The following is a 57,671-nucleotide window of genomic DNA, read 5'->3' on the forward strand; positions in this document are numbered from 1 at the left end:
TTTTGCAAATGAGGTAAAACACAATGCCTGATATTGTTGATATTGCCGTAGGTGCGGGTTCGTTTCAAACCCTGGTAACGGCGGTGCAAGTAGCTAATTTAGTAGATGCGCTCAAGAGTCCGGGCCCTTTCACTGTCTTTGCACCCACTGACGATGCTTTTGCGAAATTGCCGCCGGGAACTATCACAACCCTAGTGCAGAACGTTCCCCAACTGACCAGGATTTTGATGTTTCACGTTGTATCGGGGAAGTTTATGAAGGCTGATTTGGCAAAAGTCGGTTTTGTTACTTCCTTAGAAGGTTCGCCGATTAAAATTGATTGTTCTGACGGTTTTGAGGTGAAAAATGCTACAGTTGTCGCTGCGGATATCGAAGCAGACAATGGCGTCATCCACGTCATCGATAACGTGATTTTAATGGGATAATTTCGCCGTCTAATCTCGCTGCGGGAGCTAAGCAGGTGCTTTGCGGTGCCGCTTTGCTCCCGATCGCACGCTTTTTTTTTATTGGTTGAAGGTAATTTCAATATAAAAAAGTTGTTTTTTCGGCGGATGTATTTTAAGATGATTGTTTGAAAAAGTTTAAAAATCAATAATTATAATATAAGCAAACCAGTTTGGTGAGCACTATGCAAATCCTAGCCGCCAGCCTCAAAGCAAAAGTCCGCCAGCGTACCTTGGAACTGCAAGTTCTCCACGAACTTACTGCAAAAGTTCAAGCCGCTCTCAGTGTTGAGGAAATTTGGTCTGCGTGTCTGGCACATCTCGATCGCCTCATTCCCACACAGGCGATCGCAATTTTGACGCTACCGGACGATCACATATACCTGGAACACTTACAGCCGTTAAGTGGTAGCACCAAAACCGAAATAGAAGGGCGCTTGCAAGCTGCTCGCGCTGAATGGCTCGCTGGCAATCGGGACTGGGCGCACAACATCACTCCGCCACCAATTGCTCAGTTTCAGTCAATCTTGATGGCACCAGCCAATCTGGATGAAAGTGAAGAATTGTTGGGAGTATTTTTCATTGGTGCAGAGCAGGCAACTGCTTTTAATTTGGAACACCTTTGTTTGCTCCACACTGTCGCTCAAATTTGCGCCAAACAGTTAAATATATTAGCATCTAAAACAACCAGTTTCAAGGATAAATTTCAAAATATTTTTGCTCTGGATTCGGCAAGTCAAGAACTATTGTTGCGGGCTGTAATGGACGAGGCCCCGGACAGAGTTTTTGTGAAAGATAGAAACTTTAGATACATTTTTGTAAATCAAAGTTTTGCTGAATATTTGGGGGTAAATGTTGAGGAAATTATCGGCAAAGATGATATTGAATTAGGGTTTTCAGCCGAATTAGTATTTGGCGATCGCAACAGCCAAATTAGGGGCATCCGCGAGGAAGATCGAGCTGTGCTGGCTGGGGAGAGGGTTCGCAATCCCTACCAGGCGATCGTCTTTGAAGGTGGCAAACAGCACGTCTTTGACACGCAAAAAATGCCGCTATGCGATGCAGAGGGTAATATATTTGGGGTTTTGGGTTTTTCTAGAGAGATAGGTCAATTGCAGGCCACAGATGAAGCCAGGAATCAAAGCCAAGCCAAACTGCAAAAAATTACTGCTAGCGTACCGGGTACGGTATATCAAATTGACTTGCATCCAGACGGCTCAATGGCCTTCTCGTTTGTGAGCGCGGGCTGCCGAGAATTGTATGAAATAGAACCAGAGGCTGCTCAGCAGGATTTTAATGTAATTGTTGACATGATTCATCCCGAAGATCGAGATGATTTTCTCAACTCGGTGACGCTTTCTGCAGAAAATTTGCAGCCTTGGCGGTGGGAAGGAAGAATTGTCACTCCGTCAGGAAAACTTAAATGGGTGCAAGGAGCTTCCCAGCCAGAATTTCAAGCATCGGGGGAGATAGTTTACTACGGCTTGTTCACGGATATTAGCGGCCGGAAACAAGCTGAACGGAAGCTGCAACTTTATCAACAAATCTTTTTGAAATCCAACGATGCGATCGCGATCTTAGACCCCGAAGGCTATTACTTAGAAACAAATCAAGCTCACACGGCTTTGCTGGGTCACAGCGCGTCAAAATTGTGGGGAAAAACGCCGGCCACTCACATGGGAGAACAGACATTTGCCTCGGTGCTGCAAAGCTTGGCCACTTCGGGGAGTTACCGAGGCGAAATGACCTGTATTAAGGCTGTGCAAGAAGGAACAGTTGAGGTGGAGGTTTCGGCTTTTGCGGTTCTCAATGATGCGGGGGATGTAGTTTGTTACGTAAGTGTCAAAAGAGACATAACCGAACGCAAGCGAGCTGAGGAAAAACTAAAGCTTTACCGAGAAATATTTTTAAACTCCAACGATGCGATCGTCATTATCGATGCTGACGGGTTTTTCCTCGAACAAAATCTTGCTCACCAAACGCTTTTAGAATACACAGACGCGGAATTAGAAGCAGAAGCTTCGCCGCTGGTTGCGGGGGAGCGCTTTTCGGCAATTGCCCAAAGTTTAGCGAAAACAGGAAGTTTTCGGGGCGAAATTACTAACTGCACTAAAAAAGGCCAGACGCTGGCGATCGACGTTGCGGCATACTCTGTGATTAACAACGCCGACGATGTAATTTGTCATGTCTGCGTCAAGCGCGACATTACCGAACGCAAAAAAGGAGAAGAAGAACGGCAAAAATTTGTGTCGCTGATTGAAAACAGCAGCGATTTTATCGGCATGGCTACGTTGAAAGGCCAAACGCTCTTTGTCAACGAAGCCGGACGAAAACTGGTGGGTGTAGAGAATCTTTCAGCAGTGCTTTATACGGAGATATGGGATTATATTGGGCCCTATTTTCAACAGAAATTCAGTCAAGAGATTTTACCAACAATTATCAGTCATGGCCAGTGGCAAGGCGAAGGTCAAATGCAGCACTTGGGCAACGGACAACCCATTGATGTTGTGATGAATGCTTTTCTGGTCAAGCACCCTCAAACCACCGAACCGCTGTGCTTTGCTGCGGTAATTCGCGATGTCACCGAACGCAAGCAAGCTGAGAGAATGCTGCGGGAACAAGCAGAACGGGAACGGCTGGTTTCGGCGATCGCTCAGCGAGTCCGCCAGTCTCTCAACCTGACTCAAACTCTGAGCACTGCTGTACAAGAAGTGCGGCAGTTGCTGGCAACTGACCGCACGGTAATTTATCGTTTTGATTCCGAGGAAACAGCGATTGTGGTTGTGGAATCTGTAGGGGATGATTGGATGCCCCTGCTGGGCAGAAAAGTTCAAAGAACATCCTTTGGGGAAAGTTATGTATGGCTGTACAGTGCAGAAACAATTCAAGCAATGGCAGATATTTATACTGCCAATTTGAGCGAGGAACACCGAGATTTACTTGCTAGTTTGCAGGTAAGGGCTAATGTAGTTGTACCAATTTTTATAGGCGATGAAAGTCAGGGTTTGGCAGCAGAATATTCGCCGGAAACTCAAATTGAACTGCCGGGAAGGAGTTTGGAAACCAGTCAACATCGGTTGTGGGGATTGCTGATTGCCCATCAGTGCAGATCTCCGCGTGTTTGGACTGATTCTGAAATGGATTTGCTGGGAAGGTTGAGCGTGCAGTTGGCGATCGCCATTCAGCAATCTACTCTTTTTGAACAAGCGCAGCAAGCCCGAGAAGCAGCCCTAGAAGCGTCTCGAATGAAGTCGCTATTTTTAGCAAATATGAGTCACGAAATCCGTACTCCGATGAATGGAGTGATGGGGATGACGGATTTGCTGCTGAAAACGAATCTTACTCCCGAACAGCTTGACTTTGTACAGACGCTGAAACTCAGCGGTCAAAATTTACTCTCCATCATTAACGATATTCTAGATCTCTCCAAACTAGAAGCTGGAGAAATGCGCTTAGAAATACTAGAATTTAACCTCAGTATCTGTATGAATGAAGTGCTGGATTTGTTGGCAACTCCCGCACAAGAAAAAGGTATAGAAGTGGTGGCACTGATTGACAACGACGTGCCGCTGCAAATTAAAGGTGATGCAGCACGGTTGCGGCAAATACTCACTAATTTGATCAACAATGCTATAAAGTTTACAGAAGCAGGAGAAGTGGTAATTGAGGTGGCTAATGCTAGTAATCCTGAGTTATTGGCAGCCAGCGATAATCAGAAAATTTTAGAGAATATCGAAGCGGTAAAAATAGAAAATAGTGAGTCGATACTCCTGCTGTTTAAAGTCACAGATACAGGAATTGGGATTGCTCCAGAAGACAAAAAAAAGCTGTTTCAATCTTTTACTCAAGTTGATGCCTCTACGACAAGAAAATATGGTGGCACAGGTTTGGGGCTGGCTATTTCTAAGGAGTTGGTGGAGTTAATGGGTGGGCAAATCGGTGTGGAAAGTACCCCTGGCCAAGGCTCGACTTTTTGGTTTACTGTGCCGACAGTTAAGGAAAATTTAACTGCTGTCGGGGCAGCGTGCGAAGTGAATTTGGAAACGGTGCTGGCGGGGCGAAAAATGTTAATTGCCAGCGACAAGCCGACAGTGCGAAAAGTGTTAGTGAGAATGGCTGTTGTGTGGGGAATGGAGGTTGAGGAGGTTGAGAACGGTTGGATGACGATCGCATCTCTGTACAAAGCTGTCAGCCTTAATTCCCCTTACGATATCGTTTTGGTTGATATTCAGTTGCCGGAAATGGTGGCGGGAAGTCTCGAACGCTTGAGGATTTCTGAGCCTGCAATGCAGCAGACAAAGTGGGTGGTGCTGACTTCAATGACTCAGCTTGCAGAGGCGAAACGCTTGGTAGATAGCGGTTTTAGCGGGTATTTAACTAAACCTGTTAAAGCTCACCGACTATTTGATTGCTTGGCGAATGCGATCGCCCCGATGACGCTGATTGATGAGCCGCAGGCAAATCCAACGTCCAATCGAGCCTCAGCTATTGACAACCGGGAGTTAGGAAGTTTAAAGATTTTGTTAGTTGAAGATACTCCAATCAATCAAAAAGTTGGTCTCAATCAACTCAGAGTTTTGGGATGCACTGCGGATGTAGCCAATAACGGCGCAGAGGCGCTATCTATGGTTGCTCTGAAAAAGTATGACATTGTGTTGATGGACTGTCAGATGCCGGTTTTGGACGGTTACGAAGCAACGCTGGAATTGCGCCGCCGGGAAGCAGCAGATGCTGCTGGGAAGATGGAGCCACATCAAAAGACGGTGGTGATTGCGATGACGGCGAATGCTTTGAAGGGCGATCGGGAAAAGTGTCTGGCGGCGGGCATGGACGATTATATTAGCAAACCTATTGCCATCGAAAAGTTAAAATCGGTACTAGCAAATTGGTCTGCCAAGCTAAAAATTGAAACTCCCAAGTTTAATGGCGAGGAACTTCAAAACTCTGATCCCGATATCGAATCGGTAATCGATATCGCACGTTTGCACGAAATTTCGGGCGCTGATTTAGATTTTGAGCGGGAAATACTGCAAACTTTTGTGGTGGATACTGCTAGTTATTTAGAAGCTGCTAAGGGGGCGATCGCATCGGGAGATATGGAGACACTCGCCCGCCACGCTCATCAAATTAAAGGTGTCAGCGCTACGGCGGCGGTGCGGTTAATGCCCGATATGGCAGATCAGCTTCAAAGTCTGGCCGAATCAAATGATTTGGAGGGGGCTACAAAAATCATCGCTGAATTAGAAATAATTCTGGCGGGGGTTCAAAAGTTTGTGGCTACTGAGTAATCAATCAATTTTCTTTTGAACCGGGCTATCGGGCCCGATCCCGGAGAGCTCTTGGCAGCCCCCGCGAGCGAGCGCGTGTAAAGATTGTTAATCTTTTATCAAGATGTTTATCTCAATGTGAAGGAATTGGGAACTCTTATAACATCTTGTGTGTTGTAACTTGTGACACTACTGCATTAAGTTATTGTGGTCAAATATAAAATAATCATTAAGCCGATCGACATGAGGGTGCTTTTCGTCTATCGGCTTGAGACACCAAGACCAGCTTTTCGCTATCCCCGCCCATTAAGTGCGTATTTACGCTCAACGAGGTTTTATGACTCCAGTCATGTTACGCCAACTCTGGTCATTAATTGAGACCACCCAAGCTACTCTGTTAGTCAATTTAGACGATGCCACCCTGGTACAGTGGCTGCTAAAGCAGTTAAAAACGAACTCTGCGCTTAATGGCAAAGAAGCAGATGTGTTGGACGAATACATCCAGTCTCGGCTGTCCCTAATCCGCGATTTAGCTGAGCAGCGGCTCGCACCAGAGCTACTGTGAGCGGATTCAATCAAAATCGGATAAATATTCCAGGGAAAGGCGACCATCGCTCGCGCTGGGCAGAAATAGCAGAAAAGAAACCGGGTTTCAGGGATAAATCTTAGGTTTGACGACCAGACCTCCAGCCAGAAACCGGGTTTCTAACTCTCGGCTCCCAGCTTGCTCAAAAAAAACAGGCGGGTAGTCGGTGCAGTTGCCGCAGGGCCGCACCGGATGCAGAACGGCTAATTAGAAACCGGAAGCTGTGTAGATAGCCGATCGCCACAGTTCTGACAGCTACAAGGTAGGATTGTCAGGAAAGCGTTCTATTAAAATCTATGCGTAAATGGGGATTTCTGCTACTAGCAAGCGTGTTATTTGTGGCACCGTTGGCATCTTGTAGGGATCGATCGGCACAAACCGGACAAACAACAGCAACAACTACTGCGGGCGGCAACTCGCAACAAGGTTCCAGCCGGATAGATACAATTGTCAGCCGCGGCAAACTGATTTGTGGCGTCAGTGGCGAACTACCGGGTTTTAGCTTTGTAGACGAAAAAGGCAAATATTCGGGGCTGGATGTGGATGTGTGCAGGGCTGTCGCGGCGGCAATATTTGACGATCCCGAAAAAGTCGAGTACCGAAAGCTCAATGCTAAAGATAGATTTACAGTTTTGCAGGCGGGAGAAATCGACATTCTCAGCCGAAATACCACCTACACCGCGAGTCGCGACAGCACTACTGGACTGGAATTTGCCCCGGTGATCTTTTATGACTCTCAAAGCATCATGGTCAAAAAAGACAGCGGCATCAAAAGTTTAAAAGATTTTGCGGGCAAATCTATCTGTGTGCAGACAGGTACGAGCACCGAACAAAATTTGTCCGACCAAATGCGAAAATTAGGAGTTAAATACACTCCTGTGGTATTTGAAGATGTGAATGCTACCTTTGCTACCTATCAAGAAGGTCGCTGTCAAGGTGTTACTGCCGATCGATCGCAGCTAGTCTCGAAGCGGACAACTCTGCCGAATCCCGAGAATAATGTTGTTTTGCCGATCGTGATGTCAAAAGAACCCTTAGCCCCAGCAGTGAAAAGCGGCGATCCTAAATGGGCTGATGCGGTGAGATGGATCGTTTTTGCGGCGATTGAAGCTGAAGATTTGGGAATTAATTCGGGAAATGTAGACCAAATTGTGGCAAGCACTACAGACCCAAACGTCAAACGTTTGCTAGGAACAGAAGGAGATTTAGGTAAAGGTTTCGGACTCCCGAACGACTACGCCGTCCGCGTTGTTAAGAAAGTGGGGAATTACGGGGAAATGTACGATCGCAACCTCGGCCCCAAAAGTACACTTAAGTTAGAACGGGGTCAAAACAGACTCTGGAAAGATGGCGGTTTGCTTTACTCGCCGCCGTTCCGGTAATTTTAGTTAACAGTTGACTGTTGACTGTTGACTGTTGACTGTTGACCGTTGACTGTTAACTGTTGACTGTTGACTGTTGACTGTTGACTGTTGACTGTTGACTGTTAACCAACAAGATATTTTAGGCAGGCTAAAGTTAGGTATAGTGTGTTCTACATTAAACAGTTATGAATCCAGAACCTCAACCGGGGAAATCGGAGAAATTGCCCAAATTTAAAGATATATCAAAACTGCTGCGGGACGATCGCTTCTGGAAAATAGCCGGACAGGCGATCGCCCTAATTTTAGTAATAGTTGTTATCGCCATTCTCTGGGACAATCTCAGTGCCAATTACTCGCAATTGGGGATTGCATTTGGATTTGATTTTCTCAATTCCCAAGCATCTTTTGATATCGGCGAAAGCGTGATTCCCTACAGTCCCGAAAACAGTTACAGACAAGCTTATTTTGTCGGTTTAATCAACTCGCTGCGGGTAATGGGTTTCGGCATTATTTTCGCAACAGTTGCGGGTTTGACGGTAGGAATTGCGCGCCTTTCTGACAATTGGCTGCTGCGGAATTTGGCTGGTTTGTACGTAGAAATTTTGCGAAATACGCCGTTATTGCTGCAATTATTTTTCTGGTATTTTGCAGTTTTCATTTCCCTGCCAAAACTCGAAGACAATCAGCAGATGAGGGGGCCGATTTACTTGACAAATCGCGGCATTGCTGTACCAACACCGATGGCTTTGCCGGGTTTTGAGATTTGGTTGATTTTGCTAACAGTCGGAGTTTTGGCGGCGGCGGGGCTGTGGATGTGGCGGGCGCGGGTGATGTTGGAAGAAGCTAAGCCGGGAAGACAGTTGTTTTGGGCTCTAGGTGCGATCGGGCTGAGTGCAATTTTAGCTTTGATTATCACCAAAAATCTGCCTTTTCGTCTAGATGTTCCGCGCTTGACACCAGCATTGCAACTCGAAGGAGGATTAAAATTCACTCCAGAATTTGCCGCCTTGGTGACAGGGCTCAGCTTGTATACTGGCAGTTACATTGCAGAAATTGTCCGGGCCGGAATTCAGTCAGTATCGAAAGGCCAGTGGGAAGCGGGAAAGTCTTTGGGGCTGAAGTCTGGAACAATGATGCGGATGGTAATTTTGCCGCAAGCTTTGCGGGTGATTGTGCCGCCTTTAACCAGTCAGTATCTGAATTTAGCTAAGAATTCGAGTTTAGCGGTTGCGGTTGCTTATCCCGACGTTTATTTTGTGGTGGGCTCTCCGACCTTGAATCAGACCGGTCGGGCGATCGAAGCAATGTTAATTATCATGGTAACATATCTAACAATTAGTTTGATAGTGTCTCTGTTCATGAATTGGTACAATAAAACCGTACAAATCAAGGAAAGGTAAAGACTTTAAATTTAACCAAATTTACTGGTAATCAAAGGATAGCGCATAAAGTGGCATACAGTGAATGTAGCTTAGACAGAGAAACCAAAACTTGTGAGTTGACGATTAAGCAATAATAAATAAGTCACAACTATCTTTGGCTTGTTAGTATTAAAGTTGAGGCAGATCAAATGACACAAGAATTAACGGCTCTTAGAAATAGCATATTGGAAGGAAGGTACACGGATGCTTTGGCAATAGTCGATGAGTTAGATGGAATGAGCAAACAGGCAATTTTGCGACAAATCCAATCTTTTTTAAATATTTTGCTGATTCACTTGATTAAAAATCAAGTTGAACAGCGATTAACTGGTTCGTGGGCAAGTTCGATTCGCAATTCAATCAGAGAAATTAAGAAGGCAAATATTAAAGATAATAAAACATCTTATTACATCAATTCTGATGAATGGGAGAGTTTTATAGAGGACGAGGTGATTGAGGATGCGATTGCAGAGGCTGCAGAAGAAGTATTGAATGGTGTTTATAGTCAATTTCAACTTGCAGAGATGATGGATAGAAACCTGATTATTCAGACTGCTGTGAGGTTATTAAACTTGACTTATATCCATTCCGCCAAAGATTTACCCGCAGTGTTAGCCCAGCATTTAAGCCAGTTACCAGGTGGAGAAGATTGGATAAATCGGCGAAAATAAGTAGGATTTTTTTTAGCCTTGGCGATTGGAAATCGCGTCTACACAAACAAAACCCGCCTACGCGGGTTAATAAAATAACTGGTTGTTACTCTACGTCATAGGATTAAAAACCGCTATATGGAAACTGTCCCCATATTACCGCCCCCAGCCACCGAATCGCCTACCCCTTGGAATTGGGCGCGCAAAAATTTATTTAGTACCTGGTACAACAGCATTCTGACAGTAGTTTGCGTAATTATTGCCTTCCAAACTATTAAAGTAATTATTGTTTGGGCAACAACAAAAGCTCAATGGCACGTGTTAGAAGCCAACTTGCCGCTATTTTTTGCCGGAAGATTTCCCCGCGAGTCTTACTGGCGGCTGTGGATAGTAACGGCCATAATTGCCTTGTTGGGAGGATTAACTTGGGGAAACCTTCAGCGGCAAGAACGTCTTTGGAATCCGCCTTTACTAATTATACTCGGTGCTGCGGTTGTGGGTGCGGTCATTTCGCCGATCGACCTAACCTCTCGCCTCTACCTCTTAGGAATTATTATCGCAGCCGCCGCCAGCTATGCCATCGGAAGGCAAATTCACCCAAAAATTATGGACTGGATGCCTGCAATTTGGGTTCTTTCCTTCCCAATAGTTTTGTGGCTAATTAAAGGCGGGTTGGGTTTGACCGAAGTGTCAACAAATGATTGGGGCGGTTTAGTATTGACGCTGTTTTTAGCAGTTATTAGTATTGTGCTTTCCTTTCCTTTAGGGGTATTGCTAGCACTCGGGAGACAAAGTTCTTTGCCTGTTGTTAGATTGTTATCAACATTATACATTGAAATTATTCGCGGTTTACCATTAATTGGCATTTTATTTTTAGGTCAAGTGATGCTGCAATTATTCTTACCGCCAGAATATCCCAAATTGGATAGAGTAATTAGAGCGATTGCTGGACTGACTCTATTTAGTGCGGCATACTTGGCCGAAAACGTGCGCGGTGGCTTGCAGGCCGTGCCCAGGGGACAAATAGAAGCAGCGAGGTCGATCGGACTCAATACACCCCTGCTTACAATTCTAATTGTACTGCCTCAAGCATTGCGAATAGTCATTCCTGCGATCGGCGGTCAATTCATCGGATTATTTATGGATACATCGCTCCTGTCTCTATTCGGAATGTTAGAATTAATCGGAATATCCCGCGCAGTTTTAGCAAATCCCTCCTATATCGGCAGATACGCCGAAGTTTACATATTCGTCGGGATCATTTATTGGATATTTTGCTACTCAATGTCCCTAGCAAGCCGCAAAATAGAGCGAACTTTAGGCGTAGGTCAAAGGTAAAAAAAATCTGCGTTCATCAGCGGTTTAAAAACAAAAAAATATGGAAACTAAACCCACAATCACAGAACAAGTAATTGTAGCAGAAAACGTCCACAAATGGTACGGACAATTTCACGTACTGCGCGGCGTCAGCATGACCGTAAACCGAGGTGAAGTGGTTGTCGTGATGGGGCCATCTGGTTCGGGAAAATCGACGTTTATTCGCACCTTCAACGCATTAGAAGAATACCAACAAGGTAAAATTACGATCGACGGAATCGAACTTTCCCACGACTTACGCAACATCGAGACAATTCGCCGCGAAGTAGGAATGGTGTTTCAGCAATTCAACCTGTTTCCCCACTTATCAGTCTTGCAAAACGTCATGCTAGCGCCGGTGTGGGTGCGCCGCTGGCCGAAGAAAAAAGCTGAAGAAGTGGCGATGCAACTCTTAGAAAGAGTGGGAATTTTGGAACAAGCAAAAAAATATCCCGGACAGTTGTCTGGGGGACAGCAGCAGCGGGTCGCTATTGCACGTTCTCTAGCAATGCAACCTAAAATTATGCTGTTTGATGAACCGACATCAGCATTAGACCCGGAGATGGTGCGGGAAGTTTTAGATGTAATGCGAAATTTGGCTCAAACTGGAATTACAATGGTGGTGGTGACTCACGAAGTCGGGTTTGCGCGCGAAGTTGCCGATCGCATTGTATTGATGGATGGCGGCGTTTTAGTTGAAGAAGCGAAGCCAGAAGAGTTTTTTCAGAACCCGAAGGAAGAACGCACACGCAAGTTTTTATCTCAGATATTGTAACTAATTTTCAAGTTTAATCGGTGGATTTGGCGACGGTAGCAGCCGTAAAAATAGACAGAATTAAGGTAAAATAAAAGAGTGTACAATCAGTCTCTATTTTGCTGAGATAGCTTGCAATGCCATCCACAAAAACTCTGCCGTTAGTTAAAGACTCGGAACGCCTAGAAAGTCGCCTCAAAGAAATTCCGGCGGTTCCTGGTGTATATTTAATGCGCGATGAGAGCGATCGCATCCTTTACATCGGCAAATCCAAAAAACTCCGAAACCGCGTCCGTTCCTACTTCCGCGAAAGCCAAAATCTCAGTCCCCGCATCGCGATGATGGTGCAGCAAGTGCGCGAAATTGAATTCATCGCCACCGACACAGAAGCGGAAGCTTTAGCATTAGAAGCAAACCTCGTAAAACAGCACCAACCTTACTTTAATGTACTCCTCAAAGATGATAAAAAATATCCTTATTTGTGCATAACTTGGTCGGAGGAATACCCGCGCATTTTTATCACCCGCAAACGCCGCGCAGGTAGTGCAAAAGACCGCTACTATGGCCCCTACGTTGATACAGGGGCGCTGCGGAGTACGCTGCATTTAATTAAGCGGATTTTCCCGCTGCGGCAGCGCCCTCAACCGCTATTTAAAGACCGTCCTTGTTTGAACTACGACATCGGGCGCTGCGTTGGCGTTTGTCAAGGGTTAACTTCGCCTGAAGAATACCGAAAAATCATCCAAAAAGTAGCGATGATTTTCCAGGGAAGAACTCAGGAATTACTGGATATCTTGGAACCCCAAATGGAAGAAGCAGCGGAAGATTTGAACTTTGAAACTGCGGCGCGTATTCGCGACCAAATTAAGGGTTTGCAGTCTTTGAGTGCGGGCCAAAAAGTGTCTTTGCCAGACGATACGGTTTCCAGAGATGCGATCGCACTTGCGGCAGATACCCAGCACGCTTGCGTCCAATTGTTCCAAATTCGCGCCGGTCAACTGGTCGGAAGATTGGGATTTATGGCGGAAATACCCTCCCAACCCCCCCTTGCCAAGGGGGATCAAGAGTTATCTCAACTTTCTCTTTCCTCCTCCCCTGGGCAAGAGGCAGAACGAGAGGGGGTAGAGGCCGGAGCGATTTTGCAGCGGGTGTTGGAAGAACACTATCAAAATGTCGAATCTGTAGAAATTCCCAGCGAAATTTCAGTGCAGTACGAATTGCCAGAAGGGGAAATATTAGCAGATTGGTTGAGCAACCGTAAGGGGCGAAAAGTTACGATTTTGACGCCGCAGCGGCAAACTAAGGCTGAGTTGATTGAGATGGTGGAACGGAATGCTGAGTATGAATTGGCGAGAATGCAAAGATTGAGCGATCGCAATTCTCAAGCAATGGAAGATTTAGCAGAAATTCTCGATTTGCCAGAAGTTCCTCGCCGCATTGAAGGTTACGATATTTCTCACATTCAAGGTTCTGACGCCGTAGCTTCCCGCGTCGTATTTATTGACGGTTTGCCCGCCAATCAACACTACCGCCATTACAAAATTAAAAATCCTGAAATTAAATCGGGCCATTCTGATGATTTTGCGAGTTTAGCAGAAGTTATCGGTCGCCGATTCCGAGGATTGAAGGAAGAAGGAAGAGGGAAGATGGAAGATGGGTTTAGCAAGTTAGAAGAACCGGAAGAAATCAGCAATTTATCCTCAGTTTCTCATAATATTTCCGACAAACCAGACTTAATTATGATAGACGGCGGCAAAGGTCAACTATCAGCCGTTGTGGCTGTTTTGCGGGAGATGAATTTGCTAGAAGAGTTGCGCGTTGTCAGTTTGGCAAAACAGCGAGAGGAGATATTTTTACCGGGGGAATCTTTGCCACTGCCAACTAATTCTGAGCAGCCTGGGGTACAATTATTGCGCCGGGTGCGGGATGAGGCGCACAGATTTGCTGTGAGTTTTCACCGGGATCGAAGAAGCGAGAGAATGAAGCGATCGCGCCTTGATGAAATTCCCGGATTGGGACACCACCGACAAAAACAATTGTTGGCACATTTTCGGTCGATCGACTACCTCCGTTTAGCGACTCCCGAACAGTTGGCAGAAGTTTCTGGGATTGGCCCGCGTCTGGCGCAGCAAATTTACGATTATTTCCATCCGTAAAGTCTTACGCAGCATGGGAGAGGAGGATTTTTTGGGCGAGGGGGCGATCGGGCCGCAAGTCCCGATTCAGCACCGATTCAGCCACTGTGAGGGAGGTATTCAAAAATTTTGCACAGACCTATTGCAATCCCCAGAGACTTGTGGTATGTTTAGTTTCTGTGCGCGGGCATAGTTTAGTGGTAAAACTTTAGCCTTCCAAGCTAACTATGCGGGTTCGATTCCCGCTGCCCGCTTACTTCTATAAAAAACCTCAAACCAACGAGAAATGAACGGTTTGAGGTTTTTTATTGCCCAGAATACGGCTGAGTCGGGGGTCAAAGTGACTATCAAATGACTATCAAACGACTACGAAATGACTATCAAATGACCTTTTTGGATACAATTTGGAGATAATGTGACTAGAATTTGAGGAGAAATATCCAGCCGATAGTCAATAGCGGTAAGGTGCGCTGCAGAAGAGCACCCTACATAATTAGGTTCTGTGTAAGTCCTGTATCTACAACAATAATTGGTTAACATAGAGTGCCCGGATTTGACAAGCTTGTCGAGCGCACTCAGCTTGAGTTATGACTGATTCAGAGTCGCATCAGTCACAAGGAGAGCCCGTGAAATATTTTTCAGTAGTAATGTATTTGCTGCGGGAACGGCAACAGTTTCTCGAAGAAATTCGCCAAGGTGTCAAGCTCAAATCTAAAATTTTCGGTTTGTTGATTTCTAGTACCGTATTTTTTGGCATTTACGGAGCGATATTAGGTGCATCTAGTACGTGGATGCAATGTCTGGTTTCAGCAATTAAGTTGCCAGCACTTTACTTGCTGACGCTGATTATCTGCTTTCCCACACTGTACTTTTTTAATGTCATGTTTGGTTCAAAACGAACTTTTGAACAGTATTTGACATTGTTGATGACAGCGATGGCGATGATTAGCGTTTTGCTATTTGGATTTGCACCGGTCAGTCTGTTTTTTCTCCTAAGCAGTACCAATTACAATTTTTATCTGGTGTTGAATGTTGCTATTATGGCAATCACAGGATTTTTGGGCGTAAGTTTCATTTATCAAGGAATGCACTTTCTGTCCGAACAAGATGCCGAAGGCAAAGATATCAGGCTAAATATTTTGCGCTTTTGGTTGGGACTCTATGCGTTTGTTGGCACTCAGTTGGGATGGACGCTGAGACCGTTTTTTGGGTCGTCGGGAATGGCTTTTGAACTGTTCCGAGACCGAGAAAGCAATTTTTATATGAGTCTGTGGCAATCAATTATGTCTCTGGGAGGATCGTAATTAATCCCAATTTAAGGAGATTTTAAAGAGTGATACAAGCGGATTTGGAACAGTTAAAAATTCCTGAGAAGGAGTTGGAGGATTTGAGCGGAATAGCTTTGAGCGACGGTTTTGCAGCGGATTTTTACCGACCTGCCGCACTCCGGGACGGCAAAAAGCTGTTTTCTCTTTTGGTGAATGAGTTGCTGATATTTTGCGTGACATTAGTTGTTTCGCTGCCTGTTGCTTTACTGGCTAATAAACATAATGTTGGTTCATTTAGCGATGCTGAAATATTTGTCCGTGTTTTACAACTAACTTTGGGTTTGTCGCTGGCGATTACTGTTGCTTGGAATATCTCTAAATGGGTTAAGGCAAAGCCTCTGGCAACGCTGGCGGGTCTGCTGGATGAAGTTGAGAAGTATCATGAGGTGATTCAGGCTTTAGATATTATCGATCGCCTAACGGATGCTGGCAATTTACAAGCCCATTTAATTAACCGAGGAGAGGCAATTGAGGCATTAAAAATTACTAGAGAAAGTTTAGTCTGTGCTTTGAAAACAGAGAGAATTCTCAGGGAAAATCAGCAATTTATCGGCCGCCGTTACGAGTTATTTGCTAATATTGAAAGTAATTTGGCTGCTTTGATGGCGGTGGATGTGAGCGATCGGGCGACTGAATACGGGCGATTGCTAAATGAAGCTTTGGAAATTGGGATGAGCGTGCACAAAGAGGTAAGAAAGTTGCACAATGGAAAGTGAAGTTGAGTTGCAGGTTGGTAGTAAGGAATTTAGTCTTTAAATGTAAGCTTTTAAGGCAGAGGCAAGTGTCGCAGTTGTAGGGTGCGTCAGACATCGATCCTTTCGATTTTAACAGGTTTGGACGCTCTGACGCACCCTACGCATCTACCAACTTTTTGAGCAACTTAAAGTTTTAATCATCAAAAATATCCAACTGTTCGCCCTCCGACTCTTTTTTACCATCTTTTTTAACACCTTTCCGCAGCCCGATCGCAATTTTGCTGTGTTTCTCAATCTGCTTCATCACCTGTCTCGCCCTGTCAATCACCGACGGCGGCAAACCGGCCAATCTCCCCGCTTCAATTCCGTAAGATTTGTCAGCACCTCCCGGCTGAACTTGGTGCAAAAATACGATTTGATCCGGCAATTCTTTCACTGTCACCTGATAATTTGCTACATTATCCAAGATAGAAGCTAACTCATTCAATTCGTGATAGTGAGTCGCAAAAATTGTCCGCGCCCGAATCTCAGTTGCTAAATATTCTGCCACAGACCAAGCAATCGAAAGTCCGTCAAAGGTCGCCGTTCCCCTGCCAATTTCATCTAACAAAACCAATGATTGCGGCGTCGCGTGATTGAGAATATTTGCAGTTTCGTTCATTTCCACCATAAACGTAGACTGACCGGTTGCCAAATCATCTACTGCGCCGACGCGGGTAAAAATGCGATCGCAAATTCCCAAACTCGCAGCTTTCGCCGGCACATAACTGCCCATCTGCGCCATTAACTGGATCAAACCCACCTGCCGCAAGTAGCAGCTTTTCCCGCTAGCATTCGGCCCGGTTAAAATAATTAAATCTGGGCGGTTTAGGGATTCTTCCCGACCCAAAAAAGCAGAATTAGGTACAAAAAATCCCGGCGGCAAAGATTTTTCCACGACAGGATGACAACCTTCAATAATTTTAATTTCCCGACTTTCTGTCATAGTCGGGCGGCAATAATTCTGATAAACTGCTACTTCTGCCAAACCGCACAAAACATCGGCCGCCGCCACGGCGCGGGAAACGTTGCGAATAATTTCGGCGTGTTCTCCTACCTCCGATCGCACTTTAGCAAAAATATCGTATTCCAATTGATTTAAATCTTCCCGCGCCGTCAGAATTCGCACTTCCCTTTCTTTTAATTCTTCAGTGCTATAACGTTCTTCATTGGTGAGAGTTTGCTTGCGGGTGTAGTCCTTCGGCACTTGGTCTACTTTTGATTTGGTAATGCTGATGTAATAGCCGAAAGCTTTATTGTAGCCTACTTTTAGATTAGAAATTCCGGTGCGTTTTCTCTCAGTTGCTTCTAGATTTGCAATCCATTCTTGGTCGGCTGATGCAGTTTGGCGCATTTCATCTAGCATCGGATTGATTCCCGATCGAATCAAACCTCCTTCTTTTAAATGAATCGGCGGTTCGTCAACTAAATGATCGTGAATTTTACTTGCTAATTCTTCTAAAATTGGCGGGACATTTTGCAGCGCTTTCAAATAGGGTGATCGCCCTGCGGCTGCGATCGAGGCTAATGCCGGCAGTTTTCCCAGAGAATCAGCTAAAGCGACCAAATCCCGCGCGCTAGCTGTTCCAGAACCGGCGCGACCTGTCAGTCTTTCGATGTCGTAAATTTGGCGCAGCAACTGCTGAAAATCTTGGCGCAGACCGTTATTTTCTACTAATTCTTGAATCGTGTCATGTCGGGCGCAAATGGCTTTAATGTTGAGCAAAGGTTGCAGCACCCAGCGGCGCAAAGCGCGGCCTCCCATTGCGGTGCTGGTTTTATCTATCGCCCACAGCAGCGAACCGTGAAAAACCCCATCTCTCACCGTTTGAGTAATTTCGAGATTGCGGCGGGTTTGGTAGTCGAGTATGAGAAAATCGGTGAGAGTGTAAGTGTGCAATCTTTGCAAAGAAACTGCTTTTTCCTTTTGAGTCTCTTCGATATATTGCAGCAAACCACCGGCGGCGCGCACTGCGAGGGGCAAATGGCCGCATCCCATACCTTCAAGCGATCGCACTTTGAACTTTTGCAGGATTCTCTGTTTTGCTTCTGGCAAAGTAAACGGAATTTGCGATCGCAAAGAATAGCAAAACGAATTCGGCAAACAATCGGGCAAATGCTCGGATTTCTCTCCGGGTCTCAACATAGTCACCAAATCCGGGGCATTAGTCGGTACCAAGACTTCCGAAGGCTGCAAGCGCAGCAATTCTAGGGTTAATTGTTCTAAAGTATCTGCTTGGGTAGTGACGAATTCTCCCGTAGAAATATCTGTATAAGCCAATCCCCAATGTTCCCCAGCAATGACGACTGCTGCTAAAAAATTATTTTGTCTGGGTTTGAGCATTCCGTCATCAGTCAAAGTTCCGGGAGTGAGAATGCGGGTAATTTCGCGTTTGACTTGACGGCCTTCTTTCGCAGCAATCGAGGCATCTTCTACTTGGTCGCAAACTACCACAGCATAGCCTTTTTCTACTAACATTGACGTGTAGCGGTCGAGGGCGTGGTGCGGCACTCCTGTCATCGGCACTCTGCCGATTTCTTTGCCGCTTTCTTTACTCGTACAAACAAGTTCTAATTCCCGCGAAATCGTAACTGCATCTTGGAAAAAACACTCAAAGAAATCTCCGACTCGAAACAATAAAAGTGCGTGGGGATACTGTTCTTTCACTTCCACATACCGCTGCATCATCGGAGTTAGCTTGGTGAATTCTAGTAGGCGGTGGTCGGCATTGCGGATGTTGGCTTGATTGGGGTCTGTTGGGGTAGATGCAGTGTAAGGCATAAAAGGCGATCGATAAATTTTAATCTTTAACAACTTTACCGCAAGCTCGGCTTTTAGTTATAACTAATGATACAATATTTGACTATTAATCATCCTTAAGCAGGGTGCGTGATTCTCCAGATTCAGGTGGAGTGTGGAGCGATACAAAAGTCAGGCACCCTACTTAATAATCGATCAACCCGCTTTTACTTGAGAAGTTTTCGGTCGCTCTTTATCTAAAGTGAGCCAAGACATCGGATTAAGTGAGATTAAGTGAGGAAGTTTATTTGTTGTGAGATAAAAGCGATCGCCGATCGACAAAAACAACCTCATCCATCTCGTTATTAGCTGTTCTTGCAGATGTTGAGCGAAGACCGAAGTTGCAATCTTTTCTAAGGATTTTAGCAATTAAGAATGTCCTAACCGTCGGGCGCGGTTGCTATAACTGTTGGCGGTTAACGGAAGAATGTAAAATTTCCCGCACTTTAGGGGCATAAATTTTACATTTATAGTATTGAAAACAGCCGGAAGATAGATTTATAAATTATACCTCCGATAGAGAGAATATATATTTTATAGGCTTAAAATTAAAAACATCCAAGCGAGTAATTTCTCAGCTTAGTAAAGTTAAGATTTAGAATCAAAAATTTGCTAGCTAGTAGTTAACTAGAGGAAAAAAATAATGAAAGCTCTTTGCTGGCACGGAGCAAATGATGTGCGAGTTGATAATGTACCAGACCCAACAATTATCAACCCGCGCGATGCCATAGTTAAAATCACGTCTACAGCAATCTGCGGCTCAGATTTGCACCTCTACGATGGCTTCATCCCGACAATGCAATCGGGCGACATCATGGGGCACGAATTCATGGGAGAAGTAGTCGAACTCGGCAGCCAAGTCAAGAACTTAAAAAAGGGCGATCGCGTCGTCATTCCTTTTACTATTTCTTGCGGCAGTTGCTTCTTTTGCAACCGCGATTTGTGGTCGCTGTGCGACAACTCCAACCCCAATGCTGGGCTGGCTGAAAAAATGTTCGGTCATTCGCCGGCGGGACTGTTTGGCTACTCGCATTTAACGGGCGGCTATGCAGGAGGTCAAGCAGAATACGCGCGGGTTCCGTTTGCAGATGTCGGCCCTTTAAAAATTCCCGACGGACTTTCTGACGAACAAGTATTGTTCCTCACCGATATCTTTCCTACTGGTTACATGGCGGCCGAAAACTGCGACATTCAGCCAGGGGATACTGTAGCAGTTTGGGGATGCGGCCCAGTCGGACAATTTGCGATCAGAAGCGCGTTTATGCTGGGTGCCGATCGAGTAATTGCGATCGACCGCATACCGGAACGCTTGCAAATGGCGGCCGCGGCCAAAGCTGAAGTCATCAACTACGAAGAAATGGACGCCGGGGAAGCCGTCACCGAAATGACGGGGGGACGCGGGCCCGACTCTTGCATCGACGCGGTGGGGATGGAAGCCCACGGCACCGGTCTGGACGCTTTGTACGACAAAGCCAAGCAAGCCGTGCGGTTGGAGAGCGATCGACCTACGGCCCTGCGACAAGTGATAGTAGCTTGCCGCAAAGGCGGCACAGTCTCAATTCCCGGCGTTTACGGCGGCTTTGTTGACAAAGTGCCGTTAGGTGCAGCTTTCAACAAAGGCTTGACCCTGAAAATGGGACAGACGCACGTTCACCGCTATTTGCGGCCTTTGCTCGATCGCGTTCAAAAAGGCGAAATTGACCCGTCCTTTGTAATTACGCACCGAATGAAATTGGATGAAGCGCCCCACGCTTACGAGATTTTCAAACAGAAAAAAGACAACTGCATCAAAGTTGTCCTCAAACCCTAACTCGCATTTACCCTTCACGGAAAAACTATGCTTTTACAAGAAAAAGAATCAGGCGACTTGATTGAAATCCTCGATGTAGAGGCTTTACTCAGCCCTACAAAACAAGAAGTGCCGGGAAAAAATCAAGCTGGTCAAGAAGAGCAAGAGACAGCAACTTTTCCAAAAACTAATTTAGTGTTTCCTTCCGGTGAAGCTCTGCCGCGCTGTTGGACTGAGGAAAATTATCAAACTCATTGATTCCACTGATTCTCCCCATCCCGCTTAACAAGGGGGGGGACTCGAAGCTAGGGGGATGGACACAGCACATAAGTGTCCGCTAAACCCGAAAAACCGCTCTCCGATAGGGGTTTTAACCCCTGCAGGAGGGCGGTTTTGACGTATTTTTTGACACCCGGAGGAGACAGCGCTGTGTTTGTTTAAATAGAATGTACGATCGACCAAATTTAATATAGTCTTTAGTTCGCGGGCGCGAGAAACCGCATTAAACTAAAGTGATAAAGATAAGCGGGTTTGATTGATTTTCTTTATGACTAAAAGCTGATTCCCTCCCTCGCAGGCAGCGTTACAACTAATGAAAGTTAATCAAAAACCCCTTGGGAGGAATTCCCCATGTTTTACCATAAGAAGCCACTACAGTATTACAAAAGACCAGAAAAGCCAGATGCCGTTTACGCCAAGAAAATACAAGAACTAATTGGCGGTACATTTGGCGAAATGACTGTGATGATGCAGTACCTATTTCAAGGTTGGAACTGCCGAGGCCCTGCCAAATATCGCGATATGCTGCTTGATGTCGGTACAGAAGAAATCGGGCATATCGAGATGCTAGCAACTATGATTGCTCACTTGTTAGATCAAGCTCCTGTATCTATGCAAGAAGAAGGTTTCAAGGATGCTGTGGTGGGTGCTGTGATGGGTGGAAACAGCCCGCGAGATGCGATCGCCGCCAGCATGAATCCGCAGCACGCAATTGTATCGGGTTTGGGCGCACTTCCTAGCGACAGCGTAGGGTATCCCTGGAACGGCCGTTATATCGTTGCTAGCGGCAATCTTTTAGCAGATTTTCGCTCGAATTTGCACGCCGAATCGCAAGGAAGATTGCAGGCTGTGCGGATGTATGAAATGTCAGACGATCCGGGCGTGAAAGACACCCTGAGTTTTATGATCGCCCGCGACACGATGCACCAAAACTTGTGGCTGGCGGCGATCGAAGATTTAGAAAGTTCGGGAATGGAAACAACACCCGTTCCGAGTTCCTTCCCGCAGGAGTTGGAAAAGTCAGAATATGCTTATCAGTTTTGGAATCATTCTGAAGGTTCTGAAAGTAGCGAGGGACGCTGGGCGAAAGGCAAATCAATGGACGGCAAAGGCGAGTTTGAATATGTAGCCAATCCCCAACCGTTAGGGCCAGAACCAGTACCGCCGCCGCCAGAACCCAAATTGCACGGCACCGGGATGCAATAGCAAATCAAAAAGTTAATAGTAAGCTTGCCAGTCCCGGATTGACTAATTAAGTAATTAAGGACTAAAGTGCTTACTCCTAACCTAACAAAAACTAAAGTTGTTACTACTAACCTGTGGTTAGTAGTAACAACTTTACTCGCTAATGTGCCAATTAATTAGTTAAGGACTTCAGTCCTTACTACAAACCAGGTTTTGAGAAGAAGTCTAATAAGTAACCACAAATAAGTTATGCAATTGCAAGCAGTAATTCTCGATATTGACGGTACTCTGACGCTCAGCAATGACGCCCACGCTCAAGCTTGGGTAGAGGCATTTGCGGCTTACGGCTACGAGGTGCCGTTCGAGAAAATTCGCCCGCTAATTGGCATGGGAGGCGACAAAGTTTTACCCAAAATGGTATCAGGACTTTCCGACGAAGCAGGCGACGGGAAAAAGATTGCACAGCGGCGCAAAGAACTGATTATTAACCGCTTTTCTCCCGAACTTTCTCCAACCCCCGGTTCGCGGGATTTGCTGTTAAAAATGCAGAAAGAAGGATTGCGGCTAATTATTGCTACTTCAGCTACCACTGAAGAACTTTCGGGTTTGCTGAAAGCTGCACAAGTTGACGATTTATTGGATCAAGCGCAAGCAGCGACATCGAGTGATGCGGAAGCTTCTAAGCCGGAACCGGATATTGTGGAAGCTGCTTTGAGCAAATTGCAGATGGAAGCGAGTCAGACGGTGATGTTAGCTGATACTCCTTACGATATCGAAGCTGCGGGCAAGTGCGGGGTGCCAGTAATTGCTTTTCGGTGCGGAGGTTTCGATGATGCTTCGCTGGCAAATGCTGCGGAAATTTACGATCACCCTGCTGATTTGTTGGCGCATTATGACGATTCTCTTTTAGGGAAAAAGGAATTGGTAGCGAGTTGAAGTAATACGGGCGATCGCGGGTGGATTGCCACTATTAAGCGCGATCGCTCACAATCCACTCTACCTGATGGGCTTCTGTGATATCTGGAATATCCAGGCGATCGGCTAATTTTTGAATCACTGCTTCTGGGACTGGGGCTGTGCGGGAACGGTTGCGTTCCTGTATTTCTGCGATCGGTACTTCGATGTAAACAATGCGAATTCGCGCTTTGTAAGCAGCAAATAAATCAATTAATTGCTGCCGCATTTGTTTTGTTGTATTCGTGGCGTTCCACACAAAAGAAGTTCCCGATCGCAAGTATTCCTTGGCTCTTTGTTTGGCTCTTTCTACAACCTCACTTTGGTTTTTTTCTGGGGATATATTCATCTCCGACCTCAGCCGATCTAAGGAAATCACAGGCAAATTGGGCAGGTTTTCTCTAACCCAATAATCTTTGCCACTTCCGGGCAAACCCGACATCAAAACAACTTCGCATTTTGTATCGTCAAACATTTCAGCATCGGGGTTGCCGTTGTCTTTGCGGAAGTAGATAAATCGGCTGTGTGGTGATGGAAATTGTCGGGGAGAATCCCAACAATTATTTTCTTGACAAAACTCCCGAAATAGTTCTATTTTATCGAGCAGTTCTTGTCTGTCGGCGCAGTGGCGACCGCGCACGTCTGCTTCGGCTAAAAGTGCGAGGAAATCGCAGCGGACAACTTGACTAACTTTAATTACAGACTGCTGCGGGTTGGGTTTGTCGATTAGCCAGATGGGTAAACTGCCGAATTGGACGATCGCCACAACTGTTTCGCGAATCTCAAACTGCACGGGCGGCTCGAATTGGGATAAAATTTGTCTGACCATTCTCGCACCTTGGCGGGCGTGACCTTTTGAGCTAATTCTGCCGTCCGCTTCTATTTTTGTAAAGGCTGGTTTGGCGACATCGTGCAGCAAAGCGGCGGCAAAAAGTATCGATCGTTCTTTTTCGGGTAATTGCCGCCAATTCGGGGAAGATATTAATGCTTCGCAGACCATTTTGGTATGAATTAAAACGTCTCCTTCGGCGTGATAAATCGGGTCTTGCTGACAGCCTTTTAAGTTTTGAATCCAATCAAAATGATTTTGAATGCTGTCCCAATCCAGGAACCAATCGGGCGGTTCGGGACAAAAGGGAAAAGTCCAAGGCGGCGCTAACAGTGTATTCATAACTTTACTTGTTGGATCTGACTGAACAACTCATCAGTCCTATGGAAAAGGACTTTAGCTTTGAGTCAGGGGTTTAAACCCCTGCCGGAATTCGAGAAAGAGCGTGGAAAGTTGAGGCCAATGGTCGGCATTTCTTACTTTACAAACTAAAATTAAATAAATCGGCGCCTGGACGCAGAATATTCGGTATAATTGGGCGATTGAGCCAATGTCCTTCGGCATTTTTAATAGCAGTCAAAAAACTGGCACGCACGTATTTGTAACGCGCCTTTACTATGCCATCTTCTTCGACTTTAATGTACAGACCCTCCATGCGATCGCTCTTGTCAGTCTCTTTCAAACATCGTTCTTCATCTAATCCCAATTCCCGGCAGTACAAACGCAACCGTTCCAAATGTCCCGGTTGAATAAAATTAGATTTTTCCATACACTGCATCATTTGCTTGGGCGATTTCAGGACTCCCGAAAACACCACAGGAACTGACACTAACGGCAGTCCGCTTAACAACTTCTGGCGGGATTCTGTACTCAGAAATTGACTGGTTTCTAAGTCCAGCACGTCGTATTCCATAAAATAGTGCGGCAAAAAATCATAAAAAACAGTGTGTTTCGCATAAAGCCATTCGCCGTAAAGAATGTAGCGATTTCCCAGCACTTCTCCGAGGGCTGGGCTGAGACTGAAAGCCCACTGTTTGAATAAGTTAAAATGTTTTTCCCTCGGCCCACCGGTGAGATAGTGGCCGCGACTTTGCAGCAGCATTTGTCCATCTGGTGCGAAGCTGATGCCTGTATTAGCGCCGTCTACCTTTTCTTCAATCACTATCGGGCGATCGCTCAGGGCGCTAAATGGCACGCTGTCGAGGTCTTCATCACCTGGTTGGAAACGCGAACCTTCGATGTGATAAGTTCTAGGATATTTAACAATTTTGAGCATCCGCCAATTCCTTTTACATTTTAGATTTTAGAGGCGACCCCATCCATTTTTGATTTTAATTTTAGATTTAAGATTTTAGACTTTAGAGGCGACCCAATCCATTTAACCATTATAATGGAATGATCACAAAGGAGCGTGTAAGTTGAAAAGTCAAAGTTTCCAGAGCATATCATCAGCAATCGGTGGGATTCTATTAGTAGGCGCGCTACTCCTCGGCTTAAACTCTTTTGTCGTCATCAATCCAGGTCAAGCAGGGGTTGTCAGCGTTTTAGGAAAAGCCAGAGATGGAGCATTGTTAGAGGGGTTTCACCTCAGACCCCCGCTGATCTCCAAGGTAGATGTGTACGATGTAACCGTGCAAAAATTTGAAGTTCCCGCCCAGAGTGCTACTAAAGACCTTCAGGATTTAAATGCCAGTTTTGCGATCAACTTTCGCCTCGATCCTGCGAGAATAGTTGATGTCCGAAGGACTCAAGGAACATTGGAGAATATAGTTTCAAAAATTATTGCTCCTCAGACGCAAGAAGCATTTAAAACAGCGGCTGCACTGAGAACCGCCGAACAATCAATTACTCAAAGAAGTGAACTGAAGCGAGACTTTGATACTGCGCTGAAGGAAAGGTTATCAAAGTATGATGTAATCGTGCTCGATACGAGCGTTGTTAACATTCGATTCTCGGCAGATTTTGCGAAAGCGGTTGAGGAGAAACAGGTCGCTGAACAGCGGGCGCAAAGGGCTGTTTATGTGGCTCAAGAAGCAGAACAGCAGGCTCAAGCTGACATTAACCGCGCTCAAGGTAGGGCGGAAGCTCAAAGACTTTTGGCTGAAACTTTGAAGGCTCAAGGCGGCGATTTAGTGCTGCAAAAAGAGGCGATCGAAGCTTGGAGAAGCGGCGGCGCTCAGATGCCAAAAGTGCTGGTGATGGGCAGCGGTTCGAGTCGGGTTCCTTTCATTTTTAATATGAGCGATATTCAGGAAGAACCCGAGCACGCGCAAGTGACCAACAATTAAAATATGACAGAGGGTAACAAACCCGGTGTCTCCGAAAATATTGGCTTTGCTAACCAGAAATCTCGCAATAAACCGGGTTTCCTCAGAAAGCGCACATAAGTCCTATGAGAGTTGCCGGAATATGCTACACTTCTGAAAGCCACAATATAACGACAGTTTGAATCTGTCGTTATAAAAGCGAAGTCCGCAATTAACACGCAGGCAACACACTCATTTTAGGAAGCAAGGAAAAATCATGACCCGCGCTATTATGGAAACCGACAAAGGCACAATCAATTTGGAATTGTTCGATGCGGATGCGCCTAACACAGTGAAGAATTTTGTTGACTTGGCGGAAAAAGGTTTTTACGATGGATTGTCCTTTCACCGAGTCATTCCTAACTTTATGATTCAAGGTGGCTGTCCAAAAGGCAATGGAACGGGCGGCCCCGGCTACAAAATCAAGTGTGAAATCAACTCGAACAAACATTTAGCAGGAACTTTATCGATGGCTCACGCCGGTAAAGATACGGGTGGTAGCCAATTCTTTATTTGCCATTCTCCCCAGTCTCATTTAGATGGAGTTCACACAACTTTTGGCAAAACTGAGGATATGTCAGTCGTCAATGCTATCCGCCAAGGTGACAAGATTATTTCGCTCAAAATTGAGCATTAATTTCCACTAATGAGTTGTGTTTGCAATAAGGAATAAACTCCTTATTGCAAACAACAATTGTGAAACTTAAGAGTTTTAAAATCTACATTTTATGACTGTTATCAATGATTCTGCTGTGGTGGCTGAGTTAACTGAACTATATTTAAAATACGAAAAAGCTCTGTGTACGAATGATATTGAAACTCTCGATAATTTCTTCTGGGATGCGCCGGAAGTGGTGCGCTTTGGGGTGACGGAGAACCTGTACGGGAGCGATGAGGTGAGGGCTTTTCGCAAAGGGCGATCGCCTGTAAATGTCGATCGAGAAATGTTCAACCTCCAAGTCGTGACTTTCGATGCAGACACGGCGGCTGTGACGCTGGAATTTCGCCGTGTAATGGATGGAGTGCTGCGGCTGGGGCGGCAGAGTCAGATGTGGCGCAAGTTTCCTGAAGGGTGGAAGATTGTTTCCGCTCACGTTTCTTTTTTGCCGATGCAGGGATGAGCGGTGACATACCTCTGATCAAGGTGAAATAATTTCCCCAGTCGGTATTTGAATTTGATTATTGTTGAGCCATTTAATTCGGCAGATATTCTTTTTTTCCTTTACTATTAGTGCCTCTGCTTTGTCACCTGTATTCTTCGGAGGCAAAGGTGGCACATTAGGTTCGTTTTCATGTTCATTTACTCTAAAATAAAGCTCTTGCCCGTCATAAGAGTAAATTTTTTTTTCAAGAAAAGGGACTAACTTGTATCTTAACCTGAGACCGCATGACCCTGTGGTATCATCGCGATCGTTTAACATTAAATCTCCGTTGTAGTAGCAATAAATAGATTTTAATTGATTGGGTGATTGTACAACTTGTACAATGTCTCCTCTTCCTTCCCCAATAACAACTATACCAATCACATATTTCGGTAAGTTACCAATATCATAAATTAATGTGCAGGTGGAAATAATCAAAGAAAAAGCCACTATTTTGGTAGCTAATTTGTTGGGATTTTGTAACAGTATTTGTTTGTCTAAAAATATATAAAAAACATAAATCACCACAAAAAATATACCAAATAATCCCGCCCACAAGTCAAGAGCCACACCAGCTAAAGAATAGGGACAGAGTACGATAATTAATTTTAATATATTAAAATTAATTGCACCCCACACTATAAAATTAGATTTCATATTTTTAGAAGCTGGGAATAAAAATGATTCTAAAGCAGTATCCAAAAGCTCAACTTAACTGTAGCCGGAGCAATTATACCATAGCTGCACGTCTTTCTTGGTTATCCACTTTTGCAGTAGCTTGGTCATTACCCCAATTTTCCCGATCCTCTCCCCTAATACAGTTCATATTTGAGCAAAGTACACGGAATCGACCCATTAAAAACCGGAATTCGCCGCGATGTCCTGAGTCCAACCTTTTTACCCAACTCCTTATTTCCTGTCAAAATAAACGCATTCCAACCTTTAAAACGATTCTTGAAAATATCCCCCAACATCTTGTACAAATCTCCTAATTCGCTCGCATCTCCCAGGCGTTCTCCGTAGGGAGGATTGCAAATCAAAACGCCTCTATCTGCGGGTGCTTCCAACTGAGATAGCTCGGTTTGAGCAAACTGAATCTTACCGGAAATACCAGCTTGCTGCGCGTTCGTGCGAGCTTGGGTTAACATATCGGAATCGCGATCGCACCCTGCAATCACCTCTTTAAGTTCCGGTAACTCACTATTTTCCGCTTCCGCCCACAATTTATCCCACAAAGGTTCGTCAAAATCCCGCCAAGTCATAAATCCAAACTTTTCTCGAAACAATCCCGGTGCAATATTCAAGGCCTTTAAAGTCGCTTCCAAAGGCAAAGTTCCCGAACCGCACATCGGGTCTAAAAACGGCAAATCAGGCGTCCATTCTGCCATCTCCAACAAAGCCGCAGCTAGGGTTTCTTTGAGGGGAGCAAGCCCCATCGCCGGTCGATATCCCCGGCGGTGCAAACTGCCGCCAGAACTGTCTAAACTTAAAATAGCTCTATCTTGATGAATGTGAAGGTTAATTAGCAAATCGGGATGCTCTACATCAACATTAGAACGCTTGTTAAATTGAAGGCGCTGTTGGTCGGCGATCGCATTTTTGACCTGCAAAGCTGTAAAGTGAGTGTGGTTCAACTTTTCGTTGCCGCCGGTGCAGTTTACTGCTAAAGTATTGTCGGGATATAAGTATTCGTCCCAAGGGATTTTCTGCACTTCGCGGTAGAGCATATCCGAGTTGTAACACCGGAATTCGGCGATCGGCATTAGCACTCGAAAAATAGTTCTCGACCACAGATTGACGCGGTACAATAAAGCGCGATCGCCCGCAAAGTAAACCCCAGTAAAATCTGGCTTGACATCCTGTGCCCCTAAACGTTCTAATTCTTGGGCGGCAATTGTTTCTAAACCGCGCGCAACTGTAGCAAAATATTGATTCATTGATAATTGGTAATTGCTTTTTCTCGATCGCTCTAAATTAGATAGTAGCTGGTTTAAATCCTAACTCTCACAAACAATAGTCTACCTTAAGCTAGATGCCTCGGTAAAAAAAATACTACTTTTCCTAACAGCTTTGTCAACAGGCGCTCGCCCGAACCTGCACCCGATCTACCTTATCGGCACAAAAACTAACGCCCAGAGGGTGCGCCTCCGCGCACCTCACCGCTGCAAGTCACAAACTGTCAGTAATACTGGTGAAATTAAAAGCTTTCACACGCACTCCGGGCACGACACTACCGCCGCAACGCTTTACCGCACTAACTGCATCCACATCGCGCAACATATCAGGTAAAACTTGATTGAAACGCAGATTTTTAATCGGGTAAGCAATTTTGCCATCCTCAATCCAAAAAGTACCGTCGCGAGTCATTCCCGTTACTTCCAATGTTTTCGGATTAACGTAGCGCACGTACCAAGCTCGACTGACGAAAATTCCTCGCTCGGTTTGAGCAACTAAATCTGCTAAACTTTGGTCGGAACCTGTCATTACGATCGGGTAATAAGCACCTTTTGCCTCTTTGCCTTTTTGTGCGGCCCAGTAGCGGGAATAAGACAAGCTTTGAGGGACGCCATCTTTGATGATTTCCAAATAGTTATTGCTCAATCCGTCGCCGAAAAAAGTATTCGATCGCAACAAAGGATGAGCCGGATCGCGCTGCACTTGCACTAACGGGCTAAAAAGTTGTTCCCCGGCGCGGTTTCCTGCTGGTTTTCCCTCTGCATCGGCGATCGACATAAACGATCGCCCCTCATCCGCCGCCCTCGCATCCAGCCCCCAAATCACCCACGGTAGCAAGCCCGCAAAAGCAGCACCGTCAAGGATTACCGGATAAACGCCGGGAGTGATGGGGCGCGGGTTGCGGGATGCGATCGCCCGATCGAGCACTTGTTCTGCTAATTGGGCGATCGGCAATTCGTTGATACTCCAAGCAGTGCTCTGAGCCCAACTAGAACCGTCTTCAACGCGAGCAGTAAAGCTGAAATCCGCTTCTGTAGATTGGTTGCAGGCGCGGAGTCCGGTTGACGAGGCGATCGCGTACAGCGACGCATCAGCGCTCAAAGTTCCCGAACCATGAGCGCCTCCCTGGGAAGCAATGGCGCAAGCTTGCTGCACCATTTTGGCCCGCGCTAGAGGCGATACAGTGGCCGTTGCTGTGTCGAATGCGGGCGATCGCAAATCGTAGGTTTGAGGCGGCAGCAGCGGCATCCATTCGGGGTCTGCCGGCGCAATTCTGGCCAATTCTTCCGATCGCTTGACTGCGGAGGCGATCGCATCTTCATCAAATTCTGTAACAGCAGCAGAGGCGCTTTTGTTACCGAAATAGCTAGTAATGCTCAGGCTAAATACAGTTTTGCTGATATTTTGGCTGATTTGATTTTCCGAGAATCTCGAAAGAGATTCCTCGCCAGTAGAGAGACTGACAAATACTTCCTCTGCTTTGGATAGTTTGACTGCTTTTTCTACTACAGATAAGGCTTGGTCTTCACTTAAACTTGCGGGCGATGTTGTTACAATCATGATTGGTAATTAGGCATTGGTAATTAGGCATTGCGAATTGGGCATTGCAAATTGGACATTGGGAATTGGGCATTGTTAGCAATTAACTAATAACTAAGAACCGATGCCCCATGCCCCATGCCCCATGCCCTATTACCCAATTTGAATATCCCTCACTCGCACCGGCACACAAGCGTGAGTCATTTGAGCAACCTGCATCGGCTCGCCCTTTCCGCATATATTAGTACCGCACTGAACCAGCTCCGAAGCCGGCCCGATCGCATCTATTTGATTCCAGAAATCAGTAGTCATCGCCTGATAAGTTACATCCTTCAACATACCGACAACTTTACCTTTTTCCACCTTCCAAAAAGCATCGCCGCCGAATTGAAAATTGCGCCGCTGTTGGTCAATCGAAAAACTGCCAACACCGTCGATTAAAATCCCGTCTTCCGTATCCGCAATCATCTCTGCCAAAGTAGCAGTATGGCTGCCGCCATCCGGGCCCGGCTCCAATCCCAAATTGGGAATTCTCACCATCGGCACGCTCGACCAACTGTCAGCGTAAGCAGAACCGTTGCTGCTACCGCGTCCGAGGCGATAAGCCGTCTCTCTGTCAGTGAGATAATCAACTAAAATTCCATCCTTGACAACGTACCAATCTTGTGATTTTACCCCCTCATCATCGTAACCCATTGTACCGCGGCCACCTGGTTGAGTGCGATCGCACTTAAAATTCACCCAAGGTGCAGCGTATTGCAGTTTATTTAACTTATCAGTAGTAGCAAAGCTAGTGCCAGCAAAATTAGATTCGTAGCCGTAAACCCGGTCTAATTCAGTTGGATGTCCGACAGATTCGTGAATAGTTAAGAACAAATTTGTCGGCTTGAGAATCAGGGATTTGCAAATACCAGCCGGGATTTTGGGAGCGCGCACTTTCTCAATAGCTTCAGCGGCAACTCTTTCGACTTGACTCAACAAATCATCTGGATTAATATGTTCGTAACCGATATTCAGCGGCGGGCGTTCGTAACTGCGACTTTGGGCATCGCCGCCCGCAATTGCCGTACAGCCAAAACCCGGATAGCTGCGGTAGATTGTTTGTTCGATTAGCGAGCCTTCTGTAGAAGCAAAAACCTTGTCTTCGCGGCTTGACTGCAAAAAAGAAGAAGCTTTTTTGATGCCTTGTGCGCCGTGTGCTAGCAGCTTCTCGTTGATAGTTAGCAGCAGTTCAGCTTTCTCAGCAACCGATACAGAAAAAGGGTCAATGGCGATGGGAGTTACATAGGTATCGATATATTTTTCGACAGGCACTAACCGCACCGGTTCCTTTTGAGTTAAGCGGCTGCCTTTAGCGATTTCTACAGCCAAAGCGACTATTCTTGCAACCTCTGCCGGTGTTTTGCTGTGACTGGCGGCAAACCCCCAAGCGCCGTCTAGAAGCACTCGCACGCCAAAACCGGAACTTACATTATCTGACAGTTGACTTAAAGATCGATCGCGCGCGTAAAGATTCTGCTTTCGGTAAGTGCAAAAACGCACATCACCGTACTCGCAACCTGTTTTCCGAATCAAATCTACAGCTAAATTTGCTAACTCGTTAGCAGAGATTTTTGCAGTTAATTGCACCATAGTTATTCGTCATTCGTCGTTAGTTGTTAATTATTATAGCGCTTTTCAATTTTTTGAACCATTTTTAACAAGCCTTCTATGGGCGGGCAGGATGCCCACCCAACAATAAATTCACTCTTTGTGGAACAGGCATCTTGCCTGTTCTTAAAAATAGTACAAAGAGTGAGTTTAATGGCGGGCAGGATACCCACCCCACAATAAATTGACTCTTTGTGGAACAGGCATCTTGCCTGTTGTTTATCATTGGGCAATATCTCAGTTTAATCTCACTCCATCTCCTGCAAAACCCCGGTTAAAATTTCCACAAGGCGATCGATATGTTCTTTCTCAATTATCAGCGGTGGCGACAAAGCAATAATATCACCAGTCGTGCGAATCAGCAAGCCTTTTTCATAGCACTGAATAAAACAATCAAAAGCCCGTTTCCCCGGCTTTCCAGCAATAGATTCCAACTCAATACCCGCCACCAGTCCCAGATTCCGAACATCAATTACGTGCCGCACCCCCTTCAAAGAATGCACCGCATTTTCCCAATAACCAGCCATCTTATCAGCTCGTTCAAACAGCCTTTCTTCCTCATAAATATCCAGCGTCGCCAGAGCAGCAGCACAAGCCAGAGGATGACCAGAATAAGTATAACCGTGAAAAAGCTCGATCGCATTTTCAGGAGCATTCATAAAAGCATCATAAATGCCTTGTTTTACAAACACCGCCCCCATCGGCACCGTACCGTTAGTTATCCCTTTCGCCGCCGTCACAATATCAGGAACCACCCCAAAATATTCCGTTGCAAAACTAGAGCCTAGTCGCCCGAATCCGGTAATTACCTCATCAAAAATCAGCAGAATTCCGTATTTGTCACAAATCGCCCGCAGCCGCTCCAAATAACCTTTCGGGGGAATCAAAACACCTGTAGAACCAGCCACCGGTTCGACAATTACCGCTGCAATATTCGACGCATCGTGTAAAGCGACAATCCGCTCCAATTCATCCGCCAAATGCGCTCCCCATTCCGGTTGTTTGCGGCTGAAAGCATTGTGTTCGAGATTGTGAGTGTGAGGCAAATGATCGACTCCCGTCAGCAAACTGCCAAAAAACTTGCGGTTTGTACCGATACCGCCGACAGAAATTCCCCCAAAACCAACGCCGTGATAGCCGCGTTCCCTGCCGATTAATCTTTGGCGAGTTCCTTCACCTTTCACCCGGTGATAAGCAATTGCAATCTTCAAAGCAGTTTCTACAGATTCCGAACCAGAATTAGTAAAGAAAACGCGATCGAAATTGCCCGGAATCATCTTTACCAAACGTTCCGCTAATTCAAAAGCACCCGGATGTCCCATCTGAAAAGCCGGAGAGTAATCCAAACGCAAAACCTGCTGTTTAACTGCTTCGGCAATTGTCTCGCGGGCGTGTCCTGCATTCACGCACCAAAGCCCCGCAGTACCATCTAAAATTGAGCGGTTATCATCTGTTGTAAAGTGCATATCTTTTGCCGAAACCAATATTCGCGGGTTCGCTTTAAACTGTCGGTTGGCAGTGAATGGCATCCAGTAAGCGTCCATATTTGTCATCGTTTTTTTATCTTTTTATATTGATGATTCTGCCTTCAAACTATAACTTGCTACCGATTGCCGATCGCCAGACGCTTATTATAATTTTACAAATATCTTTTTTAAACGAACCGCGAAGACGCAAAGAGCGCGAAGGAAGAGAAGAAAGAGGTTTTTATCATTTTGAAGTAGAGTATTTGCGTGAAGACATCTACCTATCTTCTTCTTTCTTTTCCTTCGCGCCTTTGTGGTTAATTAAATAGATATTCTTTAATTAACGATCGCGGACACAGACTCATGCTGCAACAAACCGGTCAGCATTTTCACAGGCCTCTCCCCGTAGGGCCACGCGAAAGCATGGCGGAAAGCGGCCTCTTGACACGCTTGCAACTGCCGAAAATCAATGATATCCAAAGTTAACAAATTCTCGTACTCAAAAGGCAGCCGCACGTTGTGCAATCCCGCGTTGTCGGTGCAAATGGCAATATCGACGCCAGCTTCAAAACATCGATCGAACACAACCTTCAATTCGCGCATATCTTGTAACGTCCCCGTTTTGAGATAGGTAGTCGGGCAAACTTCCAAGCATTGACCCCTGCGCGCGACTTCTGGCAGCAGTTCGGGATATTTTAACGGAATTTGAATCCCGTGGCCGATACGCATCAGATAAGGCAAAAGTTCGGGATAACAGCCAGAGGTAGTTTCATAGAGGTGGCCGGTGGTTTTGATGCCGATCGACCTCGCATACTGGTACAATCCGACAAACTCCTCTAAACGCTCGCCAATACAATCATCGCCGCCAGCTATATCGATCGCACAAACATATTCTCCCATCCCGGCCGCCAAATCTACGATCGCCCGATTCACCTCATAGGGTAAACGCGAGTGCATACACAAAATTTGGCTAGTAACAATCGGACAATCGCTAATTTGACTTGCCTTGCCCACAACTTGTACAATTTCTGCCATCAAATCAATGCGTTCTGACTGTTCCAAATGTTCTGGAGTCCGCAAATAAGGCGTATAGCGCAACTCCAAATAAGCCATATTTTCAAACACGTAAGCGCCCCGCATCAACCGATAGATGAAATAAGGCAACGTCTCAACAGTTTGAACGCTTTCTACCAGCGTGTGCAGTTCCAAATACTCATTTAGACTATTGCGCGGACGAGTGTAAAACTCCTCAAACTCCGAGTATTCTTGAAATCGATTAACCATCTCAGCATTGTGGCGATCAAAATACCGCCACAGCACCCTAGGAACTACAGAACCACCCAGATGGCGGTGCAACTCAGCGTGTAAAGTCATGCGATTTTAGATTTTAGATTTTAGATTTTAGATGGAAAGAATTGAAGGATTGAAGAATTGAAGGATTGAAGAATTTGTAATTTAGTCCTATACGCATCAGTGGCCAGAAACCGGGTTTTCCCCCATACCAGCCAACAACCTCCAGCAGGTAAACTGTTCCACATTTAATCTGCACATTGGATTCCCATAAAAACTCATCAAATCCTCTCTCATTCTCCCCTCTCCCATTCTCCCCCTCTCGGGCTCTCCCTTCCCAAGTCCCCCGATAGTGCTGGAAGCGGGTTGATGAGAGCAATACAGCCTCAAGTCTTTCAATTGTAACAAAAATTTATTTGACATCCGGGACACGTTCATACATAATCGGAGATTGTGTCAACCTGAACTGAACGCGAGAAACCCTTGGCTAACGTAGTTGTGATCGGCGCCCAGTGGGGCGATGAAGGAAAAGGCAAAATTACCGATTTGCTCAGCAAATCCGCAGATATCGTTGTCCGCTACCAAGGGGGCGTCAACGCGGGTCACACCGTGGTAGTAAACGGTCAGACTTTCAAGCTGCACTTAATTCCGTCCGGGATTCTCTACCCTGATAAAGAGTGTATTATCGGCTGTGGCACGGTCATTGACCCCAAAGTTTTAATTGCAGAGTTAGATCAGCTAGAGGCACTGAATATTTCGACAGCCTCGCTGATGATTTCGGAGACGGCTCACGTCACGATGCCCTATCATCGATTAATTGATGTAGCATCGGAAACGCAGCGGGGAAATTATAAAATCGGGACGACGGGACGCGGCATTGGCCCTACTTACGCCGACAAGTCGGAACGTACTGGCATTCGGATGCTAGATTTAATGGACTTGGAAGGGTTGCAAGAACAATTGGAATGGACGATTAATTGTAAAAATGTCCTTCTCGAAAAACTCTACAATTTGCCGCCTTTAAATCCGCAAGACGTAATTGATGAATATCGAGTTTATGCGGAACGTTTGCGCCCGCACGTAGTAGATAGTTCCCTGAAGATTTATGAGGGAATTTACAAGCGGAAAAATATTCTGTTTGAAGGCGCGCAAGGCACTTTATTAGACTTAGACCACGGTACTTATCCTTACGTTACTTCCAGCAATCCAATCGCTGGTGGGGCTTGTGTGGGAACCGGTGTCGGGCCAACAGCGATTGATCGCGTAATTGGCGTAGCAAAAGCTTATACAACCCGCGTCGGAGAAGGCCCCTTCCCTACCGAAATGGTAGATGGAATAGGAGCAGTTTTGGGCGAGAGAGGTGCAGAATTCGGCACGACAACCGGCCGCAAACGCCGCTGCGGTTGGTTCGACGCGGTAATCGGCCGTTACGCAGTCCGCATCAACGGCCTTGACTGTCTGGCAATTACCAAACTAGATGTGTTGGATGAATTAGAAGAAATAAAAGTTTGCGTTGCTTACGAAATTGACGGCGAAAAATGTGTTGATTTCCCGAAAAGTTCCCGGATATTTGCTCAGTGCCAACCTATTTACGAAACCCTTCCCGGTTGGAAACAGTCTACGGAAGAGTGCCGGAATTTGGAAGATTTACCGCCGCAAGCATTGGATTATCTAAAGTTTTTGGCAGATTTGATGGAAGTGCCGATCGCGATCGTTTCTCTCGGTGCCAGCCGCGACCAAACTATTATTGTAGAAGACCCGATTCACGGCCCGAAACGCGCTTTGCTCTCTGCTGACGGTACGCCAGTAGCAGCACAATCATAACAGGTTTAGTTATAATAGACAAAAAGGGTCTATCTCATGTGTGACGAGGCTCCAATGACCGATGAAGATCGTCTGATCTACCAACTAACCCTTCATCGAGATTTGGTTGGCTGGGTAATCGGAAAGTTAGCTGAAGCTGGCATTGCATCCCAGAGAACTACTGGCAACGATCCGAAAGGAGACATTTTGATTGTCGCTCCAAATGAGGCCTCGCAAGTAAAAGAAATAATTCGGGATCTTCATAATCAATACACGAGAGAAAATATCAAAGATTCACAGTCAACCTTAGAGGAAAGAAAAACAAACTTACCGCATATAGAAATCAAAACCACATACCTTTCAGGAAAAGCAGTTAATGAAATTATTGATACTGCTACTGTCATTGCAGTTGTAAGTGCCGATAGAATTTCTGGACCAGGCAAGGCCAAATTTATAAAAGCAGGTATAGCTTATGCAGAAAATATTCCTTTGGACGAGTTTCTAGATGTTTAGTAGCAGGAGTAATCCCAATGTTTGACATCAGTTTTTATTCAGCCAATGGTGAACCGTCCGATAGTGTAAGAATAACAGCAGCTACTTACGAGTGGTTAGCAAAATCAGCCTTTTCAAAAATAGGTGGCGAATCAGTCGAAACCCAAATTTACCTAGATGAAGAAAATGTAATTCTGCCTCTAGTTGAATTAAATCAAGATATTCGCCAGCAGTTCAAGAAAATTTTCAGCGAAGCAATCATCAGTGAAAGCGATGCAGTTCTTACTAAGCTTGGTGATTACCCTTCAAAAGAAGAGTATCAATCAGGAACGTACCGTTTGAGGAAAATGCTGGAATTGCTGAAGTGTGTGGAAAACGAAAATTATCAATACCTTCAGCGAATTTAATTGAGCGCGATCGCAATATCACAATTCTGGTAAAATGTGAAAACAATCAGCAGAAAGTCATAAAATGGAACTCGCAGTAGAATGTCAAAAGCGGGCAGAAGGCAGTAAACCTAACGCCCTCCGCCGCTCTGGATTGATTCCCGCCGTCCTCTACGGTCACAAAGGATCTGAATCCATTTCCCTTACCATCAAAGCCAAAACAGTTGAAAACCTGCTCAAAAAGCACGTAGTCAACAATACCCTAATTGACCTCAGCATTCCTGACCTCTCTTGGAGTGGAAAAACCTTGCTGCGGGAAGTTCAAGTTCATCCTTGGAAGGGCTATCCTTACCACCTGAGCTTTTTCTCCGTGGCAACTCAAGACAGTCTGGAAGTTGAAGTGTCGCTGAATTTTGTCGGCGAAGCTGTCGGCGTCAAGTTAGAAGGCGGCATCTTGGATACCGTGCTGACGCAACTAGCAGTTAAGTGCAAACCTGACAGCATTCCTGAAGGAATTGATGTAGATATTTCTAATTTAAAGGTTGGGGATGCGCTGCACATTCACGAATTAGTTTTGCCGGCGGGAGTGGTAGCTCTCGGCGAACCCGATCAGGTGGTTGTTACCGTGCTGGGAATTCAAGCAGGTTCTGAAGCAGAAGACGCAGAAGAAGAGGCAGACGCAGCAGCTTAATTAGTAATTGCTAATAGTTGTTAACTAACTGATGGTTGAAGAAAAAGGGCGATCGCTTTCTCCCAAAAGGGCGATCGTTTTTTGCTAAAAAGGCTATTCTCGTTTGGGTTCGATCGCACATCTTGCACCCTTCTCAAAAATAGGCTTTCCGCCCTGTTCCACAAAGAGTGAATTAGTTGCTTGTGGGCCGTTGCTCCTAGCCCGCCGGTAAAAAGCCTATAGAAAAGGGTGCAATCTCCCTTGCCCAGTCCACAAGCAAGCATCCCACAAGCAAGCACCGGCAGTGTTTACTTTTCTTTATAAAACGGGCGATCGTTCAGAACCTACAAAAGTCGCGACTGGCCCGCAAATCCGCCAGAAACCGGACTGATTGTTAGATATTTAGCCGTAAAATCAAAAAATCAGCCGAGAATCCCGGTTCCTCGCCAGCACCGGGAATCAAAAAAATTAAGAATTAGGGGAACAAGCCCCCTACTGTGAGTGTCAAACGCGAGTATAATTGTGAAACGTTTTGACTACCCTATTTAATTCCTGCCTCTGGAGCCGCCGCCCATATGCCATCAACAGTGAATACAGAATCAACAGCGGTTCAATTTAACCAACAGGGAGAAACATACTTATCCCAAGGAAAAATAGAAGAAGCGATCGCATCCTGCGAGCAAGCTTTGAAGATTCACCCCAATTTTGCACCAGCTTACAAGACTTTGGGCAACGCGCTGCAAGCTCAAGGCAGGATGGAAGAGGCGCGACACTGGTACGCTAAAGCGATTGAAATAGAACCGAATTTTGCGGAGGTATACGCGAATTTGGGCAGCCTGGGCGCGCAGCAGCAAAAATGGCAGGAAGCGATCGGATTTTATCAAAAGGCGATCGCGATTAAGCCGAATTTCGCGGGAGTGTACCGGAATTTAGCAAAAGTATTCGGACAAATTAGCAAACCGGAAGAAGCCCAGCAGTGCTGGTATCAAGCATTTAGTTTGGAACCGGAAAAAGTAGCGCCTGGGGAACACTTGAATATGGGCGACGCTTTTTTCCGACAAGAAAAATTGACGGAAGCGATCGCCTGTTACGATCGCGCCATAAAATTAAATCCTAATGTGGCGACGGCATACCAAAATTTGGGCGAAGCGCTCAAAAAACAAGGCAAGTTAGAGGAAGCGACAGCATATTATCGCAAAGCTATTGAACTGAACGCAGCTAATGCGAGAAACGGCAGCGAGGGACAGCAAACTTTGGCGGGTGCAACTGCGAAAAACGGTGCAGTCAAGCAGCAGCCCGCAGCAACCGCAGTCAAGCCCCCAGTGCAGCCGCCAGTTAAGCCGCCAGTGCAGCAGGCAGTTAATTCTACAATTAATATAGAAGATCCAGAAGCCTACAAAATATTGGCAGAAGGCTATTTTGCTCAGGGCAAATTGGAACAGGCGATCGCAGCTTGCAAGAAGGCGCTACAAATTAAGCCGGAAGCGCCGCTTTACAAAATGCTGGGCAACGCCCTCCAAGCTGGCGGCAAAATTGATGAAGCTAAAAGTTGCTATGTCAAAGCAATAGAAATTAACCCAAATTTTGCCGAAGCATACGCTAATTACGGCAGCATTTGCGCGCAGCAGGAACAGTGGCAGCAAGCGGTTTCGGCTTACGAAAAGGCGATCGCCCTGAAACCAGATTTTGCCGGTGCTTTTCGCAATTTTGCCAAACTGTTGACGCAGTTAGGCAAGTCGGAGGAGGCTGCTGAGGCTTGGTATCGAGCATTTGCGATCGACCCAAAATCCGGGACGGCTGAGGAACACGAGAATTTAGCCAAAACTTTGATCGATCAAGGTAAGGTAGATAAGGGAATTGAGTGTTACCGGCGCGCGGTTGAGTTGAACCCAAATGCTGGCGCAGCTTATCACCAATTGGGGGAAATACTTAAGGGTCAAGAACAGTGGGAAGCGGCGGTAGATGCTTACAGCAACGCTATTAGAAACACTCCTGATCTTTCTTGGTCGCACAACAATTTAGCTGAGTCGCTGGTTAAGTTGGAACGGTGGGAGGAAGCTGTAAATGCTTACCGCAAGGCGATCGAATTAAATCCTGATTTTAGCTGGTCTCACAACAATTTAGCAGATGTGCTGCTGAAGTTGGAACGGTGGGAAGAAGCTGTAGAGTCTTACCGGAAAGCAACAGAGTTAAATCCTGATTTCAGTTGGTCGCACAACTATTTAGCAGACGCGCTGATTAAGCTGGGACGGTGGGATGAGGCAATTTCGGCTTACGAAAGGTCGATCGAACTCAATCCTGGCCATTTTTGGGCGCACAACAATTTAGCAGAAGCGCTGGTGAATTTGGAACGGTGGGATGAAGCGGTTGTTGCCTACCGGCGTGCTAACGAAGTTAATCCGAATTTCTTCTGGTCGCAGAGCAAATTGGGCGACGCGCTGCTAGAAATGGAAAGGTGGGAGGAAGCGATCGATGTTTACCGGCGCGCGGCCGAGTTGAATCGGGATTTTGCGTGGACTTATTACAACATGGCAACGGCTTTTGAGAAGCTGGAACGGTGGGATGAGTCGATCGCCGCTTACCGCCGCGCTGCGGAAATTCAGGCGGATTTGCCGTGGCTTTCGCAAAAGTTGGCTGATGCTTTGAGGATGCGATCGCAGTGGGATTTGAAGGAGGCGATGCGTTTGTACCGGCGCGCGATTCAGGAGAATCGTGATGACGTGCAGTTGTATCACAAGGCGCTGGAGATTGCGCCGAATGATGCTGACCTTTATGTTGAGTTGGCGGATGCTTTGGTGCGGCACAGTTGGCCGGATGGGGCGATCGTCTTTTATCAGATGGCCTTGCAGATTCGGCCTGAATCTCGGGAAATCCGCCAGCAGTTAGATCGGGTATTGGCAACAAAAGAGCCAATTAAAAACCAGTCGCCCGTGGAGGTATTGAGTACGCCTAAAAGCCATGAACCAGTCAGCACAGGCGGTATGATGGTTAGTGAGCGCCCAGAAGATAGACCTTTAGAGAAGGACGTGCGTCTTATCGCTTTTTACCTGCCGCAGTTCCATCCCATCCCAGAAAATGACTTGTGGTGGGGTAAAGGTTTTACAGAGTGGACTAAAGTTACAAAAGCTCAACCTTTATATCAAGGGCATTATCAACCTCATCTTCCAGCCGATCTAGGATTCTATGATTTACGCCTGTCGGAAGCCAGAGAAGCACAGGCAGCACTAGCCAAAGAATATGGGATTTTTGGCTTTTGCTATTATTATTATTGGTTCGCCGGGAAGCGCCTGCTTCACCGCCCTCTAGATGGAATCTTGGAAACAAAGAAACCGGATTTTCCATTCTGTGTTTGTTGGGCGAATGAAAACTGGACAAGACGCTGGGATGGAGCCGAACACGATATTTTGATCGCGCAAGACCATTCTCCAGACCAAAATAAAGCTTTTGCCGAAAGTTTAATTCCGATTTTGCTTGATGAGCGATATATTCGCATCAATGGCGAACCCTTACTCATTGTCTATCGCAGTGATATTTTGCCAGATCCTATCCGCCTAACAGAGCAGTGGAGAGAGGTTTTCAGAAGAAATGGTGTCGGAGAAGTTCACCTTTGCCTCGCAATTACTTGTTTTTCTGGTTATGTAGACCCAGTTAGTGTCGGCTTTGATTCTTCGTTGCAGTTTCCACCGCACGGAGTCCCGGCTCGGGAAATTCCACCCTCAGAACTTGTTGGAATGCGAGGTGATTTTACCGGAAAAATGTATGACTATCAAGACGCTGCTATCAATATGGTGTCGTCAAAGCTTCCAGATTTTAAAATGTTTCCCGGAGCAATGACTGCATGGGACAATACTGCTCGCAGAGGAAGTTCAGCTCATGCGTATATTAATTCTAGCCCCGACGCTTACGAGTTTTGGCTGCGCGGTTCGATCGAGAAAACCAAACAAAGGTATTCAGGCGATGAACGACTGGTCTTTATTAATGCTTGGAATGAATGGGCCGAGGGCGCTCATCTAGAACCCGATCAGAAATACGGACACAGCTATCTTTTAGCAACTCGCAACGCTCTTGCTGGTACGCACAGTTGGCAAACAACTATCAAATTGTTGCGTTGTCTTCCCTCAGAATATCTACATCCATCGCTGGAAGAGTTGGAGAAGAGAATCGCAGCCAAAGACCGATCGCTCGAAGCCATGTACAACCTTCTTAAACAGACAACAGTACACGAACTTTTCGATCCCAAAGCAGAAATATGGACGTGGCTGTAGATCCAGACAAGCTGGACATGGCTAAATTTTGGCAAACTGTAAAACTATTGCTGGTACTCACTGGTGCAAAACAATCACCCTAGTATTTCTGGATTGCCTCTAGTCTCGATCGTTATTCCCTGTTACAAACACAAAGATTTTCTCAAGAGGTGTCTGGATTCAGTGGCAGCTCAAACCTATGAAAATTTAGAGGTGGTAATTATTGATGACTGTTCTCCCGACGGTTCATCAGAGGAAATAGCACGTTTAATTCAAAGTGTTAGTTGGGAGTCTAGGTTTCCCAACCGCACACAATTTTATCCATTCACCAAGAATCAGGGTGCTCATGCTGCTATTAATTACGGCATAACGCAAGCCAAGGGAAATATTATTGCAATATTAAATTCGGATGATACATATCATCCGCAGCGCCTCCAATTGATTGTTAAGGAAATGCAGGCTAAAGGGTGCGAATTTGCATTTAGCCGCGTGCAGTATATTGATGCAGATGACAGGATTGTCACAGAATCTCATCCCCAAGCTCGCAGTTATTTCGCGGCTCAAGAAACAATCAGGCAGTTTCCCTCAGTGGGGTTTGCCTGTTTCACATACAATGTAAGTATATCAACAGGAAATTTTGTTTTCACTAAAGAGCTTTTTAACCGCGTCGGTCACTTTAATAATTATCTGTACTGTCACGATTGGGACTTTCTCCTTCGGTCGATCGTACATACTGAACCGCTGTTTTTAGAGCAAGACCTCTATTACTATCGCTTTCACGGGAAAAACTCTTTTGAATCTTTAGGATCGATTGGCTCTCAAGAAACACACAAAATTCTTACGGCTTTTATCTCGCAGATACGCAATAGTTTGCCGCCAAATCGCTTGGCTCCTTCTCCATTCAATTGGCCTGACTTATTTGAACTATTCATTCATTGGTATGGCTACGATAAATTAAATACCTCTGGGTAGGTACTTGGCTAATCTGCTCACACTGTCCGACACTGTGAGCAGATTAGTATCAGCGCTCGCCAAGAGGTTTTTGCATAACTATCAGTGATTGCGGGATGATCTCTGGATCGTAGGTAAAATCGCAGAAATCAAGATATTTAGTCCATTCTTGTTCAACATACTTCTGGGGGATTACAGCTTCTCCGTAAAAAGATGCGTCGCGAGGGCCTCCGCCCCCCGTCGGACTATATAAAAACTTACCGCTGTCGTAATCGGCCAAAGCAGCCTCAGTGTCCACAAATGAGTGAGCTAAGGCATGATGCCAATTATTAGAACTATTGCTCTGGTTTCGCAGCGTGCGACAAAGTTCTATAAAACTGCGCGCCTGAGTAGTGGCGACGAGGATACCTCCTGGTTTTAGTATCCTTGAGAACTCTTCAATCCACTGAATGTGAACGGGTTCCGCCAAGTGAGAGAAGACGGAGTAGGCGTAAACAATGTCGAAACTGCCCTCAGAAAATTCCAAAGGAGGCAGCGGTTTGATGGCGCTGTAGTGTCCGTGTCCGACTGTTTTGATACAGAGGTCAGTCATCTCTGAATCGACATCAATGCCATAGAGATTGTCTGCTGTGACATCTTTTAGGAAAAAACGAATTATCCGCCCCCATCCACAGCCAAAATCTAGAACTCGAGTATCCCGCCCTAATTTCCGCCCCAATTTCCCTGCATACCGCTTGATTTCAGAATAGAAATTAAACGCTTCATTAAGAGCCTGTGACCCTGACATTCCAACAAACTGACGCTGAAGTTCTTCGGGCGGAAATCCCGGCATTTCAATGCCCTCTACGATACCGTGATCGAGGCTTTTAAGCAGTACCTCCAACCATTCGCTATCGCTCATGCCAGACGTATAAGTTAAGATCGCAGCGTTAGTGCTTCCCGATGCAACTACCTCCGGTTTTGAAGGAGCGATTGTTACCAGCGGATGTCTGATAGATGCTTCGGATAAATTCGTCGTCGATACCACCTGTAACTGCTGCCCTGTCTGGTAATCTTGAGACTCGAAGCGTTGAGATTGCTCTTGAACTTGATGTCGCAAAGACTGGTATTGCTCCAAATCTGCCTGAATCTGCTGCAATCGAGCCTGAGAAAGCTTTATCTCTGCCTGAATCTGCTTTAAACGGGGCAGCTTCTGCCGAAATCTCACCGTTGCTATCGGCACACTGTTTCCATCTGAGAAGACTGCTTCAAGAAGTAACTCAGCTTCCTGTGGCAGTTCGCTCACTCCTACTTCTGCCGAAAAGCCACAGCTTTCTGAACGGGCTACATTGGAATAAATTTTAGCTACATCCGGGCGAGGATTATTAACAGCCAGTTTTTGGATGAGTGTGCCGCTGCTAATTACTTTCACGGCCACTACTGGGTACTTTTTACCCAATACCCAACCATAAACAAAAATCTTGTCTGTGTCACTCTGTAACTGCTTCCGAGGGCTGTCTATATTAAAAGCCCACAGCAATTCGGAATCTTCTACGGATAACAGGACAACATCCAGAATTTCAATTGAAGCTGATTCAGTCATTTTATTTCTCGGTTGTAACTTCATTAGGAGCTAGGAATTAATCCTTGATTTTAATTGAAAAGAGCGACTTTTTTAGATATCAAAGACTGCTTTCGCTCAAGCCCCCCCTGAATCTGTTGCAGCTTCTGCTGCGATAACTTCAAATCTAGCTCGTACTGTTCCCATGAATTAGATAGCTTTTTACGCTTAGCTCTCAGATCTAAGGCTGTTTGATAAAGTTGTAGATCTTGTCGGTTCATAGCTATTAGCTTATTCAGCAGCTTTTTGTCCTCCAATGCTTCTTTTAAATGCTCTAAATAATTAGGATACTTGTTTTGATTAAAAACCTCCATTTTAAAATCCGGCCAACCTAGCATCTGCTTCAGTTCGGCTAAATCATCTTGAAAAAATTCTTGAACACCAACAAAGTAAAAATCAGTTAAATCCACACCGCGACAATAGAAATTAGCTAAGGGATTTATGAAGTGTGTAGCCCTGAACTCTGCAAATTCCAACAGACTCATGTTGTTGTCAAGCATAGACTTATGTTCTTCACTGAACACAACACCTTTTTGGGACTGCGACTTCCAAAAAAAATAACCTGAAATGAATTGAATAATTGGATTTCTCAGCCAAATTATTCTTTTTGCCGATGAGAAGTGTTCCTGGTATTTTTCTGCCGGGAAATGACCATGAATCACCCTAGCTTGCGGTTGAGCCAACAATTTTACTAGAACTGTTTCTAAATTTTCCCCCTGATAGTCAGAAAAAAGTTGCGACTCACCGTAAATCTGTTTTAAAACTCTCCCAAACGTTCCTCCCGCTGTTTTGTGTACGTGGACGGAGATGATTTCTACTTGAGAATCCAAGGATAATTTATTCATGACAAAGTTATAAATTTGGCTGCGGTTTCTTGCTGCTGGACGGGTGTTTTATTAACTGGCAATAACAGTTCTAAGAGCAGTTATACTCCGCATCAGTTGTTTCCACTCCGCTGAGTTAGTCAGGGAGTAGGTATCAAATTCACAACCTTTCTCTGACGATAACTTCGCAAATCTTTCTAACCAGTTTACCACTGTTTCTGTGCGGGATAAAGGCGTAAATTTCAAAGATTGCTGCAAGCACTGAGCCACAGCAATCATATCACCTTTGCGGTAAGCATACCACGCATCCCACAACAAGAGTTGGTACTGCATCGGGATCGATCCCTCTGTCTGAGTGGCGACTAGATTTTGTTGAAACAGCCATCGCTCCAATACTGCCTGAGTCTGATCCAGTTGAGACACAGATTGTTCTAACACAACTTCAGTCTGATGCCGCTGAGATTGAGATTGTTCCAATACTGTCTGAGTCTCATGCAGTTGAGACTGGTATTGCACTAATACTATGTCAGTGTGGTGCAATTGAGACTGGTATTGACTTAATAGTGCCTGGGTCTGGTGCAGTTGAGATTGAGATTGTTCCCATTGCGCCTGAATCTCCTGCAGTTGAGACTGAGAATGTTCCAACACCGCCTGAGTCTCATCCAGTTGAGATTGAGATTGTTCCCATTGCGCCTGAATCTCCTGCAGTTGAGACTGAGATTGTTCCAACACTGCCTCAGTCTCATGCAGTTGTGACTGAGATTGTTCCCATAGCCCGTGAGTCTGATGCAGTTGTGACTGAGATTGTTCCAAAACCGCCTGAGTCTGATGCAGTTGTGACTGAGATTGTTCCAAAACCGCCTGAGTCTGATGCAGTTGTGACTGAGATTGTTCCAAAACCGCCTGAGTCTCATGCAGTTGGGATTGAGATTGTTCCAATTCTGCCTGAGTCTGATGCAGTTGTGACTGAGATTGTTCCAACAATGCCTGAGCCTCATGTAGTTGAGACTGAGATTGTTCCAACACTGCCTGAGTCTCATGTAGTTGAGACTGAGATTGTTCCAACACCGCCTCAGTCTCATGCAGTTGGGATTGAGATTGCATTAATATTAACTCAGTTTGATGCAGTTGAGACTGATAGTTTGATAAGAATCCCTGAAGTTTATAAACCTCAGATTGTAATTCTGAGCATCTGATATCCTTCAACTCTAAATTAGAATTTGCTTGGTGCAGTTGAGACTGGGATTGTTCTAATAAACCTTCAGCTTGGTGCAGTTGAGACTGGGATTGTTCTAACAAACCTTCAGCTTGGTGCAGTTGAGACTGATATTTTGACAACAATTCCTCAAGTTTATAAACCTCAGATTGTAATTCTGAGCATCTGATATCCTTCAACCCTAAATTAGAATTTGCTTGATTTAATTTAGCTTGTGTATCCTTTTCAAGGTCTATTAAAACATCATCCCTCTCGTCAATAAAAATTGAATTTAAGAGTTTTTGTGTATTATTTATTTCATCCGAACATACTGCCACAAAATAGATGGGTTCCTGTAAAGAACAAAATTCTCTTGTGAGTCCATCTTTTTTGCTTGTGTAAGCGCTAATAGTTGAGGGAAGATTATTGGGCAACAATGGAAAGACAAAAGATCCTATTGCTAGCCTCTGCCCATATAGCTTAACGTTTTTGAAGTAACGACTTAGTAAACTTACGAATTGATATTCGTAGGGTTCTTTTACATGAAATTGATTATTAGGATTAGCGGAGGCTGATTGGGGATTTTCGGAATAGGTCAAACGATTAGGGGCGGAAATCACTAAAACCCCTCCCGGCTTCAAGACTCGTTTAATTTCTCGCATCATTTCATCATGCTTGTCGTGATGCTCAAGGGTTTCAAAAGATGTTACTATATCAAGAGATTCACTAGAAAGAGGAATAGCATCGCAAGAGCCGACAACAAACTCTAAATTGGCAATATTTCCGTATTTATTCCGAGAAAAGTTGACACATTCTCTGTCAATATCTACACCGATAACCGAATTGGCAACTTTAGATAAATAAGCACTTCCATATCCCTCTCCCGATGCTATATCAAGAACTGATTTCCCTTGAGCCAACTCTAGTGCTAAAGCATAGCGATGTAAATGCTCATACCGGATACGACCCTGTACTGTAGGAACGTACCTTTCTCCTGTAAATCCCATTTCCATATATTTATATATCCTCCTCACGTTTAATTTATCATTGCATCCATTGATTTTACACCAACCAGAATACAATCTCTGTTGGTCTATCAAAGACTCAGATCGATCGCAGTATGTTCCCGCCAGTTTAGCCCCAAACAAGCAAACGCATGAGCTACAAAATCGCCTATATTATAACCTACCCTAGTGGCGAGCGCAATTTTGGGCCGCGACAGTGGGATAAAACCGTTAGCGTCCCGACTATACCAGATATCAAGCAAGCTACTTGACGATGTGTTGGCAAAATGATGTATTATAAACAAGCTGGTGCTGGAGTAAGCAGCCCCATTGAGTCTGACATAATGTGAGTCTGACATAATGTTTGATAGCAAAAAAGTAATTTAGCAAAAATGAACGAGCAAAAGGCTGTGACCGAATTCGACAAGGGCAATCAACTTCTGCAAGAAGGGAAACTAGAAGACGCGATCGCAGCTTACCGCCGTGCAAGTGAACTGAACCCTGATGCTGATTGGATTCATCATGCATTGGCCAATGCACTGCAACGACGCACTCAGTCTGATTTAGCTGAAGCGATCGCGGCTTACCACCACATGATAGAACTCAATCCAGACAACGTGGAGGGCTATCACAATCTTTTGCAGCTTCAACCAGATAACTGGGAAACCTGGTTGCAGTTGGCCCAAGCTTTAGTGAGACAGGAACAGATGGAAGACGCGATCGCGGCTTACCATCGTGCGATAGAACTCAACCCAAAATCTTTCTTGTCGCACCAGCAATTGGGGAAAGTTTTGGCAAACCAGGGGGATGTAGCCGGGGCGATCGCATCTTACCGCCGTGCGATTGAGATCGATCCAGAGTCAGTAGAGGTTCTAGAACATTTATGGGCTCAATTTAGCAGACAAAGACAGTGGGACCAAGCAGTAGACATCTACTGCCAAATCCTGGAAGCTAACCCAGAACTGGCATTAGCTCACTACCATTTAGGAGCAGCCTTCACTTATCTGTGCAGGTGGGAGGAAGCCGCAGCGAGTTACCAGCGGGCAATAGAGCTAAACTTGGAGTATTCCTTTTGGCCGCACCAACTGTTAGGATCTGCCCTAGTTAAACAGGGCAAGCTGAACGACGCAATCGCAGCTTACCAAAAAGCCTTAGAGATTCAACCAAATGGGGGGGGATATTTCGACCTAGGGATGCTCTTTTTACAGCAAAATTGTTTGGATGACGCCCTTTCCTGTTACCAAAAAGCTATAGAAGTGGAACCAAACCAGTCGCAAGCCTACTTGCGTTTACAGACACTAATTGTTGAAGCTTACCATCAGTTAGGCATCCACCAAGCCGAAAAAGATATGCTAGATGGTGCTGTGGCCTCTTTCGAGAAAGCCTCACAGGTTCAACCCATTCTGAGAAATGTCTGCGAGTATTTATGGAATGGATTGAATCAACAAGGTGTGCTGGATGAGAGAAGTCCTCATTGCCAAACAAAAATTAAAAGGGAAGATGCAGTTACGTATTTCAGGCATACTTCTAAATATAAACTGATAAATATGTGGGCTTTAACAGAAGCAGACAAAGCAATGATTGAATCTGCCGGGTTGTCGCTAGCCAATTTGAAATTAATTGGCCAAGATAACAAAGCTTTGGAAGAAATATATACTAATAGTTTTGCGGATAAGAAAAAAATTACTTTGGCTAAAAAAACGGCGAGAAAAATTAGAGGACATATCACAGAAATTGGTTACTGTCAGCAAAGTATGGTAGAAACTGGTTATATCTATTCACTCTGCCCTGCCACAGGAAAGATACTCATATCGGAGGAATCATTTGTTATTGACTATAATTTCGGTAATTGGTGGCCATCTCCAGTAAAAATTTATCGGTTTATCGGAAGTCAAATATTTTATTTAATTGTTGGTAACTGGATCGGTGCAAAGTTTGCTATTTATTTTCCTAAACAGGAGCTAATTATTAGGTTACATATTGTTGAGTCGTATATAAACATTGAAGAAATTATCAACAAGTTGAAGGGCTATACAGTCAGCTTTTGGAAGCAAGTCCAATCTTACATAAAAAGTAACAGCAAAAAAGAATCCGTGGCTGTTCTGGGTTTTTTTTCTAACATAGCACATTATACTTGGAACGATCTTACAGCTCTTCAATATTTACATGAGCAGGACAAGTTACAAAAAGTAGACAAATTTATAGTGGGTCCTTGGGAATATTTCAGTATTGGTGAGATTTTTCCTGAAATTCCCCCGGAGAAGATTATCCAGGTTTCTGATAGTGGGAATCTTTGTCAAACGATTTTAGAAAATAACTATTTCGCTTTTAGGGTGACTGACCTGTTTATCAACGAGGCATTGATAGGCAGAATGAGCCGTGCTGCCTTAAAAAAATGTTCTCAAGATCAAAGTTTTTGGGAAGAATTAGAAAAAGCAAAAAAACATTTTCCGTTGGTGTGTATCCAAATTCGTAGCCATGTTAGGATATGGCTATCTCAAGTAGAAGGGATAGCCAATATTATCAAAAACCTGCATTCAGATTTTCCTAATTTGGGAATTGTCTTTGATGGGTGGTCTCGAACCGAGACAAATAATCATAATGATGAGTATATGATTGAAAGGGAGAAAGGAATTATAGAACAAATTTTGGCGATTATACCTTCCAATATTGATACATACAATGCAATTGGTTGTAAGACCTATGAAAAAATAGCTTGGGCTAACGCTATAGATACATACATAGCACCAGCGGGGTCAGGACTTACTTTCTTAATATGGATTGCTAACAAGGTTGGGGTGGTACATGGAGACAGTAAATATTACCACAGCGATGTCAAACCTGACTTTTCGCCAGAGGTTCGCGAAAATTTGGCATCCATCGTATTTGTACCTAGGAACGAGAGTGCTGAGGAAGATAATACACCTGGTATCTATTGCAACTATGATTGTGATTGGGAAGCAATTTACAGTGAAGTTTTTCAGATAATAAAAAATTTACATGCTCGAAGAGGGTAACACTTAAAAAAATTGGCGTTGCTGAATTGAGATCTGATTCACCGAGATCGATACCCAGGGCAAAAGCCAACAACCCTTCGCCCTACCAAAATTATATCTGGAATCCGCAACGCCTAAAATTTATCTCTCCGACATTACTAGCTCTCTTGACAATCCTATCCAAAGATCGCCCCTACTAGGAGTACAGATTAGGGTTACAGTCCGCCATTTTAACTTTATACCCCTTGACTTTTCCACCAATTTATAGTTAAGTCCAAGCCACGATCCCAATTATATTTGGGGGAAAAACCTAATTCATTAGATAAACGAGTAACATCTGCAACTAATAAGGGAGGTTCCCCAGCCGATGTAGAAATAGCCCCTAGTTTAATTAGGTCAGTTCTTCCAAGTTTTTCAGCAATCTTGTAAACAATTTCTTTAACCATAACTGGTTGTCCAGAAGCTATATTCAACAAACCAGTAACATTATTTTCTAATAGTATAACAAACGCATCAGCTAAATCTTGGACATAAAAATAGTCCCGAAATTGATTGCCGTGTGAGCAAAGAGCCGACTCTCCACGCAAGAGAGAACATATTACTGAGGAAACCAAACGCTTTGGATGATCGTGAGAACCGTAGACATTAAAAATATACCCCCAAGCACTACTGAGTTGAGTCACTTCTGAATAGGTAATCAACATCTCTTGTAGAGCGTGTTTGCAGATTCCATAAGGATAATAGGGCTTTTTTGGAGTTACAGACTCGGAACAGTAACCGTAGCTCAAATCATATTCAAAGCCACTTCCCGCCATCACTACTCGCTCCCCCCCTTGTTCTCGGAACTGCTTTAACAATTCTAAGCTAGCCTGCACCCAAAGAAAGTTCTCTTCTGCCATCAAGCATTTTCCGGGTATGTTATACCAAGCAAAGTGCAGCAGGTGAGTTGGCTTCACAGCACGCACTAAATCTCTAACTTGAGTGGAGTCTAGTAAATTTACAATATGCCAAGTGCAATTAACACTTACATCTTGTGAATTTTGTAAACTCCTGGAGGTAACAGCATGAACCTCAAAATTTGACTCAGCTAGAGGTTTTAGAGCGTGTCTGCCTATGAAACCATTCGCACCTGTTACAAGCACTTTTTTCATGTTTAGAAGTCCGAAAAGATGAGTTCTCTATTAGCTGTCATCTGGTCACTGATAAACTTTGTCCAATTACAGGGGAAAAGCTAATTCTTCAAAGGGAGCGCTTAAATAGCGCTTATAGTTGTCGCGATCGACAATATGCAGACGCGGTAAGTCAAACACCAACTTTCCACCTTTTTCCAGATACTCAATCTCATCCTCAATCACTTCGCGGCGGAAATGCCAGATGAGAACGAATACATAGTCAGGTTGATTGCGCCGCAACTCTTCTTGGCTAATAATCGGAATGCGTGTACCGGGCGTAACCAGACCGTCTTTCTGAGGTTGCTTATCACAGATGGCAACTAAATCTTGCGGTGTAAGACCGCAATAATTCAGTACAATATTGCCCTTGGTTGATGCTCCATAGCCATAGACTTTTTTGCCTGCAGCGCGGGTTAAATCGAAAAAATTGCGCACTTCATCGCGATGTTGAAGGACGCGATTTCGGAAGCGATTGTAAGGAGCTATTGTGGTAAGTGGCTCTTCATAATCAACCAGCTTCTTGATATTTTGATGATTCGGGGTCAGCGTACTATCATTCCGTGCTGCAATGATGTCAAAACTGCCACCATTAATGTCATTTAAGCTGACATCCAGAATTTTGATGTTAGCCCGTTGGGCCATCCAAAAAATTTGGCGCAAACCCATATAAGTTATGTGTTCGTGACAAACTTGATCGTAGGTAAGATTAGTCAACATCGTAGGCATATACGACAATTCAAAACCCCATACCCCATCTTGGGCAAGTATTGAGTGAATTTGACGCATGAAGCCTACGGGATCTTCAAGGTCGTAAAACATCGCAATTGAAGTTATGATGCGACATTTACGATCTCCAATGATGCCACGAACGCGATCGGCGGAAAAGAAATCATAAATAACCTGAATATCGGGATCGAAATTATCAGCGAATTTTTCACTTGATGGATCCATCCCAACCCGAACCAGGTCTAGGTCTCGATACAAATTCAGCACCGTACCGTCATTGCAACCGATATCCAATACGACATCGCCATTCTTCGGCTGCACGATGTCTAGCAAGCGTTTAATCTTTGCTTCTAGGTGGCTACGCATCGTGCGACTGGTTGACGAACGGTAGCCGTAAGTTGTCCCGTACATTTCCGATACATTAGCGGTGTGCTTGAATTGCAGCATCCGACAAATATCACTTGAATCATCGCCATCACAGAGAACTAAATCGAGAGGAGAAATTGATGGGTTAGGGGAGTCTTGTTCTGGAAAAACACTGCTGAGGCATTGCTCGCCAAGACTTAAAACAGGGGTGAGATTTTCGTTGCCACAAATTCGACATTTAGTGATTTCTTTAATGGGGCTGGGGGAAGATTGAGTCATATGATTCTCCAAAGAGTCAGTATTCAAGCGGTAGAGCGATTTGGTTGATTCAGTTAATACTCTTGTCTGCGAATCAATAGCTTAGCATCATCAGTGCATCGTCATTGCCTCTAGTCTCACATTTGTTTAACTTGCAAAAATTCTCTGACATTGGTGAGCTGCTATTCAAAGCTAATGTCCACAGCAAAAACATAGTTACTATACATACGGCTGGCAACTATGATTCCCGTTCATCTAGTTTTGGAGATGTTTCTTTTGAAAAAAAACTAGCTCAGCAAGGGAAAGCTCTTCTATTTTTGCATAAGTAATGGCCATGTTTTGCTGTCACGATTGAGCAATTGCTCGTACCATTGAATAGTCTCCCGCAGACCTTCTTCAATAGAATACTTTGCTTGCCAATTCAGCAGGGTACGTGCTTTTTCTGCTGACAGATACTGATGTTTGATTTCATTCTTAGCCTGATTCAAAATAATTGGCTTTAAATGAGTTTTATCCATTACTTCCAAAATCTTACACACCATTTCTAAAACCGGGATTTGCAACTCATTACTGAAATTAAACGCTTCTCCCCATATTTCTCGCCTTTCCATCTGCTCTGCCAGGTGTAAATAGGCTAAAACCCCATCTCCTATATAGAAATAGTCTCGGATATAACTGCCATCGCTGCGGAGTACCACTGGCTTGCCACGCAAAGCTGACCTAATTGTATCCGGCACTATACGATTAAAGTTTAAGTCTCCACCACCGTAAAAGTTGCCACACCGGGTTATGCACACTGGCATCCCATAGCTGACAAAATAAGTCCGACAAATCAAATCAGCACAACTTTTAGAGACATCGTAGGGGTGTTCTCCTTGTAGTGGCGTTGTTTCGTCGTAAGGTAACACTGGCTGGTCTCCATAGGCTTTGTCACTAGATGCCACAACAATGCGACTGACACCCCCAACTTGGCGACAGGCTTCTAGCAGGTTCCAAGTCCCTTTAATATTTGTCTCGAAAGTATCTAGTGGATCTCGGTTGCCAATACCCACAATAGATTGAGCTGCCAAGTGAAATACTGTGTCTACTTCATACTCATTGATCGCTCGTTTTAGGGTTTGTAAATCTTGTACGCACCCGCGTACTACGTTAATCTGCTGATCCCAGTTTTCTGTGTAAAGTCTGGATTGCGGTACCCAGTCTCGGACTAATCCAGTTACCCTTGCCCCCCTCTGCACTAAATCAGCTACCAACCAGCTACCCAAAAGGCCGGTGCAGCCAGTTACTAACACAGATCGATCGCGCCAAAATTCACTCATTCCCACACCCTCCAAGGAGCCTCTCCATTATCCCAAAGTTCATTCAAATACTTATACTCGCGGTAAGTATCCATCGCAAAGAAGAAACCTTTGTGGCGGTACGCCATCAATTGTTCCTGGGCCGCTAACCGCTCTAGTGGCTCTCGCTCCAAAAAACAATCATCCCCGCTCAAATCCTCAAATATGCTGCGGTGAAGTACCAAAAATCCCGCACTAGCCCAGCCATCTATTTGAGGTTTTTCGGTGAATTCCAGAACTTTGCCTTGGTTGTCCACATCTAAAATACCATATCTCGATATCGGACGCACTGTACTAACAGTTGCTAGCTTACCGTGAGACTTATGAAAATCCAACAGCGCCCCAATATCGATATCAGCAACTCCATCACCGTAGGTCACCATAAAGGTATCCTCAGTAATGTATTTCTCCACACGTTTCACCCGCCCCCCAGTCATGGTGTCCGGATCCGTTTCAGCCAGCGTCACCTTAAAATCTTGCTCGCGATGTTCCTCGTGATAAGTAATGCAATTCTGGCGACCCAAGCAAATAGTGAAATCATTATTCATAGCTTCATAATTCAAGAAATACTCCTTAATCATGTTGCCGCGATAGCCCAAACACACAATAAAGTCCCGGAAACCGTAATGGGCATAGGTCTTCATAATATGCCAAATAATCGGCCGCCCGCCCACATCTACTAGGGGCTTGGGACGAAATTCTGTTTCTTCTCTGAGACGTGTCCCCAAACCGCCGGCTAATATAACTACTTGCATTGTTTCACATTTTGAAAAGGGTACACAACCGCTGATAATTCACAACAGGTATTTATTGCAAACAAAGAGCTATATTTTCTGAAAAAATCCTCACACCTTACCCATCCTCGCCTCTACCATCATCCGCACCACATCAGGCATCTTATACTTCGCCTCCCAGCCCAACTTTTGCTTCGCCTTACCCGGATTTCCCCTCCCAACTGCAATCTCCGTCGGTCTGTAAAGACTTGCATCGGTTACTAAATGTTCCTGCCAATCCAAACCCGCAGAAACAAACGCTGTCTGCACAAACTCCTCCAAAGGATAGCTTACACCCGTGGCAATTACATAATCGTCCGGTTCTTCCTGCTGCAACATCAAATACATCGCCTCCACATATTCCGGCGCCCAACCCCAGTCCCGCTGCACTGAAATATTTCCTAAATGCAATTTTTCAGAACTGCCTGCAGCAATTCGGCACACAACAGATACAATTTTTTGGGTGACGAACCTCTCTGGCCGCAGCGGCGACTCGTGATTGAACAGAATACCAGAACAGGCAAACAAATTGTACGCTTCCCGATAATTCGCTACTTCCCAAAATGCGGTTGCTTTCGCTACCGCGTAAGGACTTCTGGGGCGAAAAGGCGTATTTTCATCGGCTGGACTGCCTCGGGTATCCCCAAAACATTCGCTGGAACTGGCGTTGTAAAGTTTAATTTTTCCGCCAGTAAACCGAATTGCTTCTAAGAGATTCAATGTGCCTGTGGCAATGCTTTCGAGGGTTTCTACGGGTTGTTCAAAAGACAGACCGACGGAACTTTGACCTGCTAGATTGTACACCTCATCGGGTTCTATTTTAGCAAGCACTTGCAAAACGCTGCGAAAATCGTTGAGAGACATGGATTCTAGTTTTACTCTGTCTCGGATGCCCAAACGGGCCAGGTTTCCGAAACTAGACATTTGGGCGTCCCTGGAGGTGCCACAAACTTCATAACCTCGATCGAGCAAAAGTTTAGCTAAATAAGTTCCGTCTTGACCTGATACACCACAAATTAGCGCTTTTTTCATATCAGATTTTGTTGGCAAAACTACACCGTAGCTGTTGCTATTTTTCCAGTTGTTTAACTTTTATAGTGGGAATTTTTATTTTTTTAATCTTTGGGATTTTCCGAAAACTTACCACAGCAAGTTTAAGCGGTTACTACAAACAAACAACAAATTTATCATCAAGCAGACCCGAAAGCCCGATCGTAGTATTATGGCAAAAAGTTCGATAGCTGGGAGTAGCAGCTTACCAATATCGTAGGGACAGGGCAGTCCTGTGTCCCTACGATATTTCATCTTCTACTCGCCAACTATCAACTGCCAAAAGTCTCTACCGCTCGAAAACCGAAATAACCAGTCAGCTAGAAATCGACTCAAAAGTACAAAATATTAGCCTTTTTTACCTTCTGCCGAATGACTAAAGCCTTCTGCCTTCGGGTACTAGGCTTCCCAACGTTCGGCGACCAATTCAGCCAAGTCAACCACCCGCTGACTGTAGCCCCACTCATTGTCGTACCAAGCCAACAACTTCACCATGTCGCCATCCATCACCAGCGTCAAGCTGGAATCCAGAATCGAAGAAGCATCACTTCCGCGATAGTCGCATGAAACTAAAGGCAAATCGTTGTACTCCAAAATCCCT

Annotated in this window: 44 protein-coding genes and 1 tRNA gene (1 of these 45 only partly in view); 27 read left to right on the top strand and 18 right to left on the bottom strand. The window is 45.1% G+C overall.

All coding sequences use genetic code 11. The annotated features are described in order from the left end of the window. The first annotated feature begins 23 nt into the window (after positions 1-23). The 12 genes from NDI35_RS08715 to NDI35_RS08770 all read left to right on the top strand — a co-directional run bounded on the left by NDI35_RS08715 (position 24) and on the right by NDI35_RS08770 (position 16,020). Positions 24-425, top strand: coding sequence for a CO2 hydration-associated protein CupS (locus tag NDI35_RS08715; protein WP_333058034.1), 402 nt, complete (start codon positions 24-26; stop codon positions 423-425). 203 nt (positions 426-628) lie between these two features. Next, a complete protein-coding gene (locus NDI35_RS08720; protein ID WP_445312382.1) occupies positions 629-5,731 on the top strand; it encodes a PAS domain S-box protein in 5,103 nt (1,700 codons plus the stop codon). Between the two features lie 316 nt (positions 5,732-6,047). After that, positions 6,048-6,275, top strand: a complete 228-nt coding sequence (locus NDI35_RS08725; RefSeq protein WP_190656515.1) for a hypothetical protein — start codon at positions 6,048-6,050, stop codon at positions 6,273-6,275. Positions 6,276-6,592: 317 nt separating this feature from the next. Then, positions 6,593-7,678, top strand: coding sequence for an amino acid ABC transporter substrate-binding protein (locus NDI35_RS08730; RefSeq protein WP_445312383.1), 1,086 nt, complete (start codon positions 6,593-6,595; stop codon positions 7,676-7,678). 167 nt (positions 7,679-7,845) lie between these two features. Next, positions 7,846-9,060: an amino acid ABC transporter permease gene (locus tag NDI35_RS08735; RefSeq protein ID WP_445312384.1), complete on the top strand. Its 1,215-nt coding sequence runs from the start codon at positions 7,846-7,848 to the stop codon at positions 9,058-9,060. 170 nt (positions 9,061-9,230) lie between these two features. After that, positions 9,231-9,752 carry a DUF29 family protein gene (locus NDI35_RS08740; RefSeq protein ID WP_445312385.1) on the top strand — a complete coding sequence of 174 codons (522 nt, stop codon included), beginning with the start codon at positions 9,231-9,233 and terminating at the stop codon, positions 9,750-9,752. A gap of 117 nt (positions 9,753-9,869) precedes the next feature. Then, positions 9,870-11,069: an amino acid ABC transporter permease gene (locus tag NDI35_RS08745; protein ID WP_445312386.1), complete on the top strand. Its 1,200-nt coding sequence runs from the start codon at positions 9,870-9,872 to the stop codon at positions 11,067-11,069. 40 nt (positions 11,070-11,109) lie between these two features. Next, entirely contained in the window at positions 11,110-11,862 is a 753-nt protein-coding gene (locus tag NDI35_RS08750; protein WP_445312387.1) for an amino acid ABC transporter ATP-binding protein, read from the top strand. Between the two features lie 116 nt (positions 11,863-11,978). After that, positions 11,979-13,997 (top strand): excinuclease ABC subunit UvrC, encoded by a 2,019-nt coding sequence (gene uvrC, locus NDI35_RS08755; protein WP_445312388.1) that lies wholly within the window; start codon positions 11,979-11,981, stop codon positions 13,995-13,997. 162 nt (positions 13,998-14,159) lie between these two features. After that, positions 14,160-14,230, top strand: a tRNA-Gly gene (locus NDI35_RS08760). A 372-nt stretch (positions 14,231-14,602) separates the two neighbouring features. Continuing rightward, positions 14,603-15,280 carry an actin-binding WH2 domain-containing protein gene (locus NDI35_RS08765; RefSeq protein WP_445312389.1) on the top strand — a complete coding sequence of 226 codons (678 nt, stop codon included), beginning with the start codon at positions 14,603-14,605 and terminating at the stop codon, positions 15,278-15,280. Positions 15,281-15,309: 29 nt separating this feature from the next. After that, positions 15,310-16,020, top strand: coding sequence for a hypothetical protein (locus tag NDI35_RS08770; RefSeq protein WP_445312390.1), 711 nt, complete (start codon positions 15,310-15,312; stop codon positions 16,018-16,020). Between the two features lie 172 nt (positions 16,021-16,192). On the opposite strand, the gene mutS is transcribed toward NDI35_RS08770, so the two are convergent. Next, positions 16,193-18,820 carry a DNA mismatch repair protein MutS gene (mutS, locus tag NDI35_RS08775; RefSeq protein WP_445312482.1) on the bottom strand — a complete coding sequence of 876 codons (2,628 nt, stop codon included), beginning with the start codon at positions 18,818-18,820 and terminating at the stop codon, positions 16,193-16,195. Between the two features lie 661 nt (positions 18,821-19,481). Between mutS and NDI35_RS08780 the strand changes: the two genes are divergently transcribed. From NDI35_RS08780 to NDI35_RS08795, 4 genes are all read left to right on the top strand, one after another. Continuing rightward, positions 19,482-20,648 carry a zinc-dependent alcohol dehydrogenase gene (locus NDI35_RS08780; RefSeq protein WP_445312391.1) on the top strand — a complete coding sequence of 389 codons (1,167 nt, stop codon included), beginning with the start codon at positions 19,482-19,484 and terminating at the stop codon, positions 20,646-20,648. Between the two features lie 27 nt (positions 20,649-20,675). Beyond that, positions 20,676-20,885, top strand: coding sequence for an acetyltransferase (locus NDI35_RS08785; RefSeq protein ID WP_445312392.1), 210 nt, complete (start codon positions 20,676-20,678; stop codon positions 20,883-20,885). 372 nt (positions 20,886-21,257) lie between these two features. Continuing rightward, positions 21,258-22,112 (top strand): manganese catalase, encoded by an 855-nt coding sequence (locus NDI35_RS08790; RefSeq protein ID WP_445312393.1) that lies wholly within the window; start codon positions 21,258-21,260, stop codon positions 22,110-22,112. A 228-nt stretch (positions 22,113-22,340) separates the two neighbouring features. Continuing rightward, positions 22,341-23,027, top strand: a complete 687-nt coding sequence (locus NDI35_RS08795; RefSeq protein WP_445312394.1) for an HAD family hydrolase — start codon at positions 22,341-22,343, stop codon at positions 23,025-23,027. A gap of 34 nt (positions 23,028-23,061) precedes the next feature. Here the strand turns inward: NDI35_RS08795 and NDI35_RS08800 are convergent, their stop codons facing one another. Further along, the gene (locus NDI35_RS08800) at positions 23,062-24,216 is read right to left on the bottom strand and encodes an AAA family ATPase (protein WP_445312395.1); all 1,155 of its coding nucleotides are present in this window, start codon (positions 24,214-24,216) and stop codon (positions 23,062-23,064) included. 139 nt (positions 24,217-24,355) lie between these two features. Further along, positions 24,356-25,150 (bottom strand): RNA ligase family protein, encoded by a 795-nt coding sequence (locus NDI35_RS08805; protein WP_445312396.1) that lies wholly within the window; start codon positions 25,148-25,150, stop codon positions 24,356-24,358. 142 nt (positions 25,151-25,292) lie between these two features. Here NDI35_RS08805 and NDI35_RS08810 point away from each other — a divergent pair, with 142 nt between their 5' ends. The 3 genes from NDI35_RS08810 to hpxZ all read left to right on the top strand — a co-directional run bounded on the left by NDI35_RS08810 (position 25,293) and on the right by hpxZ (position 27,301). Continuing rightward, positions 25,293-26,162, top strand: coding sequence for a prohibitin family protein (locus NDI35_RS08810; protein WP_445312397.1), 870 nt, complete (start codon positions 25,293-25,295; stop codon positions 26,160-26,162). A gap of 235 nt (positions 26,163-26,397) precedes the next feature. Further along, the gene (locus NDI35_RS08815) at positions 26,398-26,817 is read left to right on the top strand and encodes a peptidylprolyl isomerase (protein ID WP_333293063.1); all 420 of its coding nucleotides are present in this window, start codon (positions 26,398-26,400) and stop codon (positions 26,815-26,817) included. Between the two features lie 91 nt (positions 26,818-26,908). Continuing rightward, the gene (hpxZ, locus tag NDI35_RS08820) at positions 26,909-27,301 is read left to right on the top strand and encodes an oxalurate catabolism protein HpxZ (RefSeq protein ID WP_445312398.1); all 393 of its coding nucleotides are present in this window, start codon (positions 26,909-26,911) and stop codon (positions 27,299-27,301) included. Positions 27,302-27,319: 18 nt separating this feature from the next. On the opposite strand, the gene NDI35_RS08825 is transcribed toward hpxZ, so the two are convergent. From NDI35_RS08825 to aptA, 5 genes are all read right to left on the bottom strand, one after another. Then, the gene (locus NDI35_RS08825) at positions 27,320-28,024 is read right to left on the bottom strand and encodes a hypothetical protein (RefSeq protein WP_445312399.1); all 705 of its coding nucleotides are present in this window, start codon (positions 28,022-28,024) and stop codon (positions 27,320-27,322) included. A 110-nt stretch (positions 28,025-28,134) separates the two neighbouring features. Next, positions 28,135-29,259 (bottom strand): THUMP domain-containing class I SAM-dependent RNA methyltransferase, encoded by a 1,125-nt coding sequence (locus NDI35_RS08830; protein WP_445312400.1) that lies wholly within the window; start codon positions 29,257-29,259, stop codon positions 28,135-28,137. A 232-nt stretch (positions 29,260-29,491) separates the two neighbouring features. Beyond that, a complete protein-coding gene (locus NDI35_RS08835) occupies positions 29,492-30,838 on the bottom strand; it encodes a TldD/PmbA family protein (RefSeq protein WP_445312401.1) in 1,347 nt (448 codons plus the stop codon). Positions 30,839-30,970: 132 nt separating this feature from the next. After that, complete coding sequence (locus NDI35_RS08840; protein WP_445312402.1) at positions 30,971-32,449, bottom strand: TldD/PmbA family protein; 1,479 nt, start codon at positions 32,447-32,449, stop codon at positions 30,971-30,973. A 266-nt stretch (positions 32,450-32,715) separates the two neighbouring features. Further along, entirely contained in the window at positions 32,716-34,020 is a 1,305-nt protein-coding gene (gene aptA / locus NDI35_RS08845; RefSeq protein WP_445312403.1) for an omega-aminotransferase AptA, read from the bottom strand. Positions 34,021-34,043: 23 nt separating this feature from the next. On the opposite strand from aptA, the gene NDI35_RS08850 reads away from it, so the two are divergent. Further along, positions 34,044-34,262 (top strand): hypothetical protein, encoded by a 219-nt coding sequence (locus tag NDI35_RS08850; RefSeq protein ID WP_445312404.1) that lies wholly within the window; start codon positions 34,044-34,046, stop codon positions 34,260-34,262. Positions 34,263-34,269: 7 nt separating this feature from the next. Here the strand turns inward: NDI35_RS08850 and NDI35_RS08855 are convergent, their stop codons facing one another. Beyond that, a complete protein-coding gene (locus NDI35_RS08855; RefSeq protein WP_445312405.1) occupies positions 34,270-35,307 on the bottom strand; it encodes an adenosine deaminase in 1,038 nt (345 codons plus the stop codon). A gap of 399 nt (positions 35,308-35,706) precedes the next feature. On the opposite strand from NDI35_RS08855, the gene NDI35_RS08860 reads away from it, so the two are divergent. The 6 genes from NDI35_RS08860 to NDI35_RS08885 all read left to right on the top strand — a co-directional run bounded on the left by NDI35_RS08860 (position 35,707) and on the right by NDI35_RS08885 (position 43,790). Beyond that, a complete protein-coding gene (locus NDI35_RS08860; protein ID WP_445312406.1) occupies positions 35,707-37,047 on the top strand; it encodes an adenylosuccinate synthase in 1,341 nt (446 codons plus the stop codon). A 54-nt stretch (positions 37,048-37,101) separates the two neighbouring features. Continuing rightward, positions 37,102-37,539 (top strand): hypothetical protein, encoded by a 438-nt coding sequence (locus NDI35_RS08865; RefSeq protein WP_445312407.1) that lies wholly within the window; start codon positions 37,102-37,104, stop codon positions 37,537-37,539. 17 nt (positions 37,540-37,556) lie between these two features. Further along, positions 37,557-37,925, top strand: coding sequence for a hypothetical protein (locus NDI35_RS08870; RefSeq protein WP_333144866.1), 369 nt, complete (start codon positions 37,557-37,559; stop codon positions 37,923-37,925). Positions 37,926-37,989: 64 nt separating this feature from the next. After that, positions 37,990-38,595 (top strand): 50S ribosomal protein L25/general stress protein Ctc, encoded by a 606-nt coding sequence (locus NDI35_RS08875; protein ID WP_445312408.1) that lies wholly within the window; start codon positions 37,990-37,992, stop codon positions 38,593-38,595. A gap of 554 nt (positions 38,596-39,149) precedes the next feature. Continuing rightward, positions 39,150-42,839: a glycoside hydrolase family 99-like domain-containing protein gene (locus NDI35_RS08880; RefSeq protein ID WP_445312409.1), complete on the top strand. Its 3,690-nt coding sequence runs from the start codon at positions 39,150-39,152 to the stop codon at positions 42,837-42,839. 63 nt (positions 42,840-42,902) lie between these two features. Next, positions 42,903-43,790 (top strand): glycosyltransferase family 2 protein, encoded by an 888-nt coding sequence (locus NDI35_RS08885; protein WP_445312410.1) that lies wholly within the window; start codon positions 42,903-42,905, stop codon positions 43,788-43,790. A gap of 49 nt (positions 43,791-43,839) precedes the next feature. On the opposite strand, the gene NDI35_RS08890 is transcribed toward NDI35_RS08885, so the two are convergent. Genes NDI35_RS08890 through NDI35_RS08900 form a run of 3 tightly spaced genes read right to left on the bottom strand, consistent with a single transcriptional unit; the run spans position 43,840 to position 48,401 of the window. Next, the gene (locus tag NDI35_RS08890) at positions 43,840-45,351 is read right to left on the bottom strand and encodes a class I SAM-dependent methyltransferase (protein WP_445312411.1); all 1,512 of its coding nucleotides are present in this window, start codon (positions 45,349-45,351) and stop codon (positions 43,840-43,842) included. A 50-nt stretch (positions 45,352-45,401) separates the two neighbouring features. After that, a complete protein-coding gene (locus NDI35_RS08895) occupies positions 45,402-46,214 on the bottom strand; it encodes a sulfotransferase family 2 domain-containing protein (RefSeq protein ID WP_445312412.1) in 813 nt (270 codons plus the stop codon). Positions 46,215-46,265: 51 nt separating this feature from the next. Then, entirely contained in the window at positions 46,266-48,401 is a 2,136-nt protein-coding gene (locus tag NDI35_RS08900) for a class I SAM-dependent methyltransferase (RefSeq protein ID WP_445312413.1), read from the bottom strand. Between the two features lie 383 nt (positions 48,402-48,784). Here NDI35_RS08900 and NDI35_RS08905 point away from each other — a divergent pair, with 383 nt between their 5' ends. Beyond that, positions 48,785-51,409 carry a tetratricopeptide repeat protein gene (locus NDI35_RS08905; RefSeq protein WP_445312414.1) on the top strand — a complete coding sequence of 875 codons (2,625 nt, stop codon included), beginning with the start codon at positions 48,785-48,787 and terminating at the stop codon, positions 51,407-51,409. A gap of 215 nt (positions 51,410-51,624) precedes the next feature. Here NDI35_RS08905 and NDI35_RS08910 read toward each other — a convergent pair whose 3' ends face one another. The 6 genes from NDI35_RS08910 to NDI35_RS08935 all read right to left on the bottom strand — a co-directional run. Beyond that, positions 51,625-52,539, bottom strand: a complete 915-nt coding sequence (locus tag NDI35_RS08910; protein ID WP_445312415.1) for an NAD-dependent epimerase/dehydratase family protein — start codon at positions 52,537-52,539, stop codon at positions 51,625-51,627. Positions 52,540-52,605: 66 nt separating this feature from the next. Then, the gene (locus NDI35_RS08915; protein ID WP_445312416.1) at positions 52,606-53,931 is read right to left on the bottom strand and encodes a class I SAM-dependent methyltransferase; all 1,326 of its coding nucleotides are present in this window, start codon (positions 53,929-53,931) and stop codon (positions 52,606-52,608) included. Positions 53,932-54,221: 290 nt separating this feature from the next. Continuing rightward, positions 54,222-55,229, bottom strand: coding sequence for a GDP-mannose 4,6-dehydratase (locus tag NDI35_RS08920; protein ID WP_445312417.1), 1,008 nt, complete (start codon positions 55,227-55,229; stop codon positions 54,222-54,224). Further along, positions 55,226-56,002, bottom strand: coding sequence for a glucose-1-phosphate cytidylyltransferase (gene rfbF, locus NDI35_RS08925; protein WP_445312418.1), 777 nt, complete (start codon positions 56,000-56,002; stop codon positions 55,226-55,228). The genes NDI35_RS08920 and rfbF overlap by 4 nt, the downstream gene beginning before the upstream one ends. Before the next feature lie 90 nt (positions 56,003-56,092). Then, complete coding sequence (locus NDI35_RS08930) at positions 56,093-57,052, bottom strand: GDP-mannose 4,6-dehydratase (RefSeq protein ID WP_445312419.1); 960 nt, start codon at positions 57,050-57,052, stop codon at positions 56,093-56,095. 417 nt (positions 57,053-57,469) lie between these two features. Beyond that, on the bottom strand, positions 57,470-57,671 hold the end of the coding sequence (locus tag NDI35_RS08935; RefSeq protein ID WP_190656404.1) for a type I glyceraldehyde-3-phosphate dehydrogenase. It continues 818 nt past the right edge of the window; only the last 202 of its 1,020 coding nucleotides appear in the window; the start codon falls outside the window, past its right edge; the stop codon is at positions 57,470-57,472.

Origin of the sequence: Microcoleus vaginatus FACHB-2002, from assembly GCF_040004035.1 — a bacterium.
Classification (GTDB): domain Bacteria; phylum Cyanobacteriota; class Cyanobacteriia; order Cyanobacteriales; family Microcoleaceae; genus Microcoleus; species Microcoleus vaginatus_C.

Coding starts and splice junctions, on each gene's coding strand:
- NDI35_RS08910 (WP_445312415.1), bottom strand. CDS start 52,539: ATGAAAAAAGTGCTTGTAACAGGTGCGAATGGTTTCATAGGCAGACAC.
- NDI35_RS08750 (WP_445312387.1), top strand. CDS start 11,110: ATGGAAACTAAACCCACAATCACAGAACAAGTAATTGTAGCAGAAAAC.
- NDI35_RS08895 (WP_445312412.1), bottom strand. CDS start 46,214: ATGAATAAATTATCCTTGGATTCTCAAGTAGAAATCATCTCCGTCCAC.
- NDI35_RS08735 (WP_445312384.1), top strand. CDS start 7,846: ATGAATCCAGAACCTCAACCGGGGAAATCGGAGAAATTGCCCAAATTT.
- NDI35_RS08745 (WP_445312386.1), top strand. CDS start 9,870: ATGGAAACTGTCCCCATATTACCGCCCCCAGCCACCGAATCGCCTACC.
- uvrC (WP_445312388.1), top strand. CDS start 11,979: ATGCCATCCACAAAAACTCTGCCGTTAGTTAAAGACTCGGAACGCCTA.
- NDI35_RS08785 (WP_445312392.1), top strand. CDS start 20,676: ATGCTTTTACAAGAAAAAGAATCAGGCGACTTGATTGAAATCCTCGAT.
- NDI35_RS08795 (WP_445312394.1), top strand. CDS start 22,341: ATGCAATTGCAAGCAGTAATTCTCGATATTGACGGTACTCTGACGCTC.
- NDI35_RS08900 (WP_445312413.1), bottom strand. CDS start 48,401: ATGGAAATGGGATTTACAGGAGAAAGGTACGTTCCTACAGTACAGGGT.
- NDI35_RS08915 (WP_445312416.1), bottom strand. CDS start 53,931: ATGACTCAATCTTCCCCCAGCCCCATTAAAGAAATCACTAAATGTCGA.
- NDI35_RS08805 (WP_445312396.1), bottom strand. CDS start 25,150: ATGCTCAAAATTGTTAAATATCCTAGAACTTATCACATCGAAGGTTCG.
- NDI35_RS08905 (WP_445312414.1), top strand. CDS start 48,785: ATGAACGAGCAAAAGGCTGTGACCGAATTCGACAAGGGCAATCAACTT.
- NDI35_RS08830 (WP_445312400.1), bottom strand. CDS start 29,259: ATGAATCAATATTTTGCTACAGTTGCGCGCGGTTTAGAAACAATTGCC.
- NDI35_RS08835 (WP_445312401.1), bottom strand. CDS start 30,838: ATGATTGTAACAACATCGCCCGCAAGTTTAAGTGAAGACCAAGCCTTA.
- aptA (WP_445312403.1), bottom strand. CDS start 34,020: ATGACAAATATGGACGCTTACTGGATGCCATTCACTGCCAACCGACAG.
- NDI35_RS08865 (WP_445312407.1), top strand. CDS start 37,102: ATGACCGATGAAGATCGTCTGATCTACCAACTAACCCTTCATCGAGAT.
- NDI35_RS08890 (WP_445312411.1), bottom strand. CDS start 45,351: ATGACTGAATCAGCTTCAATTGAAATTCTGGATGTTGTCCTGTTATCC.
- NDI35_RS08780 (WP_445312391.1), top strand. CDS start 19,482: ATGAAAGCTCTTTGCTGGCACGGAGCAAATGATGTGCGAGTTGATAAT.
- NDI35_RS08930 (WP_445312419.1), bottom strand. CDS start 57,052: ATGAAAAAAGCGCTAATTTGTGGTGTATCAGGTCAAGACGGAACTTAT.
- mutS (WP_445312482.1), bottom strand. CDS start 18,820: ATGCCTTACACTGCATCTACCCCAACAGACCCCAATCAAGCCAACATC.
- NDI35_RS08815 (WP_333293063.1), top strand. CDS start 26,398: ATGACCCGCGCTATTATGGAAACCGACAAAGGCACAATCAATTTGGAA.
- NDI35_RS08790 (WP_445312393.1), top strand. CDS start 21,258: ATGTTTTACCATAAGAAGCCACTACAGTATTACAAAAGACCAGAAAAG.
- NDI35_RS08740 (WP_445312385.1), top strand. CDS start 9,231: ATGACACAAGAATTAACGGCTCTTAGAAATAGCATATTGGAAGGAAGG.
- NDI35_RS08855 (WP_445312405.1), bottom strand. CDS start 35,307: ATGACTTTACACGCTGAGTTGCACCGCCATCTGGGTGGTTCTGTAGTT.
- NDI35_RS08875 (WP_445312408.1), top strand. CDS start 37,990: ATGGAACTCGCAGTAGAATGTCAAAAGCGGGCAGAAGGCAGTAAACCT.
- NDI35_RS08730 (WP_445312383.1), top strand. CDS start 6,593: ATGCGTAAATGGGGATTTCTGCTACTAGCAAGCGTGTTATTTGTGGCA.
- NDI35_RS08800 (WP_445312395.1), bottom strand. CDS start 24,216: ATGAATACACTGTTAGCGCCGCCTTGGACTTTTCCCTTTTGTCCCGAA.
- rfbF (WP_445312418.1), bottom strand. CDS start 56,002: ATGCAAGTAGTTATATTAGCCGGCGGTTTGGGGACACGTCTCAGAGAA.
- NDI35_RS08850 (WP_445312404.1), top strand. CDS start 34,044: ATGATTCTGCCTTCAAACTATAACTTGCTACCGATTGCCGATCGCCAG.
- NDI35_RS08725 (WP_190656515.1), top strand. CDS start 6,048: ATGACTCCAGTCATGTTACGCCAACTCTGGTCATTAATTGAGACCACC.
- NDI35_RS08870 (WP_333144866.1), top strand. CDS start 37,557: ATGTTTGACATCAGTTTTTATTCAGCCAATGGTGAACCGTCCGATAGT.
- NDI35_RS08720 (WP_445312382.1), top strand. CDS start 629: ATGCAAATCCTAGCCGCCAGCCTCAAAGCAAAAGTCCGCCAGCGTACC.
- NDI35_RS08840 (WP_445312402.1), bottom strand. CDS start 32,449: ATGGTGCAATTAACTGCAAAAATCTCTGCTAACGAGTTAGCAAATTTA.
- hpxZ (WP_445312398.1), top strand. CDS start 26,909: ATGACTGTTATCAATGATTCTGCTGTGGTGGCTGAGTTAACTGAACTA.
- NDI35_RS08880 (WP_445312409.1), top strand. CDS start 39,150: ATGCCATCAACAGTGAATACAGAATCAACAGCGGTTCAATTTAACCAA.
- NDI35_RS08715 (WP_333058034.1), top strand. CDS start 24: ATGCCTGATATTGTTGATATTGCCGTAGGTGCGGGTTCGTTTCAAACC.
- NDI35_RS08920 (WP_445312417.1), bottom strand. CDS start 55,229: ATGAGTGAATTTTGGCGCGATCGATCTGTGTTAGTAACTGGCTGCACC.